Here is a 57,671-nt window from a genome sequence, read left to right on the forward strand (position 1 = left end):
GCATATGTAGCGGGAAGTCCCATTAATTTTGGCTTTCCTTTTATCACTTCATACCCTTGATATGCAAATAAATTACCAATTCTCCCCTCGCTTGTTTCAACCTCGATTGCTGCTTCACGGAAATCTCCCTTTCCTGGTACCGGGAACTCTTGTCGTGTTGTTTCTAAAGAGAAGGCTGGATCTTCTTGATAAAAGTGACAGCTAGCTGCTGTCGGAATATCATTTACTTGAAAATGCGAAAAATCATCGCGATGACGAATTGCTTTACCAAAATAAAGCTGACCTAGACTCCCATTCTTTAAAACTTGAAAAATATAACTAATTTGGCCGTTTGTTAAGTGAAATTGATTATTTTGCTCATTTATATGAATAGACAATGCTTTCAACTCCTTATTTTTAGGCTCTTTTCTATGAGTTTGTTCTTTTAAAACAAAAACTGTTTAGGTTGATTGGAACGGATTGCGAGACTCCTGCGGGTGCAGCGGGACAGGTGAGACTCATGCAGGCGTTTACGCCGAGGAGGCTCACCGCCCGCCCCGCGGAAAGCGAGCAACTCTCGCTGCAATCAACCATGCCGCACTACTTGGTAAATAGCAACAAAGTTTGGCGAGTCAGCCCAATTCTAATTAAAAAGCCAAAGAGCTTGAAAGAATCCAAGCTCTTGTTTATTTTGTATGATTAAACCCCTTCACGATGAATGATAAATTCAAAAGCCATATCTGTATTTCCTTTGATGATATGCTCTTCATGAACAGGAGCACCCCAGCTGTCATCTCCACCAACACCCATTTGCTTACCAGCAACGGTAATGACTGAATAATGAACATTTGGAAGCTCATAATGATGATTCGCATTTTCAAGCTCAAAAGCTGTGTAAGATGAGACATTACACTCAATTGGGGTATCCTTAGATGAGATCATTACCCCTTCACCGTCAGAATTTGTTACACTTACACGACGTACTCCTGTACGATTTCCCGACTCTTGTGGCTTTAAATAGCCTTCAACATTGTCTTTTACCGTATTCTTAAATACTCCAAGACGTGCTCCATGTGCTCGATCAGAATAGTTTTCTTCAGGTCCCATTGCATACCATTCTAACTGATCATATTTTGCAGGAACCTTGAAGGATACGGCGAAAATTGGCATTTGTGGCAATCCTTCTGCTCCTGTGTAGGACGACTTTACATGAATATCTCCATTAGGATAAACTGTATAGCTCGTGGTCACTTCAATTTTTTCATGAATAGAAAACTTGTAGGTGAATGCTACTTGAACAATATCTTTTTCTTCGGTTACATCAACACTAGTACATCTACGTGCTAAGCTTGCTGCATGCCAACATCCTGAAACAAATGCTTGTTCATACCCTCGGTCATTATCTGTTGTTGCTCTCCAAAACAATGGAGCAGGAGGAATCGCAATCATTTCTTTTCCAGAATAGTTTAAAGATACTAAACTACCTACTGCCTTTGAGAAGATAATCCGAAAATCTCTTCCATGAACACCAATATTCACATCGCCTTCTACTAACCTTAATTCCCCATTTGATGCAATTGGCGCCATTTTACTAGCTTTCTTCGCAAAGATATATTGTCCGAATGCAACCTCATGTCCAGCATTTGCCCATATCGTTTCTTCTTTTAAAAGAAAAGCAACATGAACATAATACTCTTCTTGTTTGTTCATTAATTCTATTGACCAATCATAGTCAATTCGCTGTTCACTTTGTGGTGATACATTTACTTGTAATGTTTTTTCATACACTTCTTCTCCTTCAAGAAAAAGCGTGTATCTTAATTCATAATCAGATGTGTCTTTAAACAAATTCTTATTTTTGATCGTTACACCTGTTTCATCTGCTTCAAGCTTTATATTTTGATATAAATATTTTACTTCTTGCATTTTAGGTGAAATTTTACGGTCTGCGTAAACAATTCCATTTGTACAAAAGCCATAATCTGTTGGTCGATCATCAAAATCTCCACCATAAGCTAAAAATTCTTTCCCGTAACGGTCTTCTTTAACAAGAGACTGGTCAATATAATCCCAAATGAATCCACCTTGATACATTGGATATTTATCTTCTAGCTCTGTGTAATAATTCATACCACCCAATGAATTCCCCATCGCATGCATATATTCACAGCTTAAATATGGTTTTTCAGGGTTATTTGTTAAATATTCTTCAATATCTGCTGGCTTTGCATACATACGGCTTTCCATATCACTTGTATCATTGTAATTACGGTCATAAAACACGCCTTCATAATGAACCAGTCGACTAGAATCAACAGATTTAAAGTATCTTGTCACATTTAATATCACTTCACCTGCATATGACTCATTTCCACATGACCAAATGATAATTGAAGGATGATTTTTATCTCTTTCAAACATCGACTTCGCACGATCTAAAACAATGTCTTGCCATTCTGGTTTATTACCTGGAATATTCCAAGAAGGCTCAACTGCGCCCATCTTTTGCCATGAACCATGTGTTTCTAAGTTCATCTCATCAATCACATACACACCATACTCATCACATAATTCGTACCAATAGCTTTGGTTTGGATAATGCGATGTACGAACTGCGTTAATATTATTTTGCTTTAATGTCTTAATATCCCAGAGCATATCATCATTAGTAATTGCACGACCTGTTCGATGGTTAAACTCGTGGCGGTTTACCCCTTTAAAGATGATACGCTCACCATTTATTTTCATCACCTTATCCACTAACTCAAAACGTCTAAAACCAACCTTTTGCGGAACAACTTCCACTACATCTCCTGATTCATTCACAAGCTGGATGTAGAGCTTATATAGATAAGGATTTTCCGCACTCCATAATTCTGGTCGATCCACATTGATCGTAAAAGTTGGGTTTTCATCGTTCACCGCAACACTTGTTGATTCAATAACGTTATGATCTCTATCCACCAAACTAGCTATTACCTTTGATCCAGATGCAGCAGAGGAGCTTAGCTGAAGATCAACTTTAAGTGTTCCCTTTGTGTAAGTTTCATCCAAATCTGCATGAACATATGCATCATAAACATGCATCTTCGGCACTGTATAAAGATACACTTCACGGAAAATACCTGAGAAGCGCCAAAAATCTTGATCTTCTAACCAACTTCCTGTACTTCTTTGATACACTTCAACTGCTAGCTTATTTTCCCCTTCCTGTAAAAAAGGTGTTAAGTCAAACTCAGCAGGGGTGAAGCTGTCTTCACTATATCCGACAAACTTACCATTTAGCCATACGTAAAAAGCAGACTCAACCCCTTGAAACGAGACATATACAGGCCTCTCTAGCATGTTTTCAGGGACATGAAAATACTTTACATAGCTTCCAACAGGATTATGATCAGTAGGAATCTCAGGTGGACGAATGTCATTTATTCCGTCCCACGGATACATCGTGTTTACATACTGTGGCTTGCCATATCCTTGTAGTTGGATATGACCTGGAACTTTAATATCATCCCAGCTATCACAATCAAAATTCAATTCATAAAAAGATTCCGGACGATTACTCGGATTAATCGCATAATGAAACTTCCAATTTCCATTTAAACTTTTTCTCATTTTCATCGGAACAAACTTTTTTGCCTCTTCCATTGTTTCGTAATAAACATGACTAGAGTGTGCAGGAAGTCGATTTACTGCAAATACATTTACGTCTGTTAGCCAATTTAGTTCTGGATTTGTCATCATTATCATTCTTCCTATCTATCTTATTTTACTGAGCCCATCATTCCTGCAACAAAGTGCTTTTGCATAATGAAGAAAATAAGTGCAGCTGGTAATGTAGCAATAACAATCGCCATCATAATAACCCCAAAGTCAGGCGAATAACTTGAACCTAAGTTTGAAATCAGTAATGGAACCGTCTGATTTTCTGGAGATTGTAAAACAACTAGTGGCCATAAATAGTTGTTCCAGCTAGCCATAAATGTAATGATTGCCGCTGCCGCATATGTTGTTTTCATTGTTGGTACATAAATTCTAAAAAATACTCCTAACTCACTTAATCCATCAATTCGACCTGCTTCAAGAATATCCTTTGGAAACATTTTTGTACTTTGTCTGAAGAAAAAGATTAAAAATGCTGTAGTTAATGTTGGTAAAACAACTGCTGTTAATGTATCAATTCCTAAGAAAGGTACTGTTTGTGAAATCGAACCGAACATTCGGAATAAAGGGACCATTAACGCTGCAAATGGAATCATCATTGATAGTAGTAAAATATTAAACACAACATCCTTTGACTTACTTTTGAAAATTTCAAATCCATATCCCGCTAAGGAAGCGATTAATAACGATAAAATTGTTGTTGAAATAGAAATTTTTGCTGAATTGATTAAGGCTGGTACAATATCAACCGTGGTTAATAGATTTTTAAAGTTTTCTACAAGATGAGTACCAGGTATTATCCTTCCCTGTGTTACATCAACTGATTTATTTGTTGCTGAAACTACCATCCATAAAAACGGAAAGATTGACACAATACTCGCAATAATTAATACACCATAACCGAATAATCTTTTAAGCATTTCGCTCACCTGCCACTTTGAACTGAATAATTGAGAAGATCACAATCATAATAACAATTGCATACGATACGGTTGCTGCATACCCAAAGTCTGGGGTGTATTTAAATGAAAGATTATAAATATATTGAGAAATTGTCATAGTAGAATTACCAGGACCACCTTTTGTAATATTCATAACCTCATCAAACAACTGTAGCGTTCCAATTGTAGAAGTAATCGACGTAAAAAGAATAATAGGCTTTAACATTGGAATCGTAATCTTAAAAAATTGTTGTATGGATGATGCTCCATCAATTTTTGCTGCTTCATAAATTGAATGATCAATATTTTGAAGTGAGGATAAATAGAAGATCATATTATATCCAGTCCAGCGCCATGTAATTGCGATAACAATTGTAATCTTTGCCCAGAACGGATCTGTTAACCATTGAATCGGTTCAGCAATTAATGAAAGCTTCATTAACATCATATTGATAATTCCATCTACACCGAATAAATATTTAAAAATAACTGAATAGGCTACAAGTGATGTAACACATGGTAAGAAGATTGCCGTACGGAAAAATCCTTTAAACTTTAAACGTTTGTCATTTAATAAAACTGATAAAAATAAGGCTAATAAAATCATAACTGGCACTTGGATCAATAAATAAATAACCGTGTTCTTAACTGCAGTTATAAAAGTAGGGTCTTTAAATAATCGAGCGTAATTATCTAATCCTGTAAACGTTAAATTCGTACCTGTACCTGATTGGAAAGACATGATTAAAGCCTGAACCATTGGATAAAAGTAGAATAAGCAGATTAATACAGAAGCTATTGTGATAAAGGACCAACCGATGATTGTCGTTTTATTTAAAGGTTTCCTTTTCGAATAAGAAACAGAAGTGTTTGCGTTTGATTTTGCTGATAACATATTATGTCAACTCCTTAACTTGTCAAAATAAGATAGAAGCCTTGAAATCTCGACTCTGCTTCTCATAAGTTATCCTTATTAACAGAAGCAGATGAGGTTTCAAGGCTTAGCTTCTCACACTAAGAAAGCTTGAGAAGAATAGTAGGAAAGGTAATTATTGAAGCTGTGCTTCTGCTTGTTGTTGAGCATCTTCTAGCACTTGATCAAGATCCTTACCGTTAAGGTAGTTTTGCATTTCAACAATTAAAATGTCATCAATTGCGTATGTGTGTAGTCCATAATTGACTTGTGGGATTTCTTCCACCCATTGTGAAAAATCAGAGATAATTGGTTGCCCTGCAAAGAATTCATCCTCTGCTTTGTATGCTTCCCCAGTTGTTGCAGGAATGTACGTTCCGATTGCCCCAACTTCTGTTACTAAATCTTGATAAAAATCAACATTTGAACCAAACGTTTTTGCTAAGAAATCTGTTGCTTCTTCTTTTCCATCTACATCAAGAACATACCATGAGCTTCCACCTAGGTTAGATGCATTCACTGAACTCTCTACATCTGGAAGTTTTGGCTGTGGCACAACTGCCCATTTACCTGATTGAGATGCTTCAGCTTTAATAGAAGGTGTAATCCAGTTTCCAGTTGGTACTGATGCTACTTCCCCGCTATTGAATGCTGCTAAGAATTGACTCCAATCAGAGTTTGGTTTTACGATATCAGCGTCCAACAATGCTTTATATGTTTCAAAAGACTTCTTAAGTGCTTCATTTCCAGCAATAAATGGTGTTACACCATCTTCTTTTAAATACCAAGAACCACTAGATTGCAACATCATACGAATTAGACCTTGGTCATTTGGATCAAGTGTTATCATTTGCTTTCCAGTTGCTTCTTTTACTTTTTTACCAATTTCAATATATTGATTCCAATCAATACCTTTTAAATCATCAACAGTATAGCCTGCTTCTTCTAAATAATCCGTTCTTACGTATAAACCAGTTACACCTGTATCAAATGGTAAACCATAGTTTTTACCGTCTAAGCTAGTTGGTGCAATTTTATATGATGCAAAATCTTCCGCTTTGAAAGATCCAGTAATTTCGTGGAAAGAATCTGGATATGCTTGAAGGAAGCTTTGTGCACGATAGTCTTCAATCAACACGATGTTTGGTAATCCCTTTGTCGTACCAGAGCTTAAGCTTGTATTTAATTTTTGAATAATATCAGCTTGCGCATTATCTACAATTTTGATTTCTACATCAGGATTTTCTTTTTGATAATACTCTTTTGCTATTTCCATTGCTTTAATATTAAAGTTTGGATCCCATGCCCAAATTGTAATTTCTTTTGCACCCGATGATTCATTTGAATCTGATTCTGTCTCTTGAGACCCAGGAGAGCATGCTGCCAAAATCATCATGCAAGCCATCATGAGTACGAGTAGCTTTTTCATAAAAATACCCCCATATTTGTGTTTTCGTAAGCGCTATCACCCTTACAACTACAATATTAGCACCTATGTTTCGTTTTTCTTTAGGACAATATTTTCATAAACTTGTGATTTTTTTATAGGATGTATCCGTTTACAATTAATTATGCTTGTATTTTTTTTAGATACTTGTATTTTTTTTATTTTTCGGAGATCGGCAGTGTAACCTTCACCCTTGTTCCCTCTCCTAATTCACTTGAAATGGATACACCATATTGGTTACCATACAAAATTTGAATTCTCTCATTTACATTTCTTACACCGATCCCAGTAAAATGCTGTTTCTTACTCTTCGTTTTCGGGAGTTTATTAGATGAAATCTCCATTCCATCTCCATTATCCATGACCTCGCAAATCAAAGTGCCCTTTTCTTGCCAAACCATTACATTGATAAAGCCTGATGTTTTGATGTTAAATCCATGGAAAAATGAATTTTCAATAAAAGGCTGTAAAATCAGCTTAGGAATTTGTTGGTCTACACAATCTGGTGAAAGTAAATAATTTACTTTAATTCTGTCTCCGTAGCGTTTTTGATTAATAAGAACGTAATCTTTTAAGTTATTTATTTCTTGCTCAACAGAAATGGTTTCACTTCCATTTCCAATCGTATTTTGAAGTAATGAAATCAAGGAATTGATCGTTTCCTCAGCTTCCCCTTTTCCACCTTGCTGAATCATAAACTTAATGGAAGTAAGTGTATTATAGAGAAAATGCGGATTAATTTGCTGTTGCAAAGCCGCTAATTCTGCATTGCGTTTCTGCTTTTGGAAAAGAACGAGTTTCTCCAAGTAATCCTGAAGTTCATCCAGCATTGAATTAAACGCCTGACCAATTTGCCTTGTTTCATAAGTACCACTTACCGAAACATACTGATCAAAGTCAAATTTCGAAGCATCTGAAATTTGCTTTACTAGTGTTGATAATGAATTTGTCATTCTTCTCGATATAAGAAAAACAATAATAAGGGCGATAGCTACTATGCAAATACAAATCAGCACAATTTGCTTTTTATTAATCAAATTACCAATTGCTGTTTTTTTATCAATTAAATTAAATAAATACATATCAAAAGAAGGAATATATTCCATAAAGATGATTTGATCTGTTCCCATGAAATTTTCAATCATATAATCATTATTCTTTTGTTCATTTTCTTTTGCATAGTGCAAAAGATTATCAGCTTTATCTCCGATTAATTCTGTTTTATTACTTGACACAATAGTACCGGTTTTATCGAGAATAAAAACATCATTTCCTGTACTTGTGTAGCTGTTATAAAAATTCCTAATTTCACTTTCATGAATTGCGAAGTACATCATTCCGTAAATATTACCTGAAATCCTTTCCATTAAAGGTTTTGAAGCGACGATAAATTGAGCATCATTAGCGCTATTTATATTTTCGTTACGCTGATCATATTGATAGATCAACCTCTTTGAATTTTTTAACGAATTTTCAGTCATAATATGCCTCTGCAATTCTTCATCAGTAATAGGCCAATAAGATCGGTTTGTCGCATAGCTCATTTGATTCATACCAGTTACAATGATTTCAGTTTCATAAGCATTCACATTTGATTTCGTTCGTTTCATCTGCTCACTCATTTGATAATAAGCTCGCATTTGTTGGGCATTCGATTGCTCCTCCGTCATAATTCTTCTTATCGTTCCACTTTGTAAGATGTTGTTTGATGCAAGAACAATCGAGTAATTATAGGATTCAAAACTATCTTTAACTTGATTCATTACTTTTGCATTTGTAATACTAAACTTATCAATAAAAAACTGCTCAGACATACGAAACGTTGTCCAAGTAATAATGATTGAAACCGTAATAATACTGATTACACTAATTAAAAACATAATGACAAACAATCCGTTATGCTTAAAATGATTTTGGAAAAATTTCATACTGATTCACATCACTTATTCAATTTTTGATTTCTTCGATATTGACTCGGTGATAAACCTCTTTGCTTTTTAAATACCTTGCAAAAATAACTATGATCGGAATACCCAACATGTCCACTAATCTCTGAAATCGGAATAGAGCTATTAATTAACAACTTCGCCGCTTCTTCAATACGAATTCTATTTAAATACTCATTAAAGCCTTCTTTGTTATGTGTCGCAAAATAACTTGACAAATAGGAAGGGTTAAAATGAAAATGATTTGCCACACCAGTTAAGCTCAACGGCTCTGTATAATTTTCTTCAATATAATCAAGAATTTGTTGAAGATTTGAATGTCCTGTTTGATTTTTCCTTGATAAAATAATTTCTTTCGCCTTTTCTACAAATCGATGCAACTGTTCAACAACACTCGCTGCCGTTTTGGCTTCATCAATTGAATTAAAAAAACTGAACTTTTCATTTTCTAAATTCTTCACATCATACTCCAAATTATTTAACAAAATTGAAATATTGAAAATGATGTTACCAAAAAACGCTTTATATTCAAAAATATCCGTCGTAAATGCTGCTGATAATTCTGTTACATGTTCCTCCAAATAGTCAAATGCAGAATCAAAACGCTCATGCTTAAAATCATTTGTAAACTTATCCAAATTAAAAGAAGTGATTTTCGGACCTTCTTTTGCTAAGTCTTCCTCAACTATAATTTTAGTTTCAGGAAAATAAAATCGATATTGAAGCATTTTCTTGATCACGTCATTGTACTTAATCCCAATTTGTGAAAATCTTTCAAACGTATCACAAATAAGCACAGAAAGTTGGGAGTCTAACTCTAATAGTTTAGCAGCTAATCCCTGCATTTCTTTTAGTTCATCTTCTTGCCCATTGACAAGAAAAACACTTACATTTTCATCTGTTGTGAATTCCTGTAATTTTATTTTCTTTAATTGAGTATCTAACAATTCTTCAAATCGATGAATAATCAAATCCATGTTTATAGCATCCGTATCTTTAAGGAGTCTTGTATCAGCAGCTACTAAGCAAAAACGTTCATAAGGAAAAGTCTCTGCCATTAATTTTTCATCATATTGAGTGTCATAACCTGATACAAACTTTTCGATCATATGTCCAATGTTAATGGCAACATTGGTATCTCCATTTGCTGCTTGTAGTGACGGAATTCTACTTGCTGCAGTTTTTAGCACATTAAGTAATGTATCAGCATCAAGCTTAGGCTTTAAAATATAATCAACTGCCCCGCTTTGAAAAGTCGATCTCACATATTCAAATTCCCCGAAGCTACTTAATATGATGATCTCAATATGTGGGTACTTACTTTTCACAATCCGAGTTAATTCTTCCCCGTCCATAATCGGCATGACAATATCCGTTAAGATAATATGAGGCTTTGTTAACTCAATTAACTCAAGAGCCTCCTGACCATTTGATGCTTCCCCAACGATTTGAAAGCCTTTCTGCTCCCATTCCACATAATGCTTAATCCCTTGTCTTATTAATTGCTCATCATCAACAATGACGATTCTACAACCCTCACCAGATTTCAAAAAAATCCCCCCAGGCATTTTGAAGACTTAAATGTTAATCTCATTTTTTATCCTATTATACACTTGAATCATTCAATAACATAAGTTTGTCTTATTTACCATTTTTGATATAAGAACAAAAAACTCTTATAACAAAAGCAGATTATCCAGCCTTTAAATCTACAAACCATACAAAAATAGCCAGAGAACTTCGAATCATATTAGAGTCTATGGCTTTTATTAAAATAATTTGAAATTTAGGCAATTTGGATGATTTAGGAGGAATGATCATGATGGATTTTGATACAAATATTGACCAATTCGCAACAATTAAAGTTATTGGTGTAGGTGGTGGGGGAAACAACGCTGTAAACCGTATGATCGAGGACGGTGTTGAAGGAGTAGAATTTATTGCAGTTAATACAGATGCACAAGCTCTTAATCAATCAAAAGCAGAGATTAAGATGCAAATCGGTGCAGCATTAACTAGAGGTCTAGGTGCAGGGGCAAATCCGGAAATTGGTAGAAAAGCTGTGGAAGAAAGCAAACAACAAATCGAAGAAGTGTTACAAGGGGCAGATATGGTTTTTGTTACTGCAGGAATGGGTGGTGGTACAGGCACAGGAGCAGCCCCAGCCGTTGCTGAAATCTCCCGTAATCTTGGAGCCCTGACCATTGGGGTTGTAACACGACCGTTCAAATTTGAAGGTTCCAAACGCGCTGCAAACGCCACAAAAGGAATTAACGAAATGAAGGAGTCCGTTGACACTCTAATTATTATTCCAAACGATCGCTTATTAGAGATTGTAGATAAAAAAACACATATCCTTGATGCTTTCCGGGAAGCAGATAGCGTTCTTCGTCAAGGCGTTCAAGGAATTTCTGATTTAATTGCTATTCCAGGTTTAATTAACCTTGACTTTGCTGACGTGAAAACAGTTATGTCCCAAAAAGGAACTGCTTTAATGGGCATTGGTATTGCTTCAGGTGATAACCGCGCTGCTGATGCTGCCCAAAAAGCAATAAATAGTCCGTTGCTGGAAACCTCCATCAATGGAGCCAAGGGTGTGATCATGAACATAACCGGCGGTCGCAATTTAAGCCTTTTTGAAGTTCAGGAGGCAGCCGATATGGTTTCATCTGCTTCACACGAGGATTTAAATATGATTTTTGGCTCTGTCATCAACGATAATTTAAAAGATGAAATTATCGTAACTGTCATAGCAACTGGATTTACTGCAAAGGACTCAACAATAGTCCAAACATCTCAAAAGCCATTAACTGAAGCAATATCTAATCGCTCTCCAAAGGAACAACATATACAACCTGAGAAAATAGAACCTAGAGGGTCAATTCCTTCTTATGAACGATACTTTGAATCAGAAGAATCATTAGATATTCCAGCGTTCTTCCGCAAACGGAAAAATTGATGGTAAAAAACATACATTGACACATAAAAAAGCGCGGAGCTCAATTATACTGTTAAACAAATAGCAGGTTTTATGATGGTCTTTATAATAGCAATCAAGTAGTAGGAATTGTAGATGAGAACTACGTATTCCAATTAAGAGAGCCCATTCATCCAGTTTTTTGCGGATTAATTTGTTGGAAAATGAATTAGACCCTTAGGATCTTAGGAGATTTGTTTTAACTTCCAAATGGCATAACTAATTGGGGTTGCGTCAGGAAAATGCGGATTTACAACGCTAAGCAAATTTTCCTGACGCTACCCCTTATTAAATTAAATGGCCCTATTGCTGTTCTGCTGGGTGATAAGTATATGCATAGTTTTTAGTCTAGTAAGTATACAACCTATTTTAGCGGATGGATTAATTGTTGCACTTGATGGAAAACGATAGAATCATGAAATTCACTTCAAATATTTTATAAATTAAAACAAGAACGAGGAAAGAAGCCTTCAAATAGAGCTTTCTTACCTTCGTTTTGCTTATAAATGATTCCTAAGGAATTATCTAGAAACTATAGGTATTACAATTTTAGAGCCATATGCCCCACCAGTATAAATGGTCTGCTTTGCTATCTTCATTTTCTTTTGTAATGCCCATGAACTAGAGACGTTTGGATGGGCATGATATGCTGGAAAGTTCGAGGATGAAACATCAACTCTAATGCGTGATCCTTCTTTAATTGTCCATGTTATAGTCCACATTTCTATTTCTACATTTACAACTTCATTGATTCGATAATCATAGGGTTTGGAGTCATTTTTTCGGTAGCGTAAACTAGCTATCCCATCTCTTATATTATAAGAGGTTCCATTTGGAAATACTTCCATAATTGTAACTGTAAATGAAGTATCTTCAGCATCCGAACTTACATATAAGTTGGCTTTTATTTCACCAGCGATTCTAGTATCCTTACTAAAAGGATCAGAAACAAATGAAATAACATCACTTCTCTCACCTATTACTCTCTGAACAACACTTGCAGGAGGTGAAGTATCTGGATCACCTGATAAATAAGCTAATAGTGCAGCCCCACCTTTAGTTGGCACAGGATCATTAGGATTGTAATGAAAGATTGTGTTTCGGTTTGCCTCTGATTTTTGAAGGGATAGTTCTCCATTAGAAGTGTCTGTTACTTCTAAATAATAGGAGATAGAGTCTGTTGATTGAAGCCACCCTTTCCTTGTATTCCAAGAACCTTCCCGAATAATGTATGTTTGTACGGTTCCCTTTTTTCCATCATATTTCTTTCCTTTTAAATGGTGATCAAACCAGTCTAATGCAGCTTTGAACTGCTGAGGGCCAAAAATATCGTGATTTGGATATTCTAAATCTCCTGCCACATCCTCTGTATGTATCCAAGGACCGATGATAAAGGCGCTTCGTTCTTTTGTCTGTTCTGGAAGCTTTTTATAGCTTTGAATGGAAGCATCTAAATTATGGTCAAACCATCCTGCTATCATCATAATAGGGATATTTACTTTTCTAGGAATATCCCGTACCTCTGACCAAAAGCCTTTACTCCAATATGGTTCAGTAGGTTCTACTTGAGAAACCCATTCTCTATACCAAGGTAGTTTTTCTCCAAACAATTTTACATCCATATCAATGTGAGGTTTAACTTTTAAAGCTTCTTGGTATAGGTTTTTATTTTGTAATATCGGCTCTTTTCCTGCGTTTCCGATTGCCCAAAGTGTATAAATATCGTGTCTAAACATACCATTCATGTAATTTTGGCGATATCGTTCTATTCCAGTTACGGAAATAAACATCGTTTTCACTTCTGGTGGTGGCTCATCTGCTAAACACCATTGTAAAACACCAGAATAGGAAGCACCATAAGTAGCTATATTGCCATTCATCCAAGTCTGTTTAACAATCCAATCTAACGTATCTAGTCCGTCATGTCGTTCATTTACAAATGGTTCCCATTCTCCTTCAGATTGACCTGTTCCTCTACATTCTTGAAATATAAAGATATAACCATACTCAGCCCATAATTCTGCTCTTTCCAACCAAATTTTTAACATCCCAGGATATGGAGAGCGACTAAAAACAACAGGCCATGGTCCATTACCAGAAGGAAATTGAACATATGTGGATAATCGAACACCATCTCTCATCGCTAGATGAAATTGCACTCTTTCACCAATTCCCCCCATTTCTTACCTCCTCTAATGAACAGTTGATAAACTTAAACACCTCATTTATTTTATATATCGCTTTTATCTAATGGCACTTCAATATAGGAATGATTTTCTTTTCCAATATGAATCTGCTGAGTCGCAATCTTCGTATCCTTTTGCTCTGCCCAACTGCCTTTAACATTAGGATGAACATGATAAGCAGGAAAATTAGATGAAGAAATGTCTAGCCGTAACTGTGATCCCTTCTTAATTGTCCAAGTGATTGGCCAAAGCTCAATCTCTAAATCAATCTTCTCTCCTGGTGAATAGGCTTGTGGTTTCCTTGCCCCATTTCTATACGTGATGCTTGTAATTCCGTCACGTATGTTGTATGAATTTCCATCTGAGAATAATTCAGATACTTTTGCTGTAAAAGAAGTATCCTCAACATCTGTTGAAACAGTTAAGTACACTTTTATTGAACCTGATATTGTCCTATCTTCAGCAAATGGTTCTGAAATAAAGGATATAATATCTGATCTCTTTCCAACCTTTTCTTGTAGAACACTAGAAGGTGGACATCCATTAAATCCTGGAGAAATCCATGCTAAAAGAGCTTCCCCGCCTTTTGTGTAAACAGGGTTATTTGGATCATACTGGTATGCTATGATTTCAGGTCTGGACTCTTCCTTTTCTAAACATAATGCTCCATTTTGCTTGATAGGATCTTGACTTAGATAAAATTTTTCTTTTCGATTACTATTTAACCATTCCTGATGTGATTTCCACTTATGATCCCTGATAACATATGTATCTACTACACCCTTAGAATATGGATATTTCTCACCCTTTAATTGATGATTAAACCATTCAATCGCTTCTTTTAAGCTACTATAGTCTGAGTTAAAATATTCTAAATCACCTCTTGGCTGTAAGGAGTGAATCCATGGACCAATGACAAATCTACTTTCACTTTTCACCTTATTTGATAATTGTCTATAACCACAAACAGTTCCATCGAGGTGATGATCATACCACCCACCAACGATATACATTGGAACATTAATCTTTTGTGGAATTTGACTTAAATCTGCCCAAAGTCCATTTTGCCAGAAATCAGAGTCTTTGCTAACGTTAGAAACCCAATCTCTATACCACGGAAATTCTTCTCCAAAAAACTCTAGATCTATATCGATATGTGGTCTTTTCTTAATGGCCTTTTGATAAACATCTCCCAAATCTTCAGTAATCGATACACCTGAATTTTCAATAGCCCAAGAGGTGTATATTTCATGACGAAACATGCCGTTCATATACATTTGTCGGTAACGTTCTGTGCCAAAAACTCCAACAAACAAAGTTTTTACTTCGAGAGGTAATGAGTCTGCTAAAATCCATTGTTCAAAGCCACCATATGAGTTTCCGTACATAGCCATGTTGCCATTCATCCAAGTTTGCTCGATAATCCAATTAATTGTGTCCAGTCCATCGATTCTTTCATTTTCAAATGGGGTCCACTCACCCTCAGATGCGCCTTTACCTCTACATTCTTGACTTACAACAACATACCCGTATTTCGTAAATTGTTTACTTGTTAAGTCTAAAACTTCTTGGATTTGTGGGTAGGGACTTCTTTCCAAAATAACTGGCCAAGGTCCACCTCCTTCAGGAAAATAAATTCTTGTCATAAGCATTACTCCATCACCCATGGCTACTTGTGTTTCGATCATTTCATTAAAATCATGTGTTGGAGGCAGTTTCAATTCCATTTGTTCAAATTGATTTTTCATATTCAAAATATATTCAGTATTCCTCGACGTACTTTGTTTTAAGTCATCATTTTTATTCAAGTTTCTCCCCCCTTGTAAGCTTATTAACAATTCGGGCTCTGTCATAGCGCTTATTCATCATCAATTTCCATTTCAAGCAGTGCTGAGCTCAAACTTTTCCCATGGGCATCTAATGATAAAGAGCGAGTTACTCCTCCACATAAGGCTTTGTTTAAAACGAAGTTAAATGCCCCGAGTGTAGGAAGTTCGTAACGAACAACTTCTCCTTCAACGATTCCACTGAACCAACTTTTCACCTTTTCAGGTGTTACTTCTTTTCTAATTTTTTCATAGTCTTTCATATGATAGACTATGAGAGAAATGTTTGATATATTGCCTTTATCACCGGTCCTAGAGTGTGCTACTTGTCTCAATTTCATCTTTTCTCACCTCTTCATGAAACACCTCTATTACAACATCATTGCTTGGAATAAGGATGGAACCAATGGCAATTATTTGACGAATATTTATTCTAACTCCTCCACCACCTGCGGGACCATTGGTCATTAAAGAATCAAATTCTTGACCAATTCTTTCGGCATCTTCCTCAAGTAAAGTCTTACCCGCAATTCTAAGCCGAACTTCTTTCAAGTTTTCCGTCTCACCAAGGATCTTGTTAGATAAAGATTCCCTGTAAAGAGAGTCATAACCAATAAAATCAATTCTCAAATCCTCTACTGTTATGTTGATTATTTCCAATCTTTTTTTAATAATATCACTTGCTAATTTCGCTCGTTCATATGAACCTGAACCACCATAACTAATCTCACACTCTGTAATATATCCATCGCGATAGCCAATACTTGTTTTATAAAATCCGCTTTTTTGTTTACCTCCAACACCTGATACCTCGACAATATTAGGTGAAATTTCTTGTACCTTTGCGTTAGAAAAATCTGCAATCACATCGGGTGTTAAGTAACTTGCCGGATCGTGTATTTCATAAAGTATTTGTTCTTTGACTGTTGCTGGACTTACAATTCCACCTGTATTTTCAAGTTTTGTTATCTTTAAACTTCCATTCTCTTCTACTTCAGCAATAGGATAACCAAGATTCCAAATATCTGTTACATCTTTATATCCAGGATCTGCAAAGTATCCTCCTGTAATTTGGCATCCGCACTCTAACAAATGACCTACCATTATACCTTTTCCCAATAGGGAATAATCTTGAATATCCCACCCAAATTCATATATTAATGGGCCTAAGACAAGTGCAGGATCTGCAGCACGCCCAGTAACAACTACGTCTGCTCCATTTTCTAGTGCTTTTACAATTCCTTCTGCCCCAATGTAAGCATTGGCAGATACAATAGACGATTTCAGATTTCTTAGTTTCTCTCCTGTTTCTATTAGAGGCTGGTCACCATATTTATCAAGGATATGGTAGACATCGTCCCCTACTACAACTGCAATGTTAAGAGAAGGAATCTTTAATTCACAGGCAATTTCTTTTATTTTTTTAACAGCAGCTAGAGGGTTGGCCGCTCCCATATTCGTAATGATTTTTACATTATTTTTAGTACAGTGCTGTAAAATCTTTGTTATTCTGTACTCTAGCCATTCATTATACCCTTTGTTAGGATCTCTTAATTTTTGTAGGTGGGCCTGTGCGATCGTTCTCTCTGCTAAGCATTCAAAAATAATATAGTCTAAGTTTCCTTCTTTAATAAGATCAATCGCTGGTTCAATACGATCTCCGCCATAACCTGCACCTGATCCAATCCGAACTTTTCTCAACTGAATAACCTCCTCTCTATGGTGACCATAGGTGTACGTTATACTTTAAAACATGCCACACCATGACCTTCTTTAACATATCTCATCTGTGGATTTTCTTTTCTACATTCTTCAGTTGCAAGAGGACAACGATTTGAGAACGAACATCCTTTAGGCTTATTCATTAAACTTGGTACTTCACCTCTAATAATTTGTCGATCCCGCTGTGATTCTAAAACTGGATCAGGGACAGGAACTGCTTCAAGTAAGGCCTGTGTATAAGGATGCAATGGATTTTCATATAATGATTTCCAATCTGATATCTCTACAATTTGACCTAAATACATAACGGCAATTCTGTCACTAATATGCCTTACAACGGTTAAATCATGGGCTATAAACAAATACGTTAATCCTAGCTTTTCTTGTAAATCTTCTAAAAGATTGATAATCTGTGCCTGTATGGAAACATCTAATGCAGAAATGGCTTCATCACATACAATAAATGCTGGATTACTTGCTAGAGCACGCGCAATACCTAAGCGCTGTCTTTGACCTCCACTAAATTCATGAGGTACTCTGTCTTGAAGGGCAGGATCCAACCCCACTAGATGGAAAAGAGAATCTATTCTTTCTTGATACTCCTCTTTACTACTAGTTAACTTGTAATTTCTTAGTGGCTCACCTACAATTTGAGCAGCATTCTGCCTAGGGTCCAATGAGCCGTATGGATCTTGAAAAATCATGGAAATATCTCTTCGGATATTTCGCAATTTACTTTCTTGTAAATTTGCGTAGTTATCACCTTTAAATAAAATATTTCCACCAGCGATATCATTAAGCCTTAAGATGCTTCGAGCTAATGTTGATTTACCACAACCACTCTCACCAACAAGTCCAAACGTCTCCCCTTTTTTTATATTAAAGCTAACATGATCTACAGCTTTAACTTCCCCAACCTTACGACGAAAGAAGCCTTTAACTATCGGAAAAGATACTTTGAGATCTTTCACTTCTAGCATGATGTCATTTTTATTTTTCTTTTTGTTTACTTCTTTCACAATACGCTCTTTTTCGTTTCTAATAATCGTAGGAGTTGTCATTTTATCAATGTCGTGATGACATGCTGTAAAATGATTTTTATTTCCCTTTATTTCTCTAAGCTTTGGAGAAGGTTTTGTTGCACACTCTTCTGTTGCATAGATACACCTAGTAACAAATGGACAAATATCTTTTCTATTTCTTAAATCTGGTGCTAAACCTTCAATTGGCATTAATTTTCGATTCCTATCATCATTCAAACTCGGTACCGCTTTCATTAAACCGATCGTATAAGGATGTTTCGGATTTGCAAATAGATCCTTTGCACTACCAGACTCTAATATTTCCCCAGCATACATAACATAAATACGATCTGCATAACGAGCTACTATACTAAGATTATGAGTGACCATTACCAAAGCAGTATTTGTTTCCTTTACTAAGTCCCTTAGTAATTCCAGGACTTGTGCTTGTGTAGTCACATCAAGTGCTGTTGTTGCTTCATCTGCAATAAGGATTTTAGGATCACAGGAGAGTGCCATCGCAATCATAATTCTCTGTCTCATTCCACCGCTAAACTGATGTGGATAATAATCTACTCTTTGTTCAGCATCTGGAATACCAACTTGCTTTAATAATTCTATTGATCGATTTCGCGCTTGTTTTCGATTGACTTTTAGATGCAAAATAATTGATTCTTCTATTTGATTTCCTACAGTCATGAGGGGGTTTAAAGAAGTCATTGGTTCCTGAAATACGACTCCTATCTTTCCTCCACGAATCTCTTGCATTTGAGAGCTTTTCGAAGCATATGATAATAAATCCTCTCCATTGAATAACACTTGACCATTTGTTATTTCCCCTGGAGGCATTTCGATTAATTGAAGTCCTGAATATTGAGTTACAGACTTACCACTCCCACTTTCACCAACAAATGCAACAATTTCTCCTTCATCTAAATGATAGGATACGTCATTTACCGCTTTTAAAATGCCGCCTTCTTGTTTAAACTCTGTTTTTAAATTCTTTACTTCTAATAGATGGCTCATAGGTATAAAACCTCCTCTATTACTGTCTATAATGAACCCCTCAACCTTGGATCAAGTGTATCTCGTAAGGCATCTCCTACAATGTTAAACGCTAAAACGACCAACATTATAGCTACACCCGGTGCAATTGATAAAACTGGTAATGTTCGAAGATGATTGTAACCGTCACTAACCATAGCTCCCCATGAAGCCATCGGTGGGTTAATCCCTAAACCTAGGAAACTTAGACCTGCTTCAATTAAAATCGCTACTCCTAGATTCATGGTCATTAAAACAATATTAGGTGCTATACAGTTAGGTAATATATGAACAAATGCATTTTTGAATTTTCCAGCTCCACTGATTGTTCCAGCAGTCACATAGTCAAGCTGCTTTATACTTTTCACCTGTCCTCTGGTCAAGCGAGCATATGATGGGATCATCCCAATTCCGACTGCCAGCATAACGTTTCCTAGACCTTTTCCAAGCACTGCACCAATAAACATTGCTAAGATTATAAGAGGAATAGACATCATGACATCCATAAATCTCATAATGATACTTTCAACCCAACCCCCTACATATCCAGAAATTAAGCCTAGCAACATCCCAATGCTTCCAGCAATAGCAACTGATACAAAGCCAACAGCTAGTGAAACTCTTGTTCCATATATAATTCTTGACAAAACATCTCTACCTAACATATCTGTACCTAATAGATGTTCTGCTGAAGGCGATTTTAAGGAGTTTGATAAGTTCTGTTCAATTGGATCATATGGGGCAAAAATAGGTGCAAATATAGCTACAATAAAAGCTAAAGCTAGAACGAGTAAACTTGCGATAACGATTTTTCTAGATAACATCATTCTCCAGAAACGTTTAAATTCACTAGTTTTTGAAGGTAACTCTGGTTCTATTATTAGCAATTGATTGGTACTGGTTCCCTCTAATTTTTTTACAGGCTCCATAGTCAAGTCTCCTTTCTAAGAAATACGTATTCTAGGATCTATAAGTCCATAGGCAATATCAACGAGTAAATTACATAAAGAAACACCAGATGCTATAACAAAAACAGCACTTTGAACAAGTTGATAATCCTTGTTTAATATAGAGGTAATCAACATATCTCCCATACCAGGGATAACATAGACCTGTTCAATTAATACAGAGCCTCCAATCATATGTCCAAGTGACATTCCCATTAAGGTAATAATTGGGATCATCGCATTTCTAAGAGCATGCTTATAAATGACTGTTTTTTCCTTTAAGCCCTTTGATCGACCTGTTCGAATAAAATCTTGTCTAATTACTTCTAACATCGCTGAACGTGTTTGTCTGGCAAATTGAGCTAATGGTCCCAATGCTAATATTGATACAGGCATGATCATTTTTTGAATAGAGAGAGTAAGATCTTCGGATGGCCATGTAAAACCTTGAACTGGCAATAAGTCTAATTTCAAACTTAAAACATAGACACACAAAATACTTAACCAAAAGACGGGAGTCGCCATCCCGATATTAGCCATTACTGTAATAATCGAATCTACTAATTTACCACGTCTAATTGCTGCAATAACTCCAAGTAAAACCCCTAAAACAACTGAAATCACAAATGCCGGAATCGCAATCGTAAGAGTAACTTTTAATCTTTCTAATATGAATGGTCCTATATCCTGCCTATATGCAATAGATTCACCAAATTCACCCTTAGCAATGTTACCTATCCATCTAAAATATTGGACCGGAAGAGATTCATCCAATCCGAATTCTTTTGTATAATGTTCAATCTGTTCTTTTGATGCATCTGGACCTAAATACATGACAACAGGGTCACCAGGCATCGTTCGCATAATAAAAAACACCATAAGTGTAACGACAAAAATAACAACGATTGTTTGTAATAATCGACGTATAATAAACGTAGTCATTCGTTCCCCCCCTCGTTTATTAAAATAATTAGGGGGAGGATATCCTCTTCCCCCTAAACTATAAATCTTTATCTACATTATTTATCTAACCAAACATTATCTGGCGTCCAGAAAGAAGCATGTGTAAGGCCAAAACCATCGTCTTTTACATATTTTTGTTTAATAAATATCCCCATTGGTATATAAAGAGGCTTACCTACAGCAGCATATTTATCATATACAAGCTTCTGAAGCTCATGAGATGTTTGTGTTTTCACCTCATCATTTGGTGCTTGTTGGTTTTGTTTAAGTAATTGAAGTACATCCTCAGGATGAATAATTCCTTTTGCATAGAAAGCACCATCTGGATCCAAATGTCTGTACATATAAAGGCCTAAATCTGGTTGCACAGAATGGAAATGACCCATGATTCCGCCTTCCCATGTATCAAAATATAAAGATTGAATTTTCGCTTCATCTGCCATCACTAATTCTGCATCAATTCCCACCTCAGCTAAATAGCTTTGAACAGCTGTAAATACATCTTTAGTGCTTTGACTAGAGAACAGCTTCGTTTTAAATCCATTTGGATAACCAGCTTCAGCAAGAAGTTGCTTAGCTTTCTCTGGATTATAAGGATATCCTTTTACGTCAGGATTGTATGTGTACGCATCTGGTGAACCCCATTGATTTGTTGTCACATAATATCCTTTTCCGAAGTTCTCAGCTAGCATGTTTTCGTCTACTGCATAAGCTAAAGCCTGACGTACCTTTACATCTGCAAAAGGTGAGCCTTCTGATCTACTGTCAGGAATTAATCCCACGCCAACTGCTCCAATACCATTCTTGTGCAGTACAACATCAAATTCTTCTGAATCTATTAGTTCTTTAGCTATATCAATATTACTTGCTTGGATCACATCAACCTCTCCAGCCTTTAACGCTGATGAAGCTGTTTGTGCATCTTCTATAATTAACATTTTGATCGCTTCTAGCTTAGGTTCATTTTCCTCCCAATAATCAGGATTCTTTTTGTAACTGACAGATACATTTATATCCCACTTATCTAATACAAATGGACCAGTACCTATAGGGTTTGCATAAGCCCAATCTTTATCGTGCTCTTCAAAAGCAGTAGGAGAGATATATCGAACAAAGTAGCCAATTGCTTGAAGAGAACTTGAATTCCATTCAGTTAAATTTAGTTGTATGGTGTTTTCATCAATAACATCCATAGATGAAATATTTTCTACTTCAGTTCGCTTATTCTCAATGTATTTTTCAATATTCCATTTTACAGCTTCCGCATTAAAATCTGTTCCATCATGAAACTTAACCCCATCATGAAGCTTGAAAGTAATAGTCTTTGCTTCAGCATCTGTTTCCCAACTTTCTGCTAACCAAGAAACCATATTCCCTTTTTCATCAAAATGTAACAGTGCTTGGAGAACAGGATCTAAAAATGGTAATGGTCCATTGTTCGTTACTTCAGCTGGATACCCAATAATTTTTGGATTCGTTCCTAATGCTACCATTAAAGTATCTCCACCATTTTCATCACCTGAGTCAACTGCACCAGATTCATTCGTTGTTTTTTCTCCTGAACAACCAAGAAGTAATACTGAAATAGAAAGAAAGATTACTAACATCAAAGATAACTTACTTTTTAATTTCAAAATTGTACCCTCCTTTAAGACTATTAACTAATCAAAACATTATAAATGTTCTGATAATTTATGATAAAAAGTATGAACTCAGTGGGCCCTACTGAACTCACTACTTTCTATTCAATAAAGAAAAAGAATTCATTTTAGATGCTTACCATTCCATATAGTGGAATGGTATTCAAATATTAGAACAAAAAAATTGTTATTGCTTAACCTGTAGTATCGTACCATCAACATTCCATTATATGGAACGATATTCAATTTATTACCAAAACTCTTACTGCTCTTTTAAATGAAATTAAACATTCATTCCACTATGTGGAATACCATTCTTGATTTTATTCAAAAAATAACATACTATGTAACTAATTAACGTCATTCTATCACACTAGTTTTACGAGTTCAATAAAACGCTTACATTTTTAGTTTTTTATTTTTCGACTTATTTTTCAAAGGAGGTAAACAAATGACAAGTAATTCAAATGTAATATTAAAAACGATAATGGTACTTAAAGCATTTACAGATAAGCAAACCCAATGGGGTGTTAATGAACTTTCAAGATACTTAGATTTCCCGGTTAGCTCCCTTCATCGAATCCTTAAAACCCTTAGAGAAGAGGAAATATTACAGGTTCACCCTCAATCTGGTAAGTATATCTTTGGTTCCGAGTTGGTTCGAATATCGTCAATAGTGAATTCCAAATCTGATATAAAAGTAATAACTGAGCCAAATTTAAAAAGATTATCACAAACATTGGATGAAACTATTTATTTAGCATTATATTATCCCCAGCATATGAAACTTTCTTTCGTACACAATGTTCAGAGCTCTGCTGCCCTTCAGTATTTACTTGAACTCGGAGTGTTACAACCAATTCATATTGCTGCAAGTGGCAAAGCAATTTTAGCTTTTCTATCACATGAAGAAATTGAAAATATCTTAGAGCAAGAAGGTGTTGGAGAAACAGAAAAAGTGACGATTTTAAGCGATCTTGATATCATTCGGCAATTAGGTTATTCATTTTCTGAAAGTGAACGAAAGCAGGGGTCTATAGGAATAGGTGCACCAATTTTCAACTCAAATAACCTTGTTATTGGTAGTATTATTTGTGCCATTCCAGCTAATCTTTATGATGAAAGTAAGAAGGATTTTATTGTTCAACAAGTAGTGAAGGAGGCTAATAATATATCCTATAATCTTGGGTGTCAACGGTGAATAGACATTTAAGTGGTCTGTCCTATGAAAAATTTCCTTATACTTCTAATTACCTGACTAATTTAGTTATTAATTACACATTTCCTCAGTTGGACATTTCGTTATATTTTGGAATAAGAAAGCTTCAATCCCTCACCTACCAAGGAATTGAAGCTTTTCACCCATAGCTTAAAACTTCACCAGTCCGTCTACTTTTACTGGCTGTCCAGTGTTTAATGAAATATTTCCTGCAATCCCAGTTAGTATTGACATGGCTCCGTCTACATGGGAAGCCGCTCGGTTAAATTCATCTTCTAACGGTGTACCAAAAAGATCTTGTAATAAGATTGGGTCACCACCACCGTGGCCACCTTCACCTTCTCCTATTTCTACCTCATACGGTTCACTAAACATCGGCATGACAGTAATTGATTTTTCCTCTAGTCTTCCTTCATCCTCTTTATTTCCACCTGAATTAATATATGATTGCTCACGAACACGCACTTCGATTCTACCTTTACTTCCATTAAATGAAACAATATAGCCTTCCCATGGTAAATAAGCATTTAACGAATAATTTAAAATAGCTTTATTTTTGTAGTGGACCATCACGCCTAATGTATCTTCAATACTAATGCCATCACCAAACACACTTTGATCACGCTGATAGCCATCTTCTTTTTCGGCATCTAAATACATTGCTTTTAAATGTTTGTTTTCTTCTAGATTAATAGCAAACGGATCATTCTTGGCCACTTCACTTCCATGTGCCCGTTGATAAAAATTCGTTACTCCCCTTGATTCCGCATTTTCTCTACCATAAAAACGTAATCCACCTAGGGCATAGACTGTCTCTGGTGTTGTCCCTAACCAGAAGTTAACTAAATCAAAATGATGTGTAGACTTATGAACTAACAAGCCACCACTATTTCGCTTATCTCGATGCCATCTTCGGAAGTAATCTGCCCCGTGCTGAGTATTTAATGCCCACTCAAAATTCACCGAAAATACTTCACCGATCACATCGTCTTTAATTAACTCTCTTATTTTCGTATTATGTGGTGCATAACGATAGTTAAAAGAAACGCGAACTTCTCGACCCGTTTTCTTAACTGTATCAATAATCGCCTGACATTTCTCGGCATCGGTGGTCATTGGTTTTTCGGTAATTACATCACACCCTAGTTCTAATGCCTTAATAATATACCTATGATGGGTTCGATCGACGGACGTAACGATCACCGTATCTGGTTTTTCTTTAGCAATCATTTGTTCAAAATCTTCAGCAAGATACGTCACGATTTGCGGATGATCATATTTTTCTTCCAATAAACGGTTTGCATAATTCATTCTCGTTTGATTCATATCACAAAACGCAACTAGTTGACTTGTTTCCCTAAAATCACGGACAACCGCACCATAGAAATATTCTGCTCTTCCACCAGTTCCGACTAATACATATCTTTTTACCATAACAAAAACTCCTTATTGATAATTTGCTTAACATACCTGAAGGCGCTTTCAAAATTCACAACCTCCCTATTACAATGTAAGCATTTACTTATTTCAATTATATTTAATAGTTCTTTACCTTTACATATAAAAATCCGATCTCTTTTTCTAAATAACAGTGTTGTTTATCTTATCAAAAAAGTAGAGAAGGATATCCTTGATTACACGATGATTAATCTTCTTTTACAGCCGTTAGTATAAAATGCCATCAATCATGGGATTGACCACAAAGAAACGCCTGGTAAAGGGGTTTTAACGATTTCTTAAATTATTTGTCTAACTTTTTGGGTTCATTTCATATTAGGTCGGCTTCTTATATGTTATGTACGTCTTCAATCTGTGGATTGGCTAAAACAATAGCCCTTCCCCCGTACTTTCTCTCTATATGCAAATCCCCCCACCTACACATAAGATGCAGGATCTCCTTTAGACTCCAGCCGTAGTCTGTTAACTCATACTCAACTTTTGGTGGAACTTGATTGTAAGAAATGCGTAAGATGACACCTTCCTCTTCAAGCTCCCGAAGTTGCTGTGTTAACATTTTTTGAGTAATTGCAGGTATCAAGCTTTTCAATTCATTGGTACGTTTATTGCCAAATGTTAGATGAAAGAGAATCACAGGTTTCCACTTCCCTCCAATTACCTCCAAAGTTGCCTCTACAGCAGTGTTGAAAATCTTTTCATGGTCCTTCATTACATACTCGCCTCCCTTTTCCGAATATTTGGACACAGGTCATTGGTAAACATCAGATGAATTGGAGCCATTAAATGTCCGTCTTTGAACATTATAACTGCAAGCAAAATATTGCGCTATCCTGCCCTCGTTAATTGAATAACTTATAGTATTACTTACAATAATCCCTTCTCTTATTCAAGAATATGTCCCAATAAACAAAAAGACACCATCCTAAAAACACGCCTTATTGTGCATGCCATGCGCAACATTTAAAAAGCACCTGCACTAAATGTGCAGGTGCTTTCACCCCATTCTATATGTGTATTATGCACTTTTCTGAGCACTTACTTTTATACTTGTTTTATTAACTCCCTTATGATTTAGGATTAAGCAAAAAAGGGAGAGAATAGATAATAATAGAAAACCTAAAACATAATCTCCTGCTAAATCTTTTGTCAAGCCAAGGATAATTGGAGGAAAAAAGCCTCCAACTCCTCCAATTGCACCGACAATCCCTGTTACCGCACCTGTATTTCCATTAGAGATTTCAGGTACCATCTTGAAAACCGCACCATTTCCTATCCCTAACAATATAGAAATGATCAAACAATTTATACTAAACAAAAGGAAGTTTTCCATAGTAAAAGCAATGAACACCCCACATAATGTTACTCCACTAAAAACTAGAGTCAACAACCCTTTTGCTCCAAAACGATCGGAAAGATAGCCACCAACTGGACGTATAAGCGTCGCCAATACGACAAAAATAGCTGTTATTATTCCAGCTTCAAGAGCTGAAATACTAAAGAGATCATTCAAAAATGTAGGTAAATAAATACTGAAAGTCACAAAAGTTCCAAATGTAAGGAAGTAAAAAACCGATAAATACCATGTTTCTTTAAACTTTAATACAGAAAGAGACTCCTTTAAAGTCTTATGTTTACTTGTTACTTTTACATCTTTTGTTCCTACCCAGAAAAGAATTGACATACATGCCATAGCAATAGAAAGGCTCCAAAATACCCATGAAAGACCATAAGAGCTAAAAATGGATGGTATCAAGAAATTTGCTACAGCTGATCCTAAATTCCCCATCCCTGCAATTCCTAAGATCAAACCTTGTTTTTGTGGAGGATACCATTTGGATACATAGGTTATGGAAATAGCAAATGTTGTTCCTGCCATCCCGATAAAGAATGCCCAAAATAACAACATGATAAAAGAATCTGCAAAACCTGCTCCAACCATGGGTAAGACTAGCAGTAACATAGTCAGCGCAAAAATCCTTCTCCCGCCATATCGATCTGTTAAAATCCCCATTGGAATACGCATTACAGACCCCAATAATACTGGGGTAGCAATTAGAATGCTTTTTTGAGTAATACTTAACTCATAAATTTTTTGAATTTCTGTAGCAATCGGTGCAAAAACCGACCATACGGTAAATGAGACAATCATTGACACAGTTGATAAAACTAATACCGATGTTTGACCATTTGTATTCTTCATAAAGACCACCTTGTAATTCTCTTGGTGCTAAATGTTTAAGTTCCCAAGATACTATTTAACACAAATTAAAATCATATTTATTTACAATTTTCGTCGAGTACCGTTATTGATCAACAATGATAAGAATGGTTATTTCAATTACTCATCAATATATAACAGGAGATTTTTTTGAAAATACTACTCTTATTACTAATATTAAGAATGATAAATGGCCGATGTTTTTCATTATGATTCCCTCCTAAATTATCTGAACTTTTTGTTAATATAAAAATATCACTTCTTTTTATATCTTCACATTCTTATGTAAGGAAATATAACACAGAATTTTCACAAGAATGCGCACCACTCATTTTTAAAGATAATTTTCAATGTGATTATCCAAGTAAAAAGCTAAAGAAAAACAAATGTTGAGATTAATTCCATACATAAGCTAATTTATTTAAATACAGGGGCAACCTTTTACCATTACATGAATCGAACACAAATGAGAAAAGAGCCTTCCACTCGGTGGAGGCTCTCTTCTCACTTTTTCATCTATCATTTCTTCTTTTCGAACTAATTCTCAAATCTTCGGGTTATACCCCAGTGATTTTTGTGAATAATAAAGATTGTTAAACAAGAAAATAAGGAGGACTTATATGCAACAGAATCAACAAGCTAAAGAGAATTTAGGTCCTATTATGAAACAAGAATTTGCCGGAACTGATGCACAAAAAGTAAAACAAGAAATTCAAAAAGATGTAAGCAAAGGACAAGGTGCAATGACTTCACGAGAGGCAGGAGCAATGCGAGAATAAAAACCACTCAGAGTGGTTTTTTATTCTTGTGCTGCAATTTTAATGATTAAGTAAGGTTGGTTTGAAAAAACAACCCAAGCTTGAGCGTGAATATCTTCTCCGGTCTAATAAAATAATACCTAACCTCAATAATACCAAGGACTAAAAACGTTTTTTTCTAACGGTTTAGTTTGGATAATTTGATTTCCCTTCTAACCCATTAATTAATTCATCATCCATCAGTTGTTTTGTTTTATTTGTCAGTAACATAACCGAACTTTCTCTCGTTTCGGTTAGATATCTTTTCTCCCAATTATAAAATGTTGGCCCATCTCCAAACATTCTCAGATTTCTTCTTACAGTTTCTAACGTATAAAAAGTTAATGAAACATTCGTAAGACAATCATTATCATAGTAACCTTGCCACTTATCATAGGTTGGCTTTTCCATTATATCCATCGTTTCTTTTATCTCTTGCATTGCATCATTTAAAAGCAAATATGCATCTAGATATTCTTTTGTTTGAAACTTTTCAAATGCTTTTGTAAAAGAATAAAGTGCCTTGCAACCATTCTTATGAATCTGCACTTGAATGAGTAACTGATCATGTATTCTTTTTTGTTCCACAGTACTGGCTTCTCCTACCAAAGCCTTAACAGTCTCCAATAATGATTCCCAGATAGATAGTTTTCCTTCTACCTTATTTTTGAACCAGTCAAATTGTTTTTTTAAATCAGTTTTTCCTGTTGCCCAATATACATTTTTAGCACTCTCATTCCCTTGAGAAACGATCCATTGTTTAGCAAGATTTCGGATTGTAAAATGATAGAATTGTTCACCAGCTCGTTCATCGTCAAAGTTACCATACTGAATAATGGCATCAAAGTAAGCATTCATATATTTAATCATTTCTTCAGTATATGAAGGATAGTATTGGGAAACGTATCCGTTTAGAAATTCAGCAGAATCCATTTTCCCTTTATTCCATAGTTGACTAACAAAATCTAAAAAATAGAGGTGTGGTCTAATATTTCCACAGTTTACAATCAAGAACTCACACACGTCGTTGTCAAAGGCCTGACTTAGCTCATCATTCACGAAAGCTGTTGTGTTAGGCAGCATCGACAAATGATTTGAAGCTTGAAGATCATAAAATGTTACATGATAGTAGATACCATGAGGACCTTTTTCGTGTTTGGAAGGAATAGAAGGGATTCTAGGATTGTGGCTCCCTTGTCTTCTCGTTACCATTTTCCCATACCCACTATCTGCCCAAATTTTGATAACTCCTTCAGGCAATTCTAATAATCCCTTTTTATACAATTCAGTTATTTCTCCGTATAGATTGACACAGCAAACAGGATCTCTTTCATATTCTGCAATCATTTCGTATTGGTCCCTCATAATCTTGGAAATGAGTGCTCCTCTTTTCTCGTCGGTATCAAAGGTCGGATCATCTATCCAAAATGGACGATCTCCCTGTCCTCTAAAACCGATATTCCAAATCACCTTATCATTTTGCTGTTCGATTATCGCATCGTTCCATAACTTTTTGAATAAGGTTTCGTTTTCGATATATGAAGCATTTTCATTAGGGTAAACTCTGTTAAACATTTGGGCACCAAGTGGCTCTGCATGGTGATGTGTAATCCATAGTCCCATCTCACTAGCGATATTTTTATAGACTGGATTTTCAATATCTGTTCCAGGTATTACCATATTTCCGTTACATCGCAATAATGCCTCGAATACCATTTCCCATACAATGGTGTTAGAATTCTTATATTTCCACTTCGAAATGAGAACCTCATCATTGATAAACCAACCTCTAAATTTAATTTTAGCTACACCAGAAAGAATGTCGACTGGGTTAATTTTCACCATTGTTTTTATTGAAGGTTCACAGTCATTCCAAAACCAAAACTTATCAACACCAAGAAATTTTTCACTTACATAAAGCATGCCATAGATAATTCCTAATTCATCAGATGCAACCACTCTCATTTCAGATAAATCGTCGGAGAACTGAATAGAGTACTGTTCAGTTTTCAGGTTGTCATCATTCCTTTCATCCAGAACGAAAAGAATGGTGGTATTTCCCTGGCAACTATTTCCTTGAAATACTTTATCCTTGTCTCTAGTTAAGACTTTTAAAAAATGATTAACACTTTTTAATTCTGGACCTTGATAATCAAGGCATGTTTCCTTGTTAAATATAAAGTAGTTTTCATTATTCATTAGTTAGTTCCTTTCTACCTTTCACAAAAACGATCAGTTTGTAAGTGTTTACATTTAGTTTAATAGGTTTTAGGCTTTACATTAATTGAAAATCTAGACAAGAATGTTTAAAAAACAGAGGTAAATAACTTAATTCTTCATGAGTGTTGCTGCTACGACTGCACTTGGCAAAGTTTTTACTAGTTAGTCCTTAGTCTAAAATGTAATCTCAAATTGATAAGCGCTCATAAAAATACCTTCCCTTTCAAATATTATTGGGATATGATCATAGCTAAAATAAATGATATTCATTAAGAAAGGTTTTTGTAATGGAATACAAATACGAGTTGGTAAAAACCGATGATCATTTGCCTATTAAAGTCATTCTCCATACCTCAGATAAACAACTTTTCATCCCACGACATTGGCATGAGAATGTAGAAATATCGTATGTTCTAGCTGGAAAGATCGATCAAATTTATATAGATGGAAGGGAGTATAAATCTCGACAGGAAGATATTGTTTTAATAAACTCAAATTCTATTCATTCATTTTCCGTTAGTATGGGAAAGGATCGGAAGGCTGCTACAATTTTTATAAGCTATGAATTTATGAAATCAATCGATACAAATTATGATCAAATAGTATTTGACTGTGTTTCGATCGATGAAAAGGACCCGATGAGATTAGCCAAATTTGCTGAGTTACGTCTACTTCTAGACTCGATTGTTACGTCTTACCTTACGAAGGATAATGACTCTCTAGCTCACATTAATCTGACTGGTCTATCCTATCAATTGGCTTATTTATTACTAAAAAATTTCAAGGTGACTAAAAAACACAGTACAAGTATCCAAACAAACAAATACTTAGACCGATTAACAGCTATCACTAATTACATAAAAGAGAACTACAATCAGGATTTATCCATTGATTTTCTTTCATCTAGGTTTAATTTATCTGCTGAATATTTTTCTCGATTTTTTATCAAGCATCTTGGCATGACTGTACTCAATTATATTCATACCATTCGTCTTGAGAAATCGTTTCCTGTTCTCATGAATACTGATTACCCGATTATTCAAATTGCATTAAAACATGGCTTTCCAAGTGAGAAATCCTACACTAGAGTGTTTAAAACTGTTTATCAGATGACACCACATCAATACCGAAAACAACACACGAACAAATAATATTTTTCTAGCATCTATTTTTTGATCAGGATTTGACCATTATTAAGCTAGAAAAAGACAAGTTTTTAAGATAATAATTATATAAACTATTAATGTAAGCGCTTTAACAATCTTATCTAAGGGGGTAATAATATTGTTTGAAGGTATGAAAAAGCATGCAAAAACAGTTATGTTAAGTACGTTAGTTGCTGGTACAACCCTTTCTTTTATGTCAGAAACAAATGCTAATGAGATGAAAACACAACCAACATCCTACAGAACTGTAACAGAAATTGAAGATTGGGGAGCAGCTATTACGAAAGTAATTGTAGACCTAGGGAAGCCAGTACTAAAAGATGCTGTCTCAACAGACACTTTTAAAGTACATGTAGCAAGGAGTGACAGCCGTTTATCTAATCCGTTTTTAGAGGAAGGTACTCGTAAGATCACGAATGCCTATGTAGCTAATAAAGATGGATCCAAAGCACTTAAAACAGGAAAGTACGTTGTGTTAGAAATGCAGATTGGCCCAAATATCTCCTTAGGTTCCGCTATTAACTATGATTGGGCAGGCTCAGGATATAATGACTGGAATGACAATACCTATACAATCACGCAACAAAAGGATATTGAAACTCCTGCGGGGACCCTTTCAGGATTAGTCGTGGACACATTTAACGGTGGAGTAAGAGAACTCGTTGATGACTTTTCAACAGAAAAGGCTACATATGAGGATATCACATTAACTTACGCTGACTATACCCCAGTAAAAGATAAAGGCAAAAACCCATTAATCATTTGGTTACACGGAGCTGGTGAGGGTGGAACAGACCCTACGATCGCTATTTCTGGAAACAAAGCAACCAACTTTGCATCTAAGGAAATTCAATCATATTTTGATGGAGCATATGTGCTTGCTCCTCAAACACCGACCTTTTGGATGGATGGATTCACTGGCTTTGGTGATGGCACATCAAAATATGAGGATGCTTTAATGTCCTTAATCAAGGACTATGTTGCCCAAAATAAAGATATTGATCAAGATAGAATTTACATTGGCGGAGATTCCAACGGTGGGTATATGACAATGCTGATGATCCGTGATTATCCTGATTACTTTGCAGCAGCTTTTCCAACCTGTGAGGCCCTAATTGACACACTCATCACAGATGAAGACATTGAAAACATGAAGAACCTACCAATTTGGTTTGTCCATGCTAAAACAGATAATGTGGTCCCGGCTGATCAATACGTTATTCCAACCTACAATCGCTTAGTCGAAGCCGGAGCAAGGAATGTTCACCTTTCTCTATTTGATAACGTAGTAGATACTTCAGGATTATACAAAAACGATGATGGCACCCCATACGAATATAATGGGCATTGGTCATGGATTTATGTGTATAACAATGATGTGATGAAAACCATTGATGGTAAAGCAGTATCACTTATGGAATGGCTCGCTAATCAAACTTTAAATAAGTGAGAATGTAGATAGATCAGTAGTTTCATAATTAAGCTTCAGTTATTTAATTAGGTTATACTAATTATTTTATTACAGAGTCCTATCTGCTAACATAAAATCGAGCTTAGGCACATCGCATATTGAGATGTGCCTGATTCCTTGTTTGGATAATTGAAATATTAATCTGTCCATGTATTGTACTTAGATATGTAAACTTAATATGGAGGAAATGATGAAGAGGAAATGATGAAATAATTAAATCCTACACCTATAAATCAGATCGCCCACGAAATAGGCTACGGAAACTTAAGTTTTTTCTATAAAAAGTTTCATGAGTATTTTGGCATTAAGCTTAATGAGTATATAGAAAACGATCACAGGATGGGGAGTCAAATGGTAGGGAATTAATCGAGGTTAACTCAATAAGTTGAAGGGAATACATAAATAGTAAAATGAGAGGCTAATGAGATTTTCACGACTAAAATTAATGAATCAACGTACCAACAACACCAGCACCCAAAATTACTACAACAGGATGAACTCGAAAATATAATAAAGAAGTCAATGATATACCGAAGATGAATAGTAGACTAATCATATCCCAGGAGATTGTGGTTGAGATTACACCATTTGAGATGGCAAACTGAATCGCTGCATAGATAATTAGGCTAGTTACAATAGGTCGTAATCCATAAAAAGCAGATTTTACAAGTTTGTTAGTATGCAATTTATAGAAAAATAGGGCAATAACTAAAATAAGGATTAAGGATGGTAAACTCATAGCAATAGAAGAGATAATAGCTCCTGGTAATCCTGCAACCTTATACCCTACTATTGTTGCACTATTAGAAGCAATAGATCCTGGGGTCATGCCCGCTAAGGCAACCGCATCTGTAAAATCAGTTGTTGTGATCCAGCCCTTACTTGTTACCGCCCTTTCTATTACAGGAAGCATGGCATAGCCTCCACCAAATGATACAGTCCCGATGATAAAAAATAGAACAAATAATTGTAATAGCATGACAAATCCTCCTTACATTCCTACCTGTTGGTTAACCGAGTCCGTCTTATTCTTAATCTCTTTTTCTTCATCATTTTTTTCAAACCTTACAATCATACCTAATTTTTCTTTGATTTTAATAATCAGAATTCCTAATAAAGCACCTAAAAAGATCACGAAAATTGGATGCCAGTGAAAAATCAACATAGCTAAAACCATACTAAGTGCTAATGTAAACGTTGCCTTATCCAATAACGATGTCCTGGCGATTTTTATCCCCGCGTACACAATTAAGGCGACAGTTGCAGCTCGAATACCAAAAAATGCTGATTCAACATATGGATTTTCCTGAAAGCTAGAGAGCAACCCACAAAGCACAAGTACAATAATAAAGGTTGGAAGTAAAGTTCCTAACGTTGCAGCAATAGCTCCTCTTATACCAGCAATTCGGTGACCGATAAAAGTTGCTGCATTTACTGCTATTGCACCTGGTATTGTCCCTGCAATGGCAAACACATCTGTAAGATCCTCACTTTTTACCCAATTCTTTTTATGAACAACTTCTTTTTCAATTAAAGGAATCATGGCATAGCCACCACCAAAAGTAACAGGTCCGATCTTGAAAAAAGACCAAAAAAGTTGAAAGACTTTTTTCCATTCTTCCTTCATATATACTCCTTCTTCCTCATTTTTATTTTATTAGTATATTGTTTTCTTAGTGGATTCATTTTATCTACTACTACGATATCACGGTTGATAGCAAAGGTAAATTGCAACAAATGCATAGGATATAACAGGTGGTTATACGTAACTAAGCATACCTGACAAGTGGGTTATAGAACATCAACTCTCAGAATATAAAAAAGCTCCAACCTTTTCATTAAAAAGACTGGAGCTTTTAAGACAGTAAACTACTAGATAATTTTTACTTTAAAATAATAATGTGTGAAAGTATCTCCTAATTGCTTAATTATTTTTTTTATAGAATCTAGTACGTTCATCTGAGATAACACCTTTCCAGTTCAAACCAAATGCAAAGTCATAAACATTTCCTTCTAAATCCTTATAACATTCCATATCATGAGGTACGTCTTCACATTGCTTCTCCACTGTTTTCATATGTGCAGGCATTTGCATTGGTAACAGTCCTAAAGGTTCTACCTCTCCTGTTATAATTTCTAAAAGTGCTTGGTCCTGTACTCCAAAGTTCACTAGAAGTCCATCAATTTCGCTTTCAAACTCAGAAACTATGGCTGGGTTTGATAAGAGCATTGAAACAATGACCGGTTTACCTTTCATCGCTTCTTTTGTTTTTAAGACTAAATCCAAATCTGCTTCATTCCTAGTTTCAACAGAGTTCCCTTTATACGAACGATTAGACACCTCACGTTGGTCACCTGCAATGCTATTTTCACGTGCATCTAGAGCTGTGTATGGACGATATTGAAGGCTAATCGGCACATATCCACTTCCTCCATTTTCACGATCTTCTCTACTGTATCCCCCTCCGGAATCAGGTCCGTAAATACAAACTAAAGCGAAATCTGCTTTTTCTGGATCATCTGTTATATTTACATACTTGTTAACCACATCTAGATTGATCGGGTAATCAGTTTTAGCAGGAATTTTATTTCCAAACCAATCGACTTGTTCAGGATAATAACGTTTAGGTATATATACAGTTTTTCCTTTTTGTAGAGGTAAAACCTGCCCCTTATTTTTCAGCATTACAATTGATTGTAATTGAACCTTATATCCTTCCTCCATGAACTCAGGATTACCTACTATTTTCGTACTTTCCTCTGCTTCAAGATATGGATTTTCAAAAAGTCCAGTACGAAAAATATTTTTCAGCAATTTTACAGCTGATTGCTCAAAGCGTTGACGCATAAATGCTTCCCCATGCTCTTGAACTCCCATTTCATACGCTTCTAAAACAGGTCCAACTTCATTATTACCTCCGAATTGATCAACACCAGCCATGATTAGCTTATAATGGCGTTCAGCCACTGAAAGATGCTCTACTCCCCAAGGTTTACCAGCAAACAAATCAACGTTTTCTGGTTCATCAGCGGTAATAAGCCAATCGGTACAGACGACCCCATCATATTCATATTTATTACGCAACAAATCTTGGATTAGATAGGAATTGTAGGAATTACCCACATTTTCTCCATTTACCTCATCTTGTTTAAATGAAATGGTGTAATATGGCATAACAGCAGAGGCAGCTTTCGTTTTTCCCTTTAATTTAAAAGCTCCATCAATAAATGGAGTTAAGTGCTCATCAAAATTATTTCCCGGGTACACTGCGTATTTGCCGAACCCCCAGTGTGCATCACGACCAGCTTCACCAGACCCACCGCCAGGCCAGTGTTTAACCATCGTGTTAACACTGTCATAACCCCATCCTTCAGAAATTTCACTATCACCCTCAGATGTTTGAAAACCGTCGATGTATGCTCTGCCTAAATCTGTGGATAATTTTGAGTCTTCTCCAAATGTTCCATTAAACCTGTACCACCTTGGATCAGTGGCTATGTCTACTTGAGGTGATAATGCTGTTGTAATACCAAGTGCACGATATTCTTTAGCTGCAATTTCACCAAATTTCTGTACGAGTGTTGGATTAAAGGTAGCTGCCAGGCCAAGGCTCTCAGGCCACATTGAAATCTTTCCTCCTGCACCTTCATTAAATTCTTTACTAGAATCGCTACCATGACGAGGATCAGAGCTGTTGTTAGCCGGAATCCCCATTCCAACTCCTTCAACTATAGCTTGAACTTCGTTATTCCATCTGGCTGCAACTTCCGGAGATTCAACTGTTGTGATGAGAACATGACGTAGATGGTCGTTTGTTAAAAACTCCTTTTGTTGATCTGAAAGCTCCCAGGGTTTTACCCCACTCTCATCAAATGATTTACCATTATATGTACTTGCGAAGAAGCCTCTTGTTGCTGCAGGAATGGATTGATGACGGCTATATAACATTAATCCAGCAATTTGTTCAATTGTCATCTTTGATGCAAGATCTTTTGCTCGTTCTTCCACAGATAAACGCCAATCCTTATATGGCTCAAGGTTCCCACTTTTATTTAAATCCTTAAAAAATAGGCCATCCTCTTCTAGTATCTTTATACCTGATTGAGTGGAGTAGCCTAATTTCGGACCTTTTTTATTTGTAATATATTTTATCATGACAATTATCCTCTCTATAAAAAAATAAACAACTACAGCCAAAAAAGTATATTTCTCCCTCATAAGTACTTTCATAATATGAATAGAATAATGAATCATTAGAAACATGGATTGACTCTAATTAACGTGAGTCAATCCATATTTATCTTAGCTCACAACCGTTTTTTTCTGAACGTCATTTAATTGTTGAATCATATCCTGTAGCTTTTCTTCTGTAAAGTTACCGTCACTAAAGTTTGATAGAGCTCGCAATGGCATATATTTCATCATTGCAGCCATCATTTCAGAAAATTCTCCTTCATCTTCAGCCGCAGCTGCAAATGGGCTTCCTTCTTGTGCTTTGACTAGTAGTTCTTTCGCAAGTGGTGCTAAATTAGGGTTTGCAAGTAGGTCGCCTACTGTTGTATTACGATGAACCTGTAATGGAAGGTCTACCGTAGATTCAACTTGAACTTTTTCTATTAAAGCAATATCTTTAGAATTCTTCCCTACCAACAGTTCAAATTCTCCACTTTCTACATGCCAATCTTTTAATTCTGTATTGTAATAAGCAAATGAACGCTTATCTAAAGTAAACATAACTGTTTTTTCCTCACCAGGCTGAAGTTCAACTTTTTCAAACCCTTTTAATTCCTTTTCAGGTCTGCTTATGCCACTTTCTACATCTTTTACATAAAGCTGAACAACTTCTTTACCAGCAACATCTCCTGTATTTTTCACATCCACTGTAACAGTGAGTGTATCTGTATCTTTTATATCTGTTGAACTTACTGATAGATTGCTATATTCAAACGTTGTATAGCTTAATCCATATCCAAATGGGAATAATGGCTCTACATTTTTTGTATCATAATAACGGTAGCCTACGAAAATACCTTCACGGTACTCCACTTTGTCCCCATCTCCTGGGAAGAACAGGTAAGAAGGATTGTCACTTAATTGCTTAGGAAATGTTTCAGCAAGCTTACCACTTGGGTTTGCATCACCAAATAGGATATCCGCAATCGCCCCACCAAGTGCTTGACCTCCAAGATAGCCCTCAAGTAGTCCTTTTACTTTGTCTAACCAAGGCATTTCAATTGGGGATCCATTACTTAGAACAACTACGATGTTTGAATTCACTTCAGCAACAGCTTCAATAAGACGTTTTTGATTTTCAGGAATGTGTAAGTGTACACGGTCATATCCTTCAGATTCATAGCGATCTGGTAAGCCCGCAAACAAAATAACTGTATCTGCTTGTGAAGCCACTACTTTTGCCTCTTCAATTAATGCTTCATCGATTGCATCTTTATCACGATAGTAGCCTTGAGCATAAGAAACATTTGCTGTTGACCCAGCTGTTTTCTCGATTTCCTCAACAATATTTTCTAGCTTTGTTGGTTTAATATGAGAGCTTCCTCCACCTTGATATCTTGGTGCCTTTGCAAATTCACCGATTACAGCAATATTCCCTGACTTTTTAAGCGGAAGGATGCTATCTTCATTCTTTAATAGCACCATGCTTTCTCTAGCTGTTTCTCTAGCAAGCTGATGATGCGCTTCTTTATCATATGTTGCATTTTCTTTCTTTTCTTCAACTGCTTTAAAAATGATCCGTAAAATACGCTCAACAGCAGCATCAAGCTTCTCTTCAGATAATGTACCATTTTGAACCGCTTCGATAACCTTATTCTCCCCGATCCCTTTTGATGCCGGCATTTCGAGTTCTAGACCATTCGCAAGAGCAACATCACGTTCATTTACTGCTCCCCAGTCTGAAACAACAAATCCTTCAAAGCCCCATTCTTCTTTTAAGATTTCATTTAGTAGATAGTTATTTTCAGAGGCAAACTCTCCGTTAACTTTATTGTAAGAACACATGACTGTCCATGGCTGTGATTGCTTAACCGCTCCTTCAAAGCTAGCTAAGTAAATTTCTCGGAATGTTCTTTCATCAACGATTGCATCCGTTGACATTCTACGGTGCTCCTGGTTATTCGCTGCAAAGTGCTTTAACGATGTTCCAACTCCTTGACTTTGCACACCTTTAATATGATTAGCTGCCATTTCTGATGAAAGATAAGGATCTTCAGAGAAATACTCAAAGTTACGTCCACATAAAGGAGAACGTTTAATATTTGCACCAGGTCCAAGGAGAACCGCAACATCCTCTGCTTGGCATTCTTCCCCTAAAGCTACACCAACTTTCTGAATTAGATTGCGATCCCATGAGCTAGCCATTCCTGCAGCTGACGGAAAGCATGTTGCAGGTACACTATCAAATAATCCTAAATGATCTGCTCCCATTTTTTGTTTCCGCAATCCGTGTGGACCGTCTGTAACCATAATAGATGGAATACCTAAACGTTCAATTCCTTTTAAATTCCAAAAGTCCTTTCCTGAACATAGGCCCGCTTTTTCTTCTAATGTCATTTGTGATAGTAGAGCTTTAATATCTTTCGTCATCATAATCCCTCCATGAAAATTCATATAAGTAACCGCTTTCTATACTGATTATTATAAATAATGCTCACACTTTACTTTGGTATTATTTTAATTTTCTTGGCTATATTTTAATATTATTTATTCAATGTGTTATGATTTTAATATTAATGGAAGGAGGCTGCTATAATGCTTCAGAATTTACCGTATATTTGTAAACTAATTTATGAATCTTTTAACATTCCTGTTATTTACATAAATGAACAAGATGCATTGGAGTTAGAATTCGGTTTTCACAAAATCGACCATCTATTTACATCCCAACAAGAAATGTTGGAGCCATTTTACTTAAACAAAGATCTTTTCCCCTTCCCATTATTCGTCACAACGGAATACTATGAAAATTATTTTTTGATTCAAGTGAGAGATCATAATCAATACAAAGGGACAATGATCGTCGGCCCTACTCTTCCTTCTGAACTTAGCAATGAAAGACTAGGTGCACTGATGAATGATTTGCCTGTCCAAAAGGATCTAGGTGAGAAACTCGTCCATTATTATGAATTACTTCCTCGCATATCAAATATGAAATTGATTAACCTCAGCATGCAGCTGTATTATATGCTCTATCAAAAAACACTTGATCCGGCAGATATCATTCTTAAAAATATAGAAGTAGGGGAACACCTATTACCTAATGAGGATCCACATGTGACAATTTCACAAAAACGTGAAAAATTGTCGTTTCACCATGATTTTATGTATGAGAAAAGGATATTTCAATATATAAAGGAAGGGAGGAAGGATGAATTTTTAAAAGTATATAAGTTAAGTCCTGAAAAAGGAGAGCTAGGGGTATTATCTAAAAAAAGTCAGGTACGCAATCGTAAAAACCTCGCCATCACTGCAATTACTCTAGCTACACGTGCAGCTATGGAAGGTGGACTCCATCATGAAATCGCCTATACACTTAGTGACTTGTATATTCAAAACCTAGAGGAATTAACGGATATTAAAACAGTTGATGCCTTTATGGAACAAGCCTTAAGCGATTTTGCTGATCGAGTACGGAAACATAAACAACAAAGATATTCTAAACCAATTAACATGTGTTTAAACTATATCTATACAAACCTTTACGAAGACCTAACCCTTACAAGTCTGGCTAACCTTGTAGACATGCATCCCAATTATTTATCATCTCTCTTTAAAAAAGAAGTAGGAATTTCAATAGCTGAATATATTCACCAAACAAAAATAGAAGAAGCCAAGTCGTTGTTGACATTTACTGACTATTCATTATTAAAAATTTCAACCATGTTAAACTTTCATGACCAAAGTTATTTTACTAAGGTGTTTAAAAAATATACAGGTGTTACGCCGAAGAAGTATAAAGATAATAACTATGTGGGTGATTAGAATAGGAATACTTATTTGGGGAACAATGCCTGATACCCATTGATTGAGTATTTTAGTTTATTTTCATTTCTATATAAAAAAGAGGATACCGAAAGCTATATTTTCGGTACCCTCTTTGTATTAGACATTCGATTGTCATTATTAATCGAGCGGTTCATCTACTTTGTTAATAGACTATAACTATTTACTTTCTACCTTTATAGGCATTTCCCTTTTCCGTTTCTAGAGCCCAGCTTTTAGAAGCTACACCAGGTACTCGCCCGTTAAGGAGAGGATCATTTGTTTTTTCCATCCAATTATTAACCTTAGCTCGGAGCTCTTCACCAATCGTAGCATAATGTGGATTTTCAATAAGATTCGTTTCTTCTAACGGATCTTTCTCCAAATCATAAAGCTCTTCCTTTGCATTTGGAACATAGAATTTTTGACGGACCTCTTCACCTGAAGGGCTTTTATGAATGTCCATTGGTAAATAAATTTCAGGACCATCTTCAAAATTTCTAACATATTTATATTTTTTTGTACGAACTCCCCTCATCGGATGATAGTTATCATGCCAAGTTAATTCAAAAAAGAATTCATTACGTTCTGTTGCCTCCGTCTCTTTTAACAAAAATGGGGCAAAGCTCTTACCGTCCAAATTTTCAGGAATAGGTAAGCCTGCTAAATCTAAAATGGTTGGCATTAAATCAATGTTACATATAATTTCATTGGTTGTAACGTTTTCACCAAAGAGCATTGGACTATAGAAAATAAGCGCTGTTTCTAATCCTGCCTCTTTCATCGTCCCTTTTGCTCTGGGGAATGCAATACCATGGTCAGTTGTATAAATAAGAATCGTATTCTCATCTAATCCTGTTTCTTTAAGGGTGTTTATTATCCGTCCGATTGCTTCGTCCAAAACTTTGACTGACCCATTCATCAAGGCAATTTCTTTTCGAACCTTTTCGGTATCAGGGAGATACTCTGGAACAGTCACTTCCTCTATTTCATCAGCAAATGGTTCATACTCATCAAATGTACGATGTGTTTCCCAAAAACCAATATTTGCAAAAAATGGTTTACTAGAATCTTTACTCTTTTCCTTTAAATACTCGATTGCTTTATCTGCAACTTGTGGTGCTCTCGAGCCTTCTATTTTTTCATAACGTTGATATCCTAGTTTGGTATTTGAACTATATGTGCCTCTTTCAGTATGTCCGATCGTTTCATGACTAAATCCAATAAGGGTTGTCTCATATCCACCTTGTTGGAGTGCCATTGGTAATGTAGAAACATCTTCGTTAATACCAAACTCATAATGGGCAAGGCCAATTAATCCATTATTATGTGGATAAAGACCTGTCAGAATACTTCCCCTACTCGGACTACATGTTGGAGTTGGGCAAAATGCTTGATCAAAGCGAACTCCTGATGAAGCTAAACGATCAATTTCTGGCGATTTTACTGGTCTGTCATAGCACCCAAGATATCTTCCTGTATCATGTGATATTAAAAATAATATATTTGGTTTTTTCATTCTATACACCATCCTATTCAATCTAAATCTATTTAATAGACAGGCTGCCAATTGTTTCTTTAATTTTGTAGGCAGCCCTTATGACAATCAAAATGTTTATTGGGTTTAAGAAGCTGGGGAAGATTCCATGATTTCCTCAATCTCAGTTTTTATAATCGAAACATGTGGACCATAAATTACTTGTACACCGTTTCCTCTAATGACTACACCTTTTGCGCCTGTTTTCTTTAGGTCTTTCTCAGATACCATCTCAGCATTATTTACCGTAACACGTAAACGAGTAGCACAGTTATCTACTTCACTAACATTTGCTTTTCCACCTAGAGCAGAAAGAATTGAAACCCCTCTTTCGTTACCATTAACATCTGCTGAAACTTCTTCTTGTTCATCCTCACGACCTGGTGTTTTATAATTAAACTTTACAATTAATGTTCTAAAAATTACATAATATAGAACAAAGAAAACCAACCCGATAACCGGTACTAATATCCAATTTGTTTTATCATTACCCTGTAGAATTCCAAACAATGTGAAATCAATTAATCCCGCTGAAAAGGTCATTCCGATTGTTAAGTTAAAAATATGAGCTGTCATGTAAGCTAAGCCCCAGAATGCTGCATGGATGACAAATAAAGTTGGTGCAATAAATAAGAATAAAAATTCTAGAGGTTCTGTAATACCTGTTAAGAAAGAAGTTAATGCAGCTGTGAAAAGAAGACCGCCAACTTTCTTTTTATTTTCAGGCTTTGCTGTATGATACATTGCTAGCGCAGCACCCATTAATCCAAACATCATTGTTAAATATTTTCCACCCATAAATCTTGCTACAACTGTATCAAACTGTTCTACATTTGGATCACCCAGCTGCGCAAAGAAAATGTTCTGTGCTCCTTGAATAACATTACCATCAACTGTTAATGTACCTCCAAGACCTGTTTGCCAGAATGGTAAATAGAAAATATGGTGTAAACCAAGTGGTCCTAATAACTTAAGAATAAATCCAAAAATAAATGACCCAAAGTAACCCGTTTTATCAACTAAATCACCTAAACCTGCAATACCTGATTGTATTGGTGGCCAAATATAAAACAATGCAATTCCTAAAAGCACTGAAATAACAGACGTAATGATCGGAATAAAACGTGATCCACTGAAAAACCCCAAAAATTGTGGTAACTGAACCTTACCGAACTTTTTGTGCAAAATGTAAGTTAATAGACCTGATAAAACTCCCCCGAAAACTCCTGTTTGTAGTGTCTGAATACCTAAAATCATTGCTTGTCCAGCATCGCCTAAATTCGTTTCTGCTATTTTTCCAGATATCTTTAATACAGCATTTAAAGTAGCATTCATAACTAGATAGGATAAAAGTGCAGCTAGACCAGCTACGCCTTTGTCAGTCTTGGCTAATCCAACCGCAATTCCTATTGCAAATATAATTGGTAAGTTTGAAAAAATCACCTGTCCGGCTGAACTCATGATTGTAAAGATTGCTTGTAACCATACTAGATCTAAAAATGGATACATAGCTATTGTATTCGGATTTGAGAATGCCCCTCCAATCCCTAGAAGAAGACCTGCTGCAGGAAGCACAGCAATTGGTAACATGATGGCTTTTCCAAACTTTTGAAATTTACTAAACATTTGATTAAACATACCTTTTCCCCTTTCTTTATCTTTATTATTATTTGAAGTATCTATTGCAAGATTTATTTCTTGATGAACTTGCATGGACACATCTTTACCAAGAATTAATTCAATCCATTCAGAGCGAATGATCGCTCCATAAACTTTCTCTATCTTTTTTAACTCATCTAAATGAACTATGCTCAAGTCATTAGCTTTTAATCGAATTCTTGAAGTACATAGTATTATTTCTTCAATGTTTTCCTTCCCACCCATTTCCTTCACAATTTCATCAGATATTTGAATGGCATTCATTTATTTATCACTCCTAACTTTTAAAAAGAAAAAGACCTAAAACGACAAGAAATAGTTTTCCTTTATCCGTTTTAGGCCTTGCCTGATTTAACAGTAACAATCCTGTATTTAATTGGTTTTTTTTAATGCTTAGAGTTCTTGTCATATATTCTTTGAATGTGTAACGTTATATATCCAATTTCTGATTCTGGAAAGCTCATACTATGCTCTGCATTTAGGAAACTCGCTAATGATGAAGCGCATTCAAAACTTTCACTATACTTTGTCTTAATAACATTTAACATATCTTTATCCATATCATGAAAGGGTTTGTTGTCTTCTAGCCTAGCTAAAGCAAAATGTAAATGTGTTAATAGGCGCTGATAGTCCATGCCCTCCCTATCTATATCAATACTTAAATGACTTGAAATAATATCAATCATATCTTGGATAATCATTGTCTTTTTAATAGATGATCCTATATTCGTTAGATTCATTTTTGCAGTATGAATATGAAGTGCTATGAATGCCGCTTCATCTATTGGAAGTGATACCCCTATTTCATTTTTCACATGCTCGATACCCCAAATAGCAATTTCATACTCTTGATGATAGAGGTTTTTGATTTCATTCACTAATCTATTCCTAATTGGAATTCCATTCTTTTCTCTCTCAAGAGCAAAGGACAAATGATCTGTTAACGCAATATGAATATGATCATTTAATTTTAATTCTAATTTTTCCTCCGCATAAGAAATAATATCTTCTGCTAAGGTAATGTGACTTTCTGGAACAGATTGTAATAGTTCTTGAAATTTCTTATTTTCTTCCTTTAGGATAAAGATTTTTTCAATTTTACTTTGGTCCACAAGATCATTTTTACTTTTTTGAAATGCTATACCTGATCCCATGACGATCTTTTCAACACCATCTTCTTTAATGACTATGGAGTTAATATTAAGGATTTTATTAATTCGCAATATCGCCCATCCTTTCCTTACTTAATAAATTCATCCTGCTACTTTATCTTTGCTATCAAAACATTCGTTTTTCCTGAAATTGCTGATTCATTATAAAATTTATCTAATTTTTTCACTTTGTCACTATTAACAACAACCATTGGTGTGATTATACTGGCCGCCTTCTCTTTAACCAATTCTAAATCAAACGTCATCAAGAGATCACCAGGTTTCACCACGTCATTAACCTCTATATGAGCTGTAAATCCTTCTCCTTGCATAAATACAGTATCTAGCCCTATATGAATTAGTATTTCCAAACCATTAGTTGATTCTATACCGATTGCATGCTTTGTAGGGAAGATTTGAGTTACTTTTCCTTCGACAGGTGAAACTACTTTCCCTTCAGTTGGAATAATCGCAATACCGTCCCCAAGCATTTTTGCAGCAAAAACTTCATCTTCCGAACTCTCAATTTTTATAATTTCCCCTTGGATTGGGGAAACAAAAACTTCCTCTATACCTTTTTTACCGATTAATTTACCAAGCATGTTTCTCTTCCTTTCTAAATAAAAAAGGCCTAAAACTAACGTAATTATTACGTAGCTTTAGGCCTTGCCTGATTTAACAGTAACAAACCTGAATATTTAATTTATGTTAAGTTCATAATAAGCTAATTTGATTAATTTATCAACATGTTTTTTTAAAATCGGACTTTAAACTATGTCTTTTATCCTATTCTGTCTATTAAAAGCTTCTAAAACCTAGCATCAGTTTTATGACGAACAACATCAGAAGTTTCTACATAAAAAGTTAACAACCGTTCTTTTAGTTTCGATAAAATCTCCGAGTATTTAGGATCATTTATTCGATTATCCCTTTCATTTGGATCTTCTTTTAAGTCATAAAGTTCATCTTCTTCATATAATCGTTTTACATATTTATAGTCTTTTGTTCTTACCATAATTGCCTTCGTATGTTCTGGTCCTTCACTACGCTGCATTTTCAATCTTGGATAGTACAATGCCCCAGGTTGTTGTTGGTCGGTGGCTTCTAATTCCATACAATGGGTCTCTCCATGTAATCTTCCACCTTGACAGAATACAGCATCACGATGTTCATTTACTTCACCAGCGATAATAGGAAGAAGCGACTTACCAAAATGGGTGTGTTCTGGTTCAATACCCAAAAGATCCTCTATTGTTGCAGGAAGGTCAATTAGTTCTACTAGCGCATCCCTTACACCTGGTTTTACCTCATTTGTTGAAGGTAGCTTTACGACAAAGGGTACTCCCGCTAAACTATCCTCAAATGTATTTTGGTTTTTTTCTACGATATTAAAATCACCAGTATAATCTCCATGATCTGAGAAGAAAAACACTGCGGTATCATCGTATATCCCAGCTTCCTTTAGAGCATCCATAATCATACCAAATTGATGGTCTACTCGTGCGCACATACCATAATACGTGGCCCTAAGTTCATCCCATTGTTCTTCTGACCATGACTCCATATTTTGATTATCTGCGATTCCTTTTAGCATGCTTGGCTTACCTTCGAAGTTTTCTGGTGGTTTCACTCTCTCAGGAAGCTTTTCACGATCTATCATACTAAACCATGGCTCTTCAACTACGTATGGAGGATGTGGGTACATTAAGGGTAGATAAATACATAACGGTTTATCTTTTGGAGCATTTTTGATACGTTCTATAGCACCTTGAATGTATCCCCAATCATAATCTGCAAAGCCTTGTAATCCATGCCCCTCTTCAAGCTTACCACCATAAAAAGAATAATAGTCAGGAGTTCCCGGCTCACCACGCCAATCATCATTAAGCTTGGCCGATGTCATTTTCATCCCTTGTTCAGGCTCGTATTTCTCATCACAATACTCTGAAAAATCTGCGTCATTTGGAATTAAATCATTTTTGCCGCCCCACCATACGTGATACCCTTTTTGTTTAAGAGTACGTAACAATACTGGATCTTCTGGCTGCATCATATGGAAAATCGTCCGGTTTCCTTTCACATGTGGATACCATCCACTCATAAAGGAACATCTACTTGGTGTACAAACTGGATTCTGACAAAAAGCGTTTTCAAAAGAGACTCCATCTGTATTTACTAATGAATCAAGATTTGGAGTGACTGCTGCTTGATTGCCTAGATGCCCCATGACATCTCCTCTCCATTGGTCAGGATTAAAAATAATAATGTTTGGTTGTTTTTTTTTCATCATAACTCTCCTAAATTAGTATTTTCTCTAGGATTTTCTAGCCGCAATTTCTGCAACAATGCTAGCATATTTGGCACTATCTAATTTATGAAAAGCAATAGCTATCATGCCTATCACTGCAGCTATAACAGGTACAATTGTGACTGAGAACAATATCCCATGTAACGCTTCCGGAGTTTGAGTAGCATTTGCAACATATCCAGTCGAAGCTAAAATAATTCCAGATAGAGCACCACCTATCGCCATTCCAACCTTTTGTGTAAAAATGAATGAAGAATAGATTAATCCTTCGGCTCTAAGACCTGTTTTCCATTCTCCGTACTCTACAGTGTCAGGGACCATTGCCCATAGTAATGGTCTAGATAATCCCATTCCAATTGAGAATATTCCACCAAATAAGAAGATCGATACATTACTAGAATGGAAGAAATATAACCCTAATAATCCTAATGCTGAAATTAATTGACTTAAAATAGCTAAATTTCTTTTTCCCATTAGCTTTACAAAAAATGGACTAATGATAACAAATAAAGATGTAATTGATAATGTTATTAAAGAATAGACTGCAAACATTCCGACATTTCCATAATTATATTTAAAGAAGAATAACATTGCTCCGTTTTGAATTGTGAATGACATGGTGTTTGTAACAATGAAGATTAAAATAATTAACAATGGTGCATTCGTTCCTACTACTTTAACCTTTGTTTTAAAAGAGTACAGTTCACTTTTTACTTTCTCTTTTTTCTGTTCCTTTTTCTCTATTCCTTTGGTTCCAAAAAATGTGATGAGTAACGTAATAATTGCTATTACTCCAAAGATCCCAGAAACAACTAAAAAACCGATCTTTTCTGATGGAAACATTTTAACCATCGGTAAAGTTGCACTCGTTGCCAATAGTGTTGAAACAGTACCGAAAACGACTTTAATAGAAGAAATTGTCGATCTTTCTTGATAATCTTGTGAAATGACAGTCATCATTGAACTATAAGGAATGTTGACGATCGTGTACATTAATCCGAAGAGAATATACGTTGCATATGCATAGATAAGCATCCCTGTATCACTAAAATTAGGAACAGTGAAGCACAGTACACCAGATATAGCTAGTGGAACTGCACCATATAAAATATATGGTCTAAATTTCCCCCACTTACTTTCTGTAGCATCTACAACTACACCCGCAGCGATATCGGTAACGGCATCAATTAAGCGAGTAACTAAAAATAATGTTCCTGCTGCAGCTGCAGAAATGCCAAACACATCAGTATAGAAATAAAGTAAATAAGAAGCAATGACCATAAAGAAAAGATTAAGACCAAAGTTACCCATTGCATATTGGATCGACAATTTCAAACCAGCTTTTTGGTTTTGTTCATTCAATTGAACTTGTTCTACGACATTAGCGTGTTGCATGCTCATTTTATAACCTCCTTTTAATTTACCTTAATAGATCTCAGAATTCATGATTACGCTTACTTTGAATAGAGGTAGGAAAGGAGAGTTAGGTGAATCCCTTCACTATTAGACCGTAAGTAACTACAGTTATTCTTTTTCATTCACTTCTGTAAACACAATAAAATAGTTCTAGATATAAGAATGACTTAGTTCACCTACTCAATTTGTATCCCCATTCGAGTTAAACATTAAGCGTTTTCATATGAACAGTTTATATTCTTTTATTTAAAACGTTTGGTACTTTTTTATTAACTTTGGTGCTTTTTTATTCATTTTAAAAATATTTACGATTTTTTAGCAATAATCTATATTTTGATACTATCTAATATGAAATAACTTTTAGGACAAGAAAAAATACGCCCTCATCCCGAAAGTATTTCGAAAAAAGACCGTATCTCAGATTTGTTCTTAAAATCTTGCTATTATCACTTTTTATATTAATCTCCCTCTATCTTTGTATTGCTTTGGGGTTAAACCCGTTATCTTTTTAAATACTTTTGTAAAGTAGCTTTGATCATTAAAATTAAGCAAAGTACAAATTTCAAGGAATGAATAATCAGTTAGCACAATTAGTTTTTTAGATTCTTCTACTTTTTCTTGTTGTATATATCTTGAAAGAGTTTGTCCTACTTCTTTCTTAAAACGAGCAGATAGATGAACAGGACTTATTCCAATCGATTCTGCAATTTGAGAAACGCTAATATGATCATATACATTCTTATAAATAAAGCGGAAACATTGATTGATTATTTCTGAATATTTTTTTTGGTTACTTTGTTGAACAAGTTCCGCAAAATCATACATAGATTCGTTTCTTACTCTTCTAACACTTTCAACGTCTGTGGCATCTTCTATATTTTGAATAAAAACATCACTTAAGGTTCGAGCTAAATCCCACTCTAATCCTCCTTCTATAGCTGCTCTAGTGGCTATAGTTATTCCACAAATAGACAAATTTTTCTGACTTCTCAAATAACTATTTCTAGCTAATATACCTCTCTCCCCTACACTTGTTTCTGTTAACTTTTTAAGGAAATCTTCTTTTCGTCCATCTCTAATACATTGCATGAGCTCTATTTCGTAATATTCGGGAGGATGAAATGCTTGATTCTCCCTACGTTTAGAAATTTCTAACTCAGGAGGGTTACTTATTAAGGTATCTTTCATAAACATTCGGTTTTGATTAACAATATCTGCTATGTCCATTCTTTCATTAAATACTAGGAAGTAAAGTAACTTACAAATATTCAAAAGCTGGCCCCTACTTACCTTTGGTAAACGGTCATAATATAAGGTGAGTTCTTGTTTTCCGATTACTTTTGAAAAATCATTTAACAACCCAGTGATTGTCTCTTGAGATAGGTTCCCAATTAATGTGGGACCAATAATGAATGTTCCTATCATTTTATCGCTGGTTTGGATAGGCATTAGAATGAAATTCTCTAGGTATTCATTTTCTTGAAGAATAGGAAAATTCACTTGAACACTATCTAATTTGCTCCATTCAATTATATCCCAATCAGAATGTAATGGATTAGAGTTTGATTTACTTGTGTAATTATGTAATATAGAACCATTAAGCTCTGTAAATTTTACTGGAATTTTAAACGTATCAAATAGTAGCTTACATACATATTCAAAATCGGATGTTGTAGGAAAAATCATCTTATCCCTCATTTTTAAACGATTATTATCATATTTAGAAATTTTGTTTGGTCAGAATATCCTCGATTTTATGATAAACTTTTACTCAAATGATTCAAGAGTGAATCGTTTCTTATACAGAAAAAGAGCCCAATCCAAGATTAGACTTCTTCCTTTTACTATGAATAAATCGCAGCTCCCAGAACACCTGACATTACAATGACTAATGCAGGATGCAAACGAAGCTTTATTAAAGAAAATAGAGACAATGCGAATATAGCTAGTAAGCTACCTGAATACCAAGAAAAAGAATCTAATAAGTGATTGCTGATTGCAAATTTAATCGCTGCATAACCAATAAGGCCTGTAATAATTGGACGTAATCCATAAAATGCAGATTCAACATGCTTATTTTTACTAATTCGATAGAAAAAGGTTGCAATAATTATAACAAGTAACAAGGACGGAATAACCATACCTAATCCAGCTGCGATTGCCCCTGTGATCCCATTAACCTGGTACCCTACAAATATCGCACTATTAGTGGCAATTGGCCCAGGCGACATCCCCGCAATTGCGATAACATCTGTAAACTGTTGAGTCGTCATCCAGCCTTTATTGATAACCTCCATCTCAATGACAGGGATCATCGCATATCCTCCACCAAATGAGACAAAACCAATTAATAAGAACACCCAAAATAGTTCAAATAAGATCATGTTAAATTCCATCTCCCATATAACATTCTAAATCTTGTATAGAGGAATTCTTTTTCTTTTTTCCGTCTACCGAGTAACCAAGTTTCCGTTTTACGTTAACAAGTAGAATACCAAGAATAATACCGGAGAAGATGATTAAGACCGGATGTAAATGAAGGAAAAACAGAATGGCCATGGAGCCTAATGAAATAATAAGTGTTGTTTTATCAATGATTGCTGTTTTTCCAATCATATATCCTGCATATACAATAAGGGCAACAATAGAAGCACGAATTGCCTGAAAAGCTGCTTCAATTTTAGGATTATCCTGAATTTGCAAAAACAAAATACTTAAAGCGACTACAATTAGAAAAGTAGGCAGAAATACTCCTAATAACGCAGCAACAGCTCCTCTAATCCCTCCTATTCGATAGCCTATAAATGTAGAAGAATTTATGGCAATTGCTCCTGGAATTGATTCCGCAATTGCAAAAACGTCTGTTACATCCTCATGATTGACCCATTTCTTTTTATCTACTACTTCTCTTTCAATAAGTGGAATCATAGCATACCCACCACCAAAGGTAACTGGACCAATTTTTAAGAAGGTCCAAAAGATTTGAAATATTTTTTTTGTATCTGCCTTCATAAAATTCTCCCATCCTTTTTATAATTATTTTCAAGATTCTATCAAAAAGATTGATGAATTTTTAATTATTTTATTTATCTTAATTACTACGATATCATGCTTTCATAAGAAGGTATATTGCAACAAATGCATAGGTTATAACAGATCGTTATACTTCCTTTAGAGTTCTTCTGAGATGTACATATGGTAATATTGTAAATATAAGAATAATCGGTACTATAACTTTGTGGGGAGGAGTTTCCTTGAACATCGATAGTTTGAAAACGTTTTGTTTAGTAGTTGATGAGGGGAGTATTAGCCAAGCGGCAAGATTAAGTTTTGTTTCCCAGCCTGCTGTAACAAGACAAATTCGGCAGCTTGAGAATCTTTATGGGACCCTGTTATTTGATCGAACAGAAGGAAAATTAATTGTAACGGAAACAGGGAAAATGCTTTATCCTTTCGCAAAAGCAATTATTAACGACTTTAACCGATCCAAAGAAGTGATCTTACAGGCTACAGGAGAGTACAATTCTAACATTAGGGTAGGTGCATCACTGACAATAGGCGAATTCCTTTTGCCAAATTTACTAGGTCGCTTTAAAAAAATGACACCTGAAATAAACGTAACATTAACCATAAAAAACACACCTAGTGTGTTAGAGGATTTAGCGAATGATGTAATTGATATCGGCTTGGTTGAAGGGATTGTTGAAGATAAGAAATTCACCGTCACTAAATTTGCTGATGATGAATTAATTCTCGTTTATCCAGCAGACCACCCTTGGAGAGAAAAATCAGAAATAGATATTAACGAATTGGCAAATGAACGAATGATTTGGCGAGAATCCATATCAGGAACACGACTAATTATCGAAAACGCTTTAAGAGAGCATGGCGTGTTAGATAAAATTGAAAGCTACATGGAAATCGGAAGTACACAAGCAATAAAAAGTGCGGTAGAATCAGGTCTTGGAGTAAGTATTCTCTCAAGATTAACCGTTGCAAGAGAATTGGAGCTAGGCTTTTTGAAGGAAATGAAAATTTCAGGAATTAATATAAAAAGAAGCTTATGGCTCGTTAAAAAACCTCAAAGGTTTAATAGAAATAGTGTGACTAGTTTTGTTGAATTTATTAAATAATCATTCGAGATACATAAAATTGAATTTGTTTTTCAATTATCATTAGTTCTATATATATTAAACAACCTGAATCCTATTCGAAATAGAATTCAGGTTGCTTTTGATTGTCTTCTCTTACTGGTGTTCGTAAAATACATATTTTACACGAAGTTGATTATTTAGATAATTTCAATAGAGTATCATCAATTAATTCAAATAGATAATCAGATGGTTCATCTCCAGATTCTTTAAGTTGTAGCAATTTAAATAAATCATCATCACAAAGACTAATTATTAGTTTACCACTTTCTCTTAACACGCCTTTAGTTGCATTTATTGCGTTATTATCCAATCCTGTTCGTGAAATAATGAAGCAAACATTTCTAAGCGCTGTTTGGAATAAGTATTTTTCGGTTGTATAAACCTGTGTTTGCTTTACTTTTGTACTGTAATTTTTAAATTCAAAAACTATGTATCGAGAATGAAAATCATTAATGAGAAATTCCCAAAATTCATTTCCTCTCCTTACTCTACATATTAAATCGTATCTATTTAGTCCATCATCCGTTCTTGATTGTCTGTGCCATCCAGTTAAATTCTCATCAAAAAGATATTTTAATATTTCTTCACATTTGTCCTCATACAAACTAAAAGTTGAATTACCAGTACGGATATTTTCAAGCTCTTTCCCTAACAATTCACCTCTTGGAAGATTGTATAGTATCTCTGGATAAGAGTGACTATTAGCTTCGTAAAACAAGGAATTAATATCAAACAGCTCTATATTTTCTTCTACCGGTATGTCTTGAGGGATATCATATAATAGATTAATTAATTTAGTTCTTAAAATATCATTATCTTTTGTTAAATACATTAGGTTTTTACTATCAATAATATGAATGTCAAAATCTTCTTTCAATTCTTCTTTGAAGGAATTTTCCAGGGGCATTCCTATAATAATTACTGCATTTTCAATATTTAATTCTTGAGCAGCATCCTTTGCAACTTTAATTGCTTTGAGCAACATTGATTTGTTAGGTTTTCTTGTTCTATAAAACTTAATTTCAATAGCTACCTTTTTACCATCTTTACGAGTAAGTATCATATCTGCAACATCATTATAATTATTAAACTTTACATCTTGCTGAACTAAGAATCCTTTACTTGTAAAAATGTCTCCACACAGTTCTTCAAAAGCGTACGCTTTCCTAAGTATTTCAGAAGTATTGGTTTTTAACATTGTTTTCTCCTTATCTCAATTGCGTCTTTTTTCTGCCTCTGTCTCTATAGTTTCTATTAAAGCTAAGCCTAGACGGAGTAAGCTGTTAATTAATATAGTCAAGTATCTGATTGCATATATCATTAATTAACCCACTTACTTGTATATTATAATATTCCGTGGTAAAGGATATAGAAATAATCATTTTTGGATACGTAAAGCTTTTGTTTTACATTAAATGTAAGTCCATTATAATGTCATAGTTTAGATGAAAGTTTTTTATTAGGTCAATCAATAATAAGCAAAAGAGTATTTTCAGATAGTTATGCCTAAGGAGGAGTAAATTTTACGAATTTGCAATACTAGCTATCTCTAACAGCGTTATATATACAAAAGCCTCAATTATATAAATAAGTAAAAAAATTTAATAAGCCTCAGCCATTAACTCATAGATCATATTGCTTAATTTCTCCCTCAATTCACCGTGCTTTTCAGTAGAGTAATGGTATTTTGCATTTCTCCAATTCTCTGCAGAATACTGCCAAACTGGATAAGGAATTCGTTCTATAGGTTCCCAATTATATCGAGGAAACACATGAGCATGTAAATAAGCATCCGTATTCCCATAAATTGAATAATTAACTCTCCTAGGGCTACAAACCTTTAAAATCGCTTCCCCAATCAAACTCATATCTAATAGATATTCACTACTTTTTTTAAAATTAAGTTCCTCAAGTGAGGTAACTGGTTTAGTTGGCAAAAGTACACAATAACCAGGTAAAAATTGAGTATCTCCAATAGCAGCAAAACCACTTCTCATTTCTGCAATAACCATAGGGTTTTCCCCACGTTGAGAGCAGATCCAATTCTATCCTTTTTCCACTCTTCATTTAAGGTCATTTTTATTTTCAACTCCCCAGTTCGTCCAATAACTAATTTAAAAATTACTATAAACTTATTGTTTTTCCTTTTTACTGATCCTGATCTGAACTGAAAAAAGCACTTATCCATATTATTAAAGGTTACCACTTGATCGTAATATAAGTTTAACCAGTTTTTACTGGTTAAACTTTTTTATTTGGTTTTATTATAGCGGTAGTCGGAGTAGAAATTAGCGCGAGACCATTATAAAAGATGGACTCATATTGAAAACCATCTTTTTTGTTGATTTTATTATTTATCATATGTGCTTTTTTTTCACCATCTATTTCTAGCCCATCTTCCTTTTGCTTTATCCCAACTATCAAGTTCAGCTTTATTATATAGCTGTGCTTTTTCACTATAAGTTTGGAGCCAACTTTTTTCAAACCTATGCAATTGTGAGTTGTTACAATATGTTAATATTTTAAATACAAAGCTTTCCTTTCCATATCTCTTAAAATCCTCATTTATTTCTTGATAACTATGATTTCCTGATTTTATTAATGAAGCATGCGATTTAAACCTGCCAAAAATATGATGTGAGCTACCTACATAAAATCGATTTGTTTTATTGTTTTGAATTACATATATACCTTTTAAATCTTCCGTACTGTATCTATATTTTTCTTTTCCTAACTCCCACACATCATCAAATGATAAAGATTGATTTAAATGTTTCATTTCCCATTCAGTAAAGTTTTTTCTCGTTGTTTCAAATCCCATTTTGCTCACTCCCTTTTTCTATAAATGATCATTTAAATTTTTATAAAGTATCAATAAGTGCTCAAAAGTGAAGAAAAAGTAACTACCAAAAAGGGATTGATTTTCTTAGCCTTCTGTACTAAACTGCTTTGTTAGTTTAAATACATTTTTTGTCAATTTCTTCCCTAATTTTAACACGATTTTTTCATCCTTGTTATTCCACAATTTGGCCTGTTCGCGGAAGAAAGGAATCTAGCGTTCATCCCTCAAGACGTGTTAATAACACTTACCGTTAGTTCCTAATATAATAAAGAAAACGTCTTATTCCAGTACTATCAAGGATTTAAGACGTTTTTATCTACTAAGATTTAGTTGTGTTAATATGTATTTTACACGAAGTTATACTTTCAAGAATAATAGGGAGTTTCCTCCCTCTTTGCTTTTAAATTATATCCAACTGGATAATCGTTTAAAAAAATTTATTAAGATCTTCCACACTAGAGTCTGATGGTTGAAGATCGTTATTAAACTAACGCACCCTTTAATGCAATACTCCTTAAATGTACGTTTTATTAATTTATAAATACTACTTTAACCATCCTGCAATCCTGCCTCATTAGTTCAATTAAAATAAATAAGCGGTAACCTTTTTCAGATTACCGCTACTATTATTTGCATGCCGAGTTCAATTCACACCCATTGCAGCTTTATGTAGTTTAGAAACTTAGGTTCCTCTTCTTTTTATAAAGAATCTGTTTACTTATACCATTCATCTTTAATTTTACTTATATCTAGTTCCTTCCACTCCATTTTCCATAGTTTCCAATATGGGATATCATTTGAAGAAGGAGGAAATTCACATGGATCTATTTGCACTAAACT

The 57,671-nt window shown here is 35.0% G+C and carries 45 protein-coding genes (2 of these 45 cut by a window edge); 9 read left to right on the forward strand and 36 right to left on the reverse strand.

Annotation, left to right across the window (positions count from 1 at the left end; translation table 11 throughout):
* A protein-coding gene (locus tag I7822_RS20680) for an alpha-galactosidase (protein ID WP_207980966.1) crosses the window boundary here: on the reverse strand, positions 1-377 show its beginning. Its footprint begins 1,852 nt before the window's first position; 377 of the gene's 2,229 nt are visible here — the first part of the coding sequence; its start codon is at positions 375-377; its stop codon lies beyond the left edge, outside the window.
* Positions 378-499: 122 nt separating this feature from the next.
* Here I7822_RS20680 and I7822_RS20685 point away from each other — a divergent pair, with 122 nt between their 5' ends.
* Positions 500-682 (forward strand): hypothetical protein, encoded by a 183-nt coding sequence (locus tag I7822_RS20685; protein WP_207980967.1) that lies wholly within the window; start codon positions 500-502, stop codon positions 680-682.
* On the opposite strand, the gene lacZ is transcribed toward I7822_RS20685, so the two are convergent.
* From lacZ to I7822_RS20715, 6 genes are all read right to left on the reverse strand, one after another.
* Positions 679-3,723 (reverse strand): beta-galactosidase, LacZ type, encoded by a 3,045-nt coding sequence (lacZ, locus tag I7822_RS20690; protein WP_207980968.1) that lies wholly within the window; start codon positions 3,721-3,723, stop codon positions 679-681. The two genes, I7822_RS20685 and lacZ, sit on opposite strands and share 4 nt — an antisense overlap.
* A 20-nt stretch (positions 3,724-3,743) precedes the next feature.
* Positions 3,744-4,562, reverse strand: a complete 819-nt coding sequence (locus I7822_RS20695) for a carbohydrate ABC transporter permease (RefSeq protein WP_207980969.1) — start codon at positions 4,560-4,562, stop codon at positions 3,744-3,746.
* Complete coding sequence (locus I7822_RS20700; protein WP_207980970.1) at positions 4,555-5,478, reverse strand: carbohydrate ABC transporter permease; 924 nt, start codon at positions 5,476-5,478, stop codon at positions 4,555-4,557. Before I7822_RS20700 ends, I7822_RS20695 begins: the two co-directional genes overlap by 8 nt.
* 154 nt (positions 5,479-5,632) lie before the next feature.
* A complete protein-coding gene (locus I7822_RS20705; protein ID WP_207980971.1) occupies positions 5,633-6,925 on the reverse strand; it encodes an ABC transporter substrate-binding protein in 1,293 nt (430 codons plus the stop codon).
* Positions 6,926-7,101: 176 nt separating this feature from the next.
* Positions 7,102-8,871 carry a sensor histidine kinase gene (locus tag I7822_RS20710; protein WP_207980972.1) on the reverse strand — a complete coding sequence of 590 codons (1,770 nt, stop codon included), beginning with the start codon at positions 8,869-8,871 and terminating at the stop codon, positions 7,102-7,104.
* Between the two features lie 11 nt (positions 8,872-8,882).
* The gene (locus tag I7822_RS20715) at positions 8,883-10,439 is read right to left on the reverse strand and encodes a response regulator transcription factor (protein ID WP_243459590.1); all 1,557 of its coding nucleotides are present in this window, start codon (positions 10,437-10,439) and stop codon (positions 8,883-8,885) included.
* 269 nt (positions 10,440-10,708) lie between these two features.
* On the opposite strand from I7822_RS20715, the gene ftsZ reads away from it, so the two are divergent.
* On the forward strand, positions 10,709-11,848 hold the full coding sequence (gene ftsZ / locus I7822_RS20720) for a cell division protein FtsZ (RefSeq protein WP_207980974.1): 1,140 nt from the start codon (positions 10,709-10,711) through the stop codon (positions 11,846-11,848).
* Positions 11,849-12,387: 539 nt separating this feature from the next.
* Here the strand turns inward: ftsZ and I7822_RS20725 are convergent.
* The 8 genes from I7822_RS20725 to I7822_RS20760 form a co-directional block, all read right to left on the reverse strand.
* Complete coding sequence (locus I7822_RS20725) at positions 12,388-14,046, reverse strand: CocE/NonD family hydrolase (protein ID WP_207980975.1); 1,659 nt, start codon at positions 14,044-14,046, stop codon at positions 12,388-12,390.
* 50 nt (positions 14,047-14,096) lie between these two features.
* Entirely contained in the window at positions 14,097-15,860 is a 1,764-nt protein-coding gene (locus I7822_RS20730; protein ID WP_207980976.1) for a CocE/NonD family hydrolase, read from the reverse strand.
* 50 nt (positions 15,861-15,910) lie between these two features.
* On the reverse strand, positions 15,911-16,219 hold the full coding sequence (locus tag I7822_RS20735; protein WP_207980977.1) for an AtuA-related protein: 309 nt from the start codon (positions 16,217-16,219) through the stop codon (positions 15,911-15,913).
* Positions 16,191-17,579: an acyclic terpene utilization AtuA family protein gene (locus I7822_RS20740; protein WP_207980978.1), complete on the reverse strand. Its 1,389-nt coding sequence runs from the start codon at positions 17,577-17,579 to the stop codon at positions 16,191-16,193. Before I7822_RS20740 ends, I7822_RS20735 begins: the two co-directional genes overlap by 29 nt.
* Positions 17,580-17,617: 38 nt before the next feature.
* Positions 17,618-19,648, reverse strand: coding sequence for an ABC transporter ATP-binding protein (locus I7822_RS20745; RefSeq protein WP_207980979.1), 2,031 nt, complete (start codon positions 19,646-19,648; stop codon positions 17,618-17,620).
* 26 nt (positions 19,649-19,674) lie between these two features.
* Positions 19,675-20,595, reverse strand: coding sequence for an ABC transporter permease (locus tag I7822_RS20750; RefSeq protein ID WP_207980980.1), 921 nt, complete (start codon positions 20,593-20,595; stop codon positions 19,675-19,677).
* Positions 20,596-20,610: 15 nt separating this feature from the next.
* Positions 20,611-21,555: an ABC transporter permease gene (locus I7822_RS20755; RefSeq protein WP_207980981.1), complete on the reverse strand. Its 945-nt coding sequence runs from the start codon at positions 21,553-21,555 to the stop codon at positions 20,611-20,613.
* A 77-nt stretch (positions 21,556-21,632) separates the two neighbouring features.
* Positions 21,633-23,210, reverse strand: coding sequence for an ABC transporter substrate-binding protein (locus tag I7822_RS20760; protein WP_243459591.1), 1,578 nt, complete (start codon positions 23,208-23,210; stop codon positions 21,633-21,635).
* Between the two features lie 457 nt (positions 23,211-23,667).
* Between I7822_RS20760 and I7822_RS20765 the strand changes: the two genes are divergently transcribed.
* The gene (locus I7822_RS20765; RefSeq protein ID WP_207980982.1) at positions 23,668-24,417 is read left to right on the forward strand and encodes an IclR family transcriptional regulator; all 750 of its coding nucleotides are present in this window, start codon (positions 23,668-23,670) and stop codon (positions 24,415-24,417) included.
* Positions 24,418-24,585: 168 nt separating this feature from the next.
* On the opposite strand, the gene I7822_RS20770 is transcribed toward I7822_RS20765, so the two are convergent.
* The 3 genes from I7822_RS20770 to I7822_RS20780 form a co-directional block, all read right to left on the reverse strand.
* Positions 24,586-25,869 (reverse strand): Gfo/Idh/MocA family oxidoreductase, encoded by a 1,284-nt coding sequence (locus tag I7822_RS20770; RefSeq protein WP_207980983.1) that lies wholly within the window; start codon positions 25,867-25,869, stop codon positions 24,586-24,588.
* A 352-nt stretch (positions 25,870-26,221) separates the two neighbouring features.
* On the reverse strand, positions 26,222-26,602 hold the full coding sequence (locus I7822_RS20775; protein WP_207980984.1) for a winged helix-turn-helix transcriptional regulator: 381 nt from the start codon (positions 26,600-26,602) through the stop codon (positions 26,222-26,224).
* 306 nt (positions 26,603-26,908) lie between these two features.
* The gene (locus tag I7822_RS20780) at positions 26,909-28,093 is read right to left on the reverse strand and encodes an MFS transporter (protein ID WP_207980985.1); all 1,185 of its coding nucleotides are present in this window, start codon (positions 28,091-28,093) and stop codon (positions 26,909-26,911) included.
* A 638-nt stretch (positions 28,094-28,731) separates the two neighbouring features.
* Between I7822_RS20780 and I7822_RS20785 the strand changes: the two genes are divergently transcribed.
* Positions 28,732-28,890, forward strand: a complete 159-nt coding sequence (locus tag I7822_RS20785; protein WP_207980986.1) for a hypothetical protein — start codon at positions 28,732-28,734, stop codon at positions 28,888-28,890.
* Positions 28,891-29,055: 165 nt separating this feature from the next.
* Here I7822_RS20785 and I7822_RS20790 read toward each other — a convergent pair whose 3' ends face one another.
* Entirely contained in the window at positions 29,056-31,107 is a 2,052-nt protein-coding gene (locus tag I7822_RS20790; RefSeq protein WP_207980987.1) for a glycosyl hydrolase 115 family protein, read from the reverse strand.
* 308 nt (positions 31,108-31,415) lie between these two features.
* Between I7822_RS20790 and I7822_RS20795 the strand changes: the two genes are divergently transcribed.
* The 3 genes from I7822_RS20795 (at position 31,416) to I7822_RS20805 (ending at position 34,131) form a co-directional block, all read left to right on the forward strand.
* Entirely contained in the window at positions 31,416-32,279 is an 864-nt protein-coding gene (locus I7822_RS20795; protein ID WP_207980988.1) for an AraC family transcriptional regulator, read from the forward strand.
* 145 nt (positions 32,280-32,424) lie between these two features.
* Positions 32,425-33,744, forward strand: a complete 1,320-nt coding sequence (locus I7822_RS20800) for a prolyl oligopeptidase family serine peptidase (RefSeq protein WP_372442190.1) — start codon at positions 32,425-32,427, stop codon at positions 33,742-33,744.
* Positions 33,745-34,002: 258 nt separating this feature from the next.
* Positions 34,003-34,131: a helix-turn-helix domain-containing protein gene (locus tag I7822_RS20805; protein ID WP_372442192.1), complete on the forward strand. Its 129-nt coding sequence runs from the start codon at positions 34,003-34,005 to the stop codon at positions 34,129-34,131.
* Between the two features lie 76 nt (positions 34,132-34,207).
* Here the strand turns inward: I7822_RS20805 and I7822_RS20810 are convergent, their stop codons facing one another.
* The 4 genes from I7822_RS20810 to I7822_RS20825 form a co-directional block, all read right to left on the reverse strand.
* Positions 34,208-34,744 carry a chromate transporter gene (locus I7822_RS20810; protein ID WP_207980990.1) on the reverse strand — a complete coding sequence of 179 codons (537 nt, stop codon included), beginning with the start codon at positions 34,742-34,744 and terminating at the stop codon, positions 34,208-34,210.
* A 12-nt stretch (positions 34,745-34,756) separates the two neighbouring features.
* On the reverse strand, positions 34,757-35,392 hold the full coding sequence (locus I7822_RS20815; RefSeq protein ID WP_207980991.1) for a chromate transporter: 636 nt from the start codon (positions 35,390-35,392) through the stop codon (positions 34,757-34,759).
* Between the two features lie 297 nt (positions 35,393-35,689).
* Positions 35,690-37,921, reverse strand: a complete 2,232-nt coding sequence (locus I7822_RS20820) for a glycoside hydrolase family 3 protein (RefSeq protein ID WP_243459592.1) — start codon at positions 37,919-37,921, stop codon at positions 35,690-35,692.
* Positions 37,922-38,068: 147 nt separating this feature from the next.
* On the reverse strand, positions 38,069-40,369 hold the full coding sequence (locus I7822_RS20825; protein ID WP_207981023.1) for a glycoside hydrolase family 3 C-terminal domain-containing protein: 2,301 nt from the start codon (positions 40,367-40,369) through the stop codon (positions 38,069-38,071).
* A 165-nt stretch (positions 40,370-40,534) separates the two neighbouring features.
* Here I7822_RS20825 and I7822_RS20830 point away from each other — a divergent pair, with 165 nt between their 5' ends.
* Positions 40,535-41,764: a helix-turn-helix domain-containing protein gene (locus I7822_RS20830; protein WP_207980992.1), complete on the forward strand. Its 1,230-nt coding sequence runs from the start codon at positions 40,535-40,537 to the stop codon at positions 41,762-41,764.
* Between the two features lie 184 nt (positions 41,765-41,948).
* Here the strand turns inward: I7822_RS20830 and I7822_RS20835 are convergent, their stop codons facing one another.
* From I7822_RS20835 to I7822_RS20875, 9 genes are all read right to left on the reverse strand, one after another.
* Positions 41,949-43,283, reverse strand: coding sequence for a sulfatase family protein (locus I7822_RS20835; protein WP_207980993.1), 1,335 nt, complete (start codon positions 43,281-43,283; stop codon positions 41,949-41,951).
* A 105-nt stretch (positions 43,284-43,388) separates the two neighbouring features.
* On the reverse strand, positions 43,389-45,224 hold the full coding sequence (locus tag I7822_RS20840) for a PTS transporter subunit EIIC (protein WP_207980994.1): 1,836 nt from the start codon (positions 45,222-45,224) through the stop codon (positions 43,389-43,391).
* A 122-nt stretch (positions 45,225-45,346) separates the two neighbouring features.
* Positions 45,347-46,183 (reverse strand): PRD domain-containing protein, encoded by an 837-nt coding sequence (locus tag I7822_RS20845; protein WP_207980995.1) that lies wholly within the window; start codon positions 46,181-46,183, stop codon positions 45,347-45,349.
* Positions 46,184-46,221: 38 nt separating this feature from the next.
* Entirely contained in the window at positions 46,222-46,713 is a 492-nt protein-coding gene (locus I7822_RS20850) for a PTS sugar transporter subunit IIA (RefSeq protein ID WP_207980996.1), read from the reverse strand.
* Positions 46,714-46,919: 206 nt separating this feature from the next.
* Positions 46,920-48,398, reverse strand: coding sequence for a sulfatase family protein (locus I7822_RS20855; protein ID WP_207980997.1), 1,479 nt, complete (start codon positions 48,396-48,398; stop codon positions 46,920-46,922).
* A gap of 27 nt (positions 48,399-48,425) precedes the next feature.
* Positions 48,426-49,820 carry a glycoside-pentoside-hexuronide (GPH):cation symporter gene (locus tag I7822_RS20860; protein WP_207980998.1) on the reverse strand — a complete coding sequence of 465 codons (1,395 nt, stop codon included), beginning with the start codon at positions 49,818-49,820 and terminating at the stop codon, positions 48,426-48,428.
* Between the two features lie 468 nt (positions 49,821-50,288).
* Complete coding sequence (locus I7822_RS20865; protein ID WP_207980999.1) at positions 50,289-51,521, reverse strand: AraC family transcriptional regulator; 1,233 nt, start codon at positions 51,519-51,521, stop codon at positions 50,289-50,291.
* Positions 51,522-51,679: 158 nt separating this feature from the next.
* Positions 51,680-52,219: a chromate transporter gene (locus tag I7822_RS20870; protein ID WP_207981000.1), complete on the reverse strand. Its 540-nt coding sequence runs from the start codon at positions 52,217-52,219 to the stop codon at positions 51,680-51,682.
* 1 nt (position 52,220) lies between these two features.
* The gene (locus I7822_RS20875; protein WP_207981001.1) at positions 52,221-52,847 is read right to left on the reverse strand and encodes a chromate transporter; all 627 of its coding nucleotides are present in this window, start codon (positions 52,845-52,847) and stop codon (positions 52,221-52,223) included.
* A gap of 242 nt (positions 52,848-53,089) precedes the next feature.
* Between I7822_RS20875 and I7822_RS20880 the strand changes: the two genes are divergently transcribed.
* A complete protein-coding gene (locus I7822_RS20880) occupies positions 53,090-53,968 on the forward strand; it encodes a LysR family transcriptional regulator (protein WP_207981002.1) in 879 nt (292 codons plus the stop codon).
* A 154-nt stretch (positions 53,969-54,122) separates the two neighbouring features.
* Here the strand turns inward: I7822_RS20880 and I7822_RS20885 are convergent, their stop codons facing one another.
* From I7822_RS20885 to herA, 4 genes are all read right to left on the reverse strand, one after another.
* Positions 54,123-55,187: a restriction endonuclease gene (locus I7822_RS20885; RefSeq protein WP_207981003.1), complete on the reverse strand. Its 1,065-nt coding sequence runs from the start codon at positions 55,185-55,187 to the stop codon at positions 54,123-54,125.
* Positions 55,188-55,590: 403 nt separating this feature from the next.
* Positions 55,591-56,001 (reverse strand): HIT family protein, encoded by a 411-nt coding sequence (locus tag I7822_RS20890; RefSeq protein WP_207981004.1) that lies wholly within the window; start codon positions 55,999-56,001, stop codon positions 55,591-55,593.
* 362 nt (positions 56,002-56,363) lie between these two features.
* A complete protein-coding gene (locus I7822_RS20895; RefSeq protein ID WP_207981005.1) occupies positions 56,364-56,810 on the reverse strand; it encodes a GIY-YIG nuclease family protein in 447 nt (148 codons plus the stop codon).
* A gap of 735 nt (positions 56,811-57,545) precedes the next feature.
* A protein-coding gene (herA, locus tag I7822_RS20900; protein ID WP_207981006.1) for an anti-phage-associated helicase HerA crosses the window boundary here: on the reverse strand, positions 57,546-57,671 show its 3' end. The gene runs 1,602 nt beyond the window's last position; the window shows 126 of its 1,728 coding nt (coding positions 1,603-1,728); its start codon lies beyond the right edge, outside the window — the gene reads right to left on this strand; its stop codon occupies positions 57,546-57,548.

The organism is Metabacillus bambusae, from assembly GCF_017497975.1.
In the GTDB taxonomy this organism is placed as follows: Bacteria; Bacillota; Bacilli; order Bacillales; family Bacillaceae; genus Metabacillus; species Metabacillus bambusae.

What these genes read in the sequence shown, in the direction of transcription:
- I7822_RS20685 (WP_207980967.1), top strand. Translation starts at nt 500, where the DNA reads ATGCAGGCGTTTACGCCGAGGAGGCTCACCGCCCGCCCCGCGGAAAGC.
- I7822_RS20780 (WP_207980985.1), bottom strand. Translation starts at nt 28,093, where the DNA reads ATGAAGAATACAAATGGTCAAACATCGGTATTAGTTTTATCAACTGTG.
- I7822_RS20815 (WP_207980991.1), bottom strand. Translation starts at nt 35,392, where the DNA reads ATGAAGGAAGAATGGAAAAAAGTCTTTCAACTTTTTTGGTCTTTTTTC.
- ftsZ (WP_207980974.1), top strand. Translation starts at nt 10,709, where the DNA reads ATGATGGATTTTGATACAAATATTGACCAATTCGCAACAATTAAAGTT.
- I7822_RS20695 (WP_207980969.1), bottom strand. Translation starts at nt 4,562, where the DNA reads ATGCTTAAAAGATTATTCGGTTATGGTGTATTAATTATTGCGAGTATT.
- I7822_RS20840 (WP_207980994.1), bottom strand. Translation starts at nt 45,224, where the DNA reads ATGAATGCCATTCAAATATCTGATGAAATTGTGAAGGAAATGGGTGGG.
- I7822_RS20800 (WP_372442190.1), top strand. Translation starts at nt 32,425, where the DNA reads ATGAAAAAGCATGCAAAAACAGTTATGTTAAGTACGTTAGTTGCTGGT.
- I7822_RS20855 (WP_207980997.1), bottom strand. Translation starts at nt 48,398, where the DNA reads ATGAAAAAAAAACAACCAAACATTATTATTTTTAATCCTGACCAATGG.
- I7822_RS20765 (WP_207980982.1), top strand. Translation starts at nt 23,668, where the DNA reads ATGACAAGTAATTCAAATGTAATATTAAAAACGATAATGGTACTTAAA.
- I7822_RS20810 (WP_207980990.1), bottom strand. Translation starts at nt 34,744, where the DNA reads ATGCTATTACAATTATTTGTTCTATTTTTTATCATCGGGACTGTATCA.
- I7822_RS20850 (WP_207980996.1), bottom strand. Translation starts at nt 46,713, where the DNA reads ATGCTTGGTAAATTAATCGGTAAAAAAGGTATAGAGGAAGTTTTTGTT.
- I7822_RS20725 (WP_207980975.1), bottom strand. Translation starts at nt 14,046, where the DNA reads ATGGGGGGAATTGGTGAAAGAGTGCAATTTCATCTAGCGATGAGAGAT.
- I7822_RS20870 (WP_207981000.1), bottom strand. Translation starts at nt 52,219, where the DNA reads ATGATCTTATTTGAACTATTTTGGGTGTTCTTATTAATTGGTTTTGTC.
- I7822_RS20750 (WP_207980980.1), bottom strand. Translation starts at nt 20,595, where the DNA reads ATGGAGCCTGTAAAAAAATTAGAGGGAACCAGTACCAATCAATTGCTA.
- lacZ (WP_207980968.1), bottom strand. Translation starts at nt 3,723, where the DNA reads ATGATGACAAATCCAGAACTAAATTGGCTAACAGACGTAAATGTATTT.
- I7822_RS20860 (WP_207980998.1), bottom strand. Translation starts at nt 49,820, where the DNA reads ATGAGCATGCAACACGCTAATGTCGTAGAACAAGTTCAATTGAATGAA.
- I7822_RS20895 (WP_207981005.1), bottom strand. Translation starts at nt 56,810, where the DNA reads ATGGGATTTGAAACAACGAGAAAAAACTTTACTGAATGGGAAATGAAA.
- I7822_RS20785 (WP_207980986.1), top strand. Translation starts at nt 28,732, where the DNA reads ATGCAACAGAATCAACAAGCTAAAGAGAATTTAGGTCCTATTATGAAA.
- I7822_RS20770 (WP_207980983.1), bottom strand. Translation starts at nt 25,869, where the DNA reads ATGGTAAAAAGATATGTATTAGTCGGAACTGGTGGAAGAGCAGAATAT.
- I7822_RS20745 (WP_207980979.1), bottom strand. Translation starts at nt 19,648, where the DNA reads ATGAGCCATCTATTAGAAGTAAAGAATTTAAAAACAGAGTTTAAACAA.
- I7822_RS20710 (WP_207980972.1), bottom strand. Translation starts at nt 8,871, where the DNA reads ATGAAATTTTTCCAAAATCATTTTAAGCATAACGGATTGTTTGTCATT.
- I7822_RS20735 (WP_207980977.1), bottom strand. Translation starts at nt 16,219, where the DNA reads ATGAAATTGAGACAAGTAGCACACTCTAGGACCGGTGATAAAGGCAAT.
- I7822_RS20875 (WP_207981001.1), bottom strand. Translation starts at nt 52,847, where the DNA reads ATGAAGGCAGATACAAAAAAAATATTTCAAATCTTTTGGACCTTCTTA.
- I7822_RS20790 (WP_207980987.1), bottom strand. Translation starts at nt 31,107, where the DNA reads ATGAATAATGAAAACTACTTTATATTTAACAAGGAAACATGCCTTGAT.
- I7822_RS20820 (WP_243459592.1), bottom strand. Translation starts at nt 37,921, where the DNA reads ATGATAAAATATATTACAAATAAAAAAGGTCCGAAATTAGGCTACTCC.
- I7822_RS20835 (WP_207980993.1), bottom strand. Translation starts at nt 43,283, where the DNA reads ATGAAAAAACCAAATATATTATTTTTAATATCACATGATACAGGAAGA.
- I7822_RS20890 (WP_207981004.1), bottom strand. Translation starts at nt 56,001, where the DNA reads ATGGTTATTGCAGAAATGAGAAGTGGTTTTGCTGCTATTGGAGATACT.
- I7822_RS20705 (WP_207980971.1), bottom strand. Translation starts at nt 6,925, where the DNA reads ATGAAAAAGCTACTCGTACTCATGATGGCTTGCATGATGATTTTGGCA.
- I7822_RS20830 (WP_207980992.1), top strand. Translation starts at nt 40,535, where the DNA reads ATGCTTCAGAATTTACCGTATATTTGTAAACTAATTTATGAATCTTTT.
- I7822_RS20755 (WP_207980981.1), bottom strand. Translation starts at nt 21,555, where the DNA reads ATGACTACGTTTATTATACGTCGATTATTACAAACAATCGTTGTTATT.
- I7822_RS20865 (WP_207980999.1), bottom strand. Translation starts at nt 51,521, where the DNA reads ATGATTTTTCCTACAACATCCGATTTTGAATATGTATGTAAGCTACTA.
- I7822_RS20775 (WP_207980984.1), bottom strand. Translation starts at nt 26,602, where the DNA reads ATGAAGGACCATGAAAAGATTTTCAACACTGCTGTAGAGGCAACTTTG.
- I7822_RS20825 (WP_207981023.1), bottom strand. Translation starts at nt 40,369, where the DNA reads ATGACGAAAGATATTAAAGCTCTACTATCACAAATGACATTAGAAGAA.
- I7822_RS20885 (WP_207981003.1), bottom strand. Translation starts at nt 55,187, where the DNA reads ATGTTAAAAACCAATACTTCTGAAATACTTAGGAAAGCGTACGCTTTT.
- I7822_RS20795 (WP_207980988.1), top strand. Translation starts at nt 31,416, where the DNA reads ATGGAATACAAATACGAGTTGGTAAAAACCGATGATCATTTGCCTATT.
- I7822_RS20700 (WP_207980970.1), bottom strand. Translation starts at nt 5,478, where the DNA reads ATGTTATCAGCAAAATCAAACGCAAACACTTCTGTTTCTTATTCGAAA.